Here is a 53,129-nt window from a genome sequence, read left to right as displayed (position 1 = left end):
ACCAAGCCAAAGAAATAAGCTTAAAAAAGCCAGCTGGTGTGATGATTACCGCGCCAAAGTTTTCTTTGGCTGAATGTTAATCAAAGTATGCTCGCGCCCTGATCCACACCATAACTTTTCATAAACTTAGTTACAGAAGAATAATTGCAGTTTGCTTTTTTTTGCATAGCCATAATATTACCTCTACTATAATAGTTATTTTTCTTTAACATTTTCTAATGTAGGATTTTTTCATTATTTTATTAATGATACATGCCAGCACCAACTTGCAATATGGCACTCATAAATAATCTTTCATAATAACGGTACACTCAGATGATGAGGTTCTCTTACTGCTCATACCACAAGGAGTAAAGAAGTGATCGACAATTTTGGAATGTTATTTATATCAGTAATAGACATTGATTATAAATTTGTCAAATATTTATTTGCATTACATGTTTTATATCTAATTTTATTATTTTTTATTTATAAAAAATAGATTAAGATCCAACCACAAAATATCGAGTATATCTTGGATTTTCATCACAACTCACAACTCACAACTCACAACTCATTCAATAGTATTTGACGTTTATCATTTTGAAAAAATTAGTTTTATTTATATAAATCCGCACATTCGTTTTGCGATCTGCAACTTGCAGTTTATAGGGTATATTCCAAATAATTTCCATTGACCATAAAGAAAACATCATTCAATATTGATAAGCTATTTTTTTATTTTCTTTTAAATACAAATAACATAAGGAATATTCATGAAATCTGCTAAAATAGAATCCATCGAGTTTATCAATTACTTGGTAAACAATAGAATGCTATCTTCCTACAGCGCTGATTTTAATCGCACTAAATTTTATTCCCTACGCATAAAATGGCTTAAACCAATAGAAAATCTGAATTATGAAGATGAGAAATGGAATAAATACATTAATGATAACTCTATGCTGAATTTAGGATTTATTCGTGACACAGATCTATTATCAGGCAATCATCAGCAATATCAATATTATAAACTTGCTAAGCATAGCATTGATATCGATATTGAAACGTATAGAGCCCATATTCTCCCCCACTTAAATCCCTATAATTTAACACCAGATGAAAAAGGTGACATAAGATCATTTCATCTGGCGGTGAATAATTATATGCAACTCTATAATATACAGCCGCAAGAAGATGAATTAGAACCCGGCGTATTTAAACGCCAAGGTGCTATTCATAGGGGCGCAGTCAGAAACCCATTTAATGAGCAAGAAGAATCAGGGCAGTTTAGACGCCAAGGTGCTATTCATAGACACCAAAGAGAACTCCCTAGCTTAACGCCAAACAAGGGAAAACATGTCTCGTTTGCAGATCCAATCAGCACAGTCAGAACTTATGAGTTAAGTAAATTTGAACAGGAAGAAAAATCCGAACATTTTCAAAGCATACTTGAACAACGTAAACAAAACAAAAAACAAAGCTGGTAACACCGCCCAATCATTGATTGGGCGGCTGTTCGATAAAAAGGTAATTACCGCAATCCCCGTTGGGCGAAATCCTTCAACCGGAAGCCCATTAACGCCAATGCAGCAAAATAACTACCGGCCCCCACAATGACAACGCCCATTAACCGTAGCAGGCGCAATGCCATATTGCCCTGCTCCCACGCAGGCATCACCCATAACATTGCCAATAACGCCGCAACCATCACCGCGATTGCCACCACCAATTTCAGCAAGAAAACACCCCATCCGGCCAATGGCTTAAAAATGTCCCGCTTACGTAATTGCCAATAAAGCATACCGGCATTAAAGCAGGCAGCCAAACCAATGGAAAGCGCCAGCCCTGCGTGTTTCAAGGAGCCAATAAATGCCAGATTCATTAACTGAGTCAAAATCAGGGTTGCAATCGCAATTTTCACCGGAGTTTTAATATCCTGACGAGAATAAAAACCAGGGGCAAGGATCTTAACCACAATCAATCCCATCAAACCAAAGCAGTAAGCAATTAATGCCCGTTGGGTCATTTCTGCATCAAAGGCAGAAAAATTGCCATACTGAAAGAGTGATACCGTCAAGGGCTCTGCCAAAATACCCAGAGCCACCGCGCAAGGCAACGCTAACAAAAAGCACAGGCGCAATCCCCAATCCATTAACCTTCTGTACTCTTCATGATCCCCATTGGAAAAACTTTTTGCCAGTGACGGCAGCAGGATCGTCCCTAACGCCACGCCCAGCACGCCCGAAGGCAATTCCATTAAACGGTCAGCGTAATACATCCATGAAACCGAACCTGAAACGAGAAACGAAGCAAAAATAGTATTAATAATCAAAGAAATTTGACTGACTGAAACCCCCAAGATAGCCGGCCCCATCTGGCGAATAACACGCCATACGCTGCTGTCACGGAAGGAAACCCGCGGCAATACCAGCATCCCGATCTTTTTCAGGTGAGGAAGTTGATAAACCAATTGCAAAATCCCCCCCGCAATCACCGCCCACCCCAAAGCCATCACCGGTGGATGACAGTAAGGCGCCACAAACAGCGAGAAAAAGATCATGCTGATATTCAGCAATGTTGGTGCAAAGGCGGGCACAGAAAAACGATTCCACGTATTGAGAATAGCTCCCGCCAAAGAAGCCAGAGAGATCAAAAAAATGTAGGGGAAGGTAATCCTGAGGAGATCACGGGTTAAGGCAAACTTATCCGGAGTGTCGGTAAAACCCGGTGCTGTCACATAAATGACCCAAGGCGCGGCAATCACCCCTATCACGGTAACCACCGCCAAAATCAGCGTCAACATGCCTGACACATAAGCAATAAAGGTACGCGTCGCTTCATCCCCCTGCTGATTTTTATATTCAGCAAGAATAGGAACAAACGCTTGTGAAAAAGCGCCTTCAGCAAAAATGCGGCGCAGTAAGTTAGGTAATTTGAAGGCAACGAAAAAGGCATCTGACGTCCCGCCGGCACCAAATATGCGGGCAATGATGGCATCACGAATAAAGCCCAGAACGCGAGAGAACATCGTCATTGAGCTGACTGCTGCCAGTGATTTCAGTAAGTTCATGGTATTTTTTAAGATTGACTTTTAGGAAATGAATATAAAAGATGTAAAGCGATTAGCGCAAAGAAATCAAGATAATATTATTGCATATTAATCATTTCCATTCATTTCAATGCTGAAAAGAAGGGTTTTGATCGCCGGATGTGACTCAGAATCTTCGTTCATCGCCTATCAGGTACATCCTGTCCGCCAAACGCCTTGTAACCAGAAAAAGTTTATTCCCGATAACACATTCAAAATTCAACAAACGCAAATTCTTCCTAAATGCGTATGATAATTAATTAGTTATACATTCCAATCTGAAAATAATCTTTAATCAACAGAGTTAAACAATTTTAGTGTTAAATAAATTTGGAATTTTTAAAAAATCTTACTTAATAAACACATACATAGGTATAGTAATAAGACAGAAACAAACAATAAAAATAAACTTATATATTTCATAAACGGAATAGCACCCACAGATTGCAAATAACCAACATTCTGCTTAACTCATACCAAGAGAAACTACCCTATATTGCCCCTCTTCTTGTTGTATGTTCCCTGCCTTGCAAGGAATATGCGGTAGCTTTAGACAAAAACAAGGATATCCCATGAAAAGACAGTTTATCGCACACAGCTCATTATCTGATAAACCTTTATATTTCAAATCCCTTAAAGGAACAGAAAGGTTATCTGAAGCCTACAAGTTTGAGGTTGGATTATTGAGTAAGAAGAGGTTGCAGGACCCAATATCGCTGCATAACACAATCCTCACTATCGAAATAAATAATAAGTCTGCACCGACAAGATACTTAAGTGGCTATATTGAAAAAATATCTTACGCCCCCTTTTATAAATATGATGACAGGCTTTATTTGTACACCGCCACCATCCGGCCTAAATTGTGGGAATTGAAACAAAGACTGGGTTATAGTATTTGGCAAGATAAAACCGCACCCGATATTATTGCTGAGGTATTAAGTCAGGCCGGCATTCAATTTGAAAACCAACTGATTGAAAGGTATCGCAATTGGGAATATTGCGTTAAACATAATGAAACTGATTTTGATTTTATCCATCGTCTGATGGAACATGAAGGCATTTACTATTATTTCAAACATGATATGGGAAACCATACCCTGATTTTGGTTGACGCGCCTCAATCACACCAACCACTGCCCGGCTATGACATCATTAAATATCACAGTACCGGTAATTCACTGCAAAAACACCTCACAGAGTATATTTATCGTTGGAATGTCTCCAGCATTACCATACCGAATACTTACAGTCTTGACGACTACGACTTCCGTAAACCACGGGCGAAACTCTATACCGCCATTCAGACCCCAACCAGTTCTATTGATGACACCGAGATATTCATTTGGCCGGGGCACTATGTAGAAAGTGAACAAGGGCAATTTTATGCCAAAGTTCGCCAGAAAGCGGCTGAAGCAAAAAGTGAGTTGGTTGATGGCCGGGGAAATGTGCTGGGAATGGCACCGGGACATACTTTCACGCTATCACTCCCCCATGATATCAAGGGTGATGCACATAATGATTACCTTATTATAGGTACACACTATGATTTTTATGAAAAACCTTACCTCACGATGCCCACCGCTGACAATCCGACTGAGATTATCGTTGGCGAATTAGTGAATAAAATGACCGACGATCTTGATTCAAATTCACATTCAAATAAAAACACCATTCAATTTGAGGCCATTCCGGCTGACACGCATTGGAAACCGCTGGCAGTGACACCGTGGCCAAAAGTCACCGGCCTTGAAACGGCCGTTGTCACCGGCCCCAAAAATAAGCAGATATGGACGGACAAATACGGTCGTATCAAAGTGAAATTCCGTTGGGATAAAGACGACAAAAAAGATGATACCCGCTCTTGCTGGGTACGAGTTTCCTCGCATTGGGCTGGCTGGCGTTATGGCAGTGTCTGTGTCCCTCGCGTGGGTGAAGAAGTCGTTATCAGTTTCGTTAATGGTGACCCTGATAAACCTTTAGTCATCGGCAGCACCTATAACAATGAGAATATGCCGCCGTGGGAACTGCCCAAACATGAAACCCGCGTCGGTATTATGTCGAATACCAAGGGAGGTAAGCATGATCAGGCAAACTATCTCTTTTTAGATGATGAACCCGATAAGGAATTATTTAACCTGCATGCAGAACGTGACATGAATATTTCGGTGGAAAAAGATAAAAAAGTCACGATTGACGGCAACCGTACCACTGAAATAAAAAAACAGCAAAACGACAGCGTCACGGGCAATGCCGACTTCACCTATAAAGCCAACCATAAAACGGCGATTACCGGCAAAGATACCTTAACGGTTGACGGTGGTCAGCAAGAAACGATCAACAGTGGCCGAAAAACCAAGATCAATGGCGACGATACTTACAAAGTCAGCGGAGATTTAAAGGCCACCATTGATGGCAATTGGGTACAGGACATTACCGGCGTGACCACGATTTCAAGCCCTAACCTGATTACGATCAAAAGTGATACTCATGTAACCATAGATTGCCCGTCATCTCTGTTCACGTCTAAAGGTCTTTCCATATCCAAGACGGGGCTCAATATTAACGATACCGATGCATCAATCTCCAATACTAAATTTAGCATGAGCCATAACGATATTTCTCTCAGTCTTACTGAGGTATCAATGAGCAAGACTATAGTGGAAATTACTAAAAATGATCTAAAACTCGATAAGGTGCAGGCGAAGATTAATCAGGCAGTCGTCAATCTCTTAAACAACGCATTACATCTTATGAGTTAATCACGTATCTATCAGGCCCTGAATGAAAATCATCAAACCCCTGCGCCTAAGCCTGCTTTACCGACCTTATCGTTGGTTGCAAAAAAATCACCTCGGAATTTCCATTATGGCGTTGGCGGATATGGGTTCTGCCCCACGTCTGCGCCCGGAAGCCGAGCTTTGGCAACTGGCAGAAAGTGAATTGAAAACCTGTAATGGGGTTATCGATCTCGCCATGCCTAAGTCGTGTGCTGAATTTCTGGCTACCGGCTATGCCTACACCCACCACCAAAACGATAAAACCGCTTGCGCTGCGCGTATTCAAATCGGGAAATTGGATAAGACACTGGCGGTTTTCGGTGATCGTTATTGGCTTGATGACCGCCCTTCAACGCCCCAGCCGTTTGAGCAAATGCGCCTGGATTGGAGCCGGGCGTTGGGTGGCGAAGGTTATGAAGAAAATCCACATGGCATCGGTATCAATCCAGAAGAATCGGATAATGAGATGAGCGTTCATCGCTTGCCCAACATCGAAACGCTGCATCATCGCTTAATGTCACAGCAGAAATTAACGTCGCAACAGGACGTCCCCATGCCGGCAAGTTTTTGTCCCTTGGATGTTATCTGGCCACGCCGCTTTACCCGTATCGGGAAAAAATATGATAAGGCGTGGCTGGAAAATGAATTTCCCGGCTTTGCCAATGACATTGATTGGCGGTTATTTAATGCCGCCCCTGAGGATCAATGGTGGGACGAACATCCCGCCCTGCCGGAGCACGCAGCGTGGCGCATCTGGAATATGCATCCCGAAAAACCGGTTCAGGAAGGGGTTTTGCCATCATGGAATGCCCGTTGTTTTATCAAACGCTTGCGTCTTGATGAAGAGATTTTTGAAGAAGTCGTCATGCGCAATACCACGGTGTGGTTCTTTCCCCATCTGGAACAGATGCTCTTCATTTGGCATGGCAGCGCACAAATTAATGAAGATGACGCCAAGGATGTCTTGCAAATGATGCCGGCATTGGAACTGCGCGATCAACCGCGTTCAACAGAACATTATTTGCGGGTACTTGAACAACGGCTGGATAAAGAAAAGGGCGTTCTTTACACCTTTCGGGAAAAAGATCTGATGCCCGAAGCGCTTATTGGCCCATGGTTAGATACTGAACTTCCCGAAAAACACTCCCCCTTACAGCAAAATCTGCAAAACCGGGAAAAGCGCCTGCGTGAACAGCAACGAGAACGGCTGGCTGAATATGGTCAGGATATCAATACGTTGCTCCCGACTGAAATGATCCCGGCGGAAACTGAACCCGTTACCCTGCCCAAACTCAGTGATCTGCCGGAATTTGTGGAAAAAATTGAGCAGGATATTGCCGAGAAAAACAGTGAAATTGAATTAAAGCGAACTGAAATGCTGGCTAAGGTGAAAGAACAAGGCATTGATACCGAAAAATTGACGGCAGAGCCTCAGCACCGGGGGCCGGAAAACCTGCATCAACTGCGGGACACACTACACCAGCAACAGCAGCAAATGGGGCTGAGTGATGAGGAGTTGGCGCAAATGGAACAATCTCTCCACACCGTGTACTTATCTTCAGTGCAGAAACAGGCTCCCGCCCTGCGCTTGACCGGCAACCTGTCACACATCATTCGCCGGCGGGTACAAACTATCATGCAGCAAGGGGGGAATTTCACTGACATGGATTTTACCGGCGCGGACTTGTCAGGTATGGATCTGCGGGGTGCCAACTTTACCCGCACTTTATTGGAAAGCGCGTGTTTCAATCATTGCCAACTGGATGAAGCCAATTTCAGCGAAGCGATGCTGGCCAGAACAGAAATTTGCCACGCTTCATTACGTGGTGCGAAATTAGATCATGCCAGTCTGGCACTGGCTAACTGTGAACAGAGTGATTTTTCTGCGGCCAGTTTTACCGAAACCCAGCTACAGGAAACGCGATTTGACCATTGCCGCTTTGACCGTGTCATATTCACAGACTTACTCCTGCGACAGATCTTTATGACCCATTGCCAATTCCCCGATTCGCAATGGAAAAACTGTACGTTTTTGGAACTTGAACTCCCTGCCCTCACGTTCAATAACGCCACCCTGAATAAAGTTGCCTTTATAAAATGCAAACTAAAACAAGCGGTTTTTGATCATGCCACGCTGGAAAGTTGCTCATGGGTGGAAACACCAGCGAATGGTATCCGTTTTCATTCCGCCAACTTGCTGACCTGCGCGTTTGCCATGAACAGTGAGCTGAATCAGGCCGATTTCAGCCATGCCACATTGACAGAATGCAATTTGCGCCAAATGCCACTGGTTCAGGCTAACTTCTATGCCACCACCTTGAATAACAGTGATCTCAGTGAAGCTAACTGCCAGTCAGCCAATATGCAGTATCTGAATGCCGGGAAAAGCATATTTATCAGAACGGATTTCCGCGGGGCCTTGCTGAATAATGCCAACCTGATGAGCGCATTTATGCAGAAATGCAGTTTCAATCATACCGACCTGCGGCAAGCCAATCTGTTTCGTGCGGATATGTCCCAATCCATTATCAGCGATTCAACCTCAATTGCAGAGGCTTATATCAAGCGCACCAAGACCTTGCCTAAACGGGATAAGGATGTGGTATGAGTCTCCTGACGGCGGATGAACTGGTCGGCAAAATCCAACAGGGTGAGATGATTGAGAAAATCAGTTTGCAGAATATCATCCTGACCGGACGGGATTTATCGGGGGGGATCTTTAAAGAAGTCGATTTTTCCGGTGCGGATCTTTCTCATACCTTAATTAAGGAATCCATTTTTACCGGATGTCAGGCAGAAAGCGCGATTTTTGACTCGGCAACCCTTGAGCAAAGTATTTTTGAACAGTGCAATCTGGGACAGGCAACGTTCAATCACAGCCGATTAATAGACAATGTCTTCAATCAATCGATTTTAAAGAAAACCCAATTTACCACGACCAAACAGAACAATTCCCAGTTTATCGCCTGTTCACTGCAATATGCTGATTTCAGCCACAGTGACTTTGATCGCATCACATTTTTTGATTCATCGATGGATCACACAAAGTTTCGCCACAGCCAGCTCTTTCTGGTCACTTTTTTTCGTCAAGATTTACGCACCAGCGATTTTTCCGCCAGTGAATTGAACAAGACGATTTTTTTTGAATGTGATCTGCGTGAGCAAAATTTCCACAAACAGCACTTTAAGATGTGTCAATTTATCGGTAGCCGGCTTGAATCTGCCAATTTCAGTCACGCCATACTGACAAATTGCAATTTCAAAAGTGCGATTTTAAAAGACGCTTTACTCTCGAATGTCAATGCAACCCAAGCGTTATTTATCGAAGCAGATTTAACCCGCGCCCGTTGCAAGCACAGTTTGTTTGAACAAGCCCTTTTTGTCGGTGCCTGCCTTGAATCTGCCGATTTTCGGCACAGTAATTTGGCCTTGGCAGTCATGCACAAAGTGAATGCGGCTCAAGCGCAGTTTACCGGTTGCCATATGCCTTACACCGATTTTTCCTATGCAAACGTCAACAACAGTGATTTTCGTACTGTTCACTTTATGAGAACACTTTTTCATCGTGCTCAGCAGGTTGGCGCATTATTCTCTGACCGCCAAGGTATTCTGGAAAATGATCCTGAACTGTTTGCCGCTGAAGAGTGGAGCACGCAACATAACAAGATTTAATCGGGAGAATCAACATGACGAAGCCTTCTTATGCGCTTTCCTCATCCCCCCTGACAACACCCTTTGCTATTGATACCTTTACGACGGGTACCTTTACGCCTGCTCCCCTTAAGACTGAGCCATTGCAGCAGGTAACCGGGCAGATCGTTGACATTCTTCAGGATGGCCGCTTCATGGCAGATTTTACGGCAGATTTTGTGGCAAACAGTCATCACAAGCGTGGATGGCAGTGCCGGCGAGCCGCAAGTTGCCTATTGACCCCCAGTGTGGGAGATAGCGTATTAATCACCCAAATCAATGACCAATTGTGGATTTTAGCCATATTGGAACGGGCAGGGCAACAGCACAGCGCTGAGATCAGCGTCCCCGGTGATCTGACCATCACGTCTCAGGGAAATTTGAGCATGAACAGCAACGACTTAACCATCACCGCCAACAACGGAAACTGCCATATCAGCGAAATGCAGTACAGCGGGGAATCACTCTCGGCATGGATCTCAGTCACCCGTCTGGTTGGCAATCAGTTTGAATCGCTCTGGAAAACCGTCACACAACTCAGCCAACGCCTGTTTCGGCATACCACCCAAACAGAGCAGGTTCGTGCCGGTCAATTAGATATGCGGGCGGAAAATTACGCCCGATTACACGCCCAACAGACGATGGTCACGGCAAAAGCCATGACCAAAATTGATGCTGAACAAATTCATATCGGCTAACTATTGGCCAGGAGGAAAATGATGTTTGCTAACTCTCAAGGGGGTGGCATGGATCTCGCCGCACCTGATACTTGCCTGACACCCATGATGACACCGGTGCCGGTGCCTTATCCCAATATGGCACAAGGAACGGCCGGTATCAGTAATGCACCCAACATCTTATTTATGGGTTGCCCGGCGCATAATCTGGCAACCACCATCCCGATGACAACCGGCGATAACGCAGGTTCCAATACCGGCGTCGCTTCCGGCACCGTCATGGGTTCCGCCCGTCATGTCATGGGGGCTAACTCGGTCTTGATCAAAGGTTCCCCGGCAACCCGGATGTCAAGTTCTACCATGCAGAATTCGACTAATTCAATGGGTTCCCGCATTGTACCCAGCCAAACCAAAGTGCTTATCATCGCCGCCTGACCTTGGGTTTTTTACTTTATTAACAATAAACTATGCCTATAATTTTAAAAAATACTTTACGTTCAATCAGATTGTGGAGAAAGGGGCTTTTCCTATCCACAGCAATGATAACCATAATACCGTTAACCTTTGTGCTGTTAACCATAACGGGGTGTTCATCAAAGGCAACATTGCCGCCTTATAAATTCATCTTTAATACCGAATCTGATGTGAATGATTCAGCGCCGGTGAAAATAGATATCTTTTTACTGAAATCGAATGAAGCGTTTATGGCTGCCGATTTCTTTTCCCTGCAAGGCAAAGTTCAGGATGCGTTAGGCGATAAAGTGGTTAATGCAGATCAATTGTTTATCCGCCCTGCCCAATCCACCGCATGCCTGACAGAGAAAAACCAGCCGGAAGTTGGTTATATCGGGCTAATCGCTGAGTATAAAAAATTGAGCGGAAAGAAATGGCGCATTTCATTTCCCGTTCCTGTCCCTGAAAAACCCCCTTTTTACGAGTTCTGGCGTTCTCCTTCTGACGAACTACGTGTGTGCGTAAAAGTCACCAATGATGGCTTAAGTCTTATTAAAGAGTGCAATTCAAGTTGTGCGGCAGGAGATAAAGAAAGTGATGAATAGATCAGAAAAAGTTATCTGGACGGAAGGGATGTTTTTACGCCCTCACCACTTCCAGCAGGCTGAAAACTATTTGGAAGCCTATATTCGTGACTGGGGAATAGCACAAACGCCTTACTATTGGGGTTTTTTGACGCTCGAATTAGATCAAGAACGCCTCAATCACGGTAAAGTCAGCCTTTCTTCCGCCAGTGGTATTTTTCCTGACGGAACGCCCTTTAGTTTTGATGCCACCAATGCCCCCACGCCCTTACAGCTTGGTGAAAATCTGTCAGATACTCATGTTGTTCTGGCTTTGCCCATCTTCCGGCGAGGGAAAGAGGAGGTGATTTTCAGTGAAAAAGGCGACTCGTTAGCCCGCTTTGTCAGCGTTGAAGTTGAAGTCAATGACTTTAATGCCATGTCCGTCGGCAATGCGGCGATACAGTTCGGCCAAATGCGGCTGCGCCTGATGCTGGCATCTGATTTAACCCCTGAATGGACGGCATTAAGCATTGTGCATGTCATCAACAGAACCAGTGACAAGAAACTCCATCTTGACTCACTGTTTATTCCTTCTCTGCTCAACTGCCGTGCCAGTCCACAAATGGTCGGTTTTATCAATGATATACAGGACTTACTGGAACAGCGGCGCCAACAAATCAGCCAGCGCTTGTTACAGTTGGGACGATACAATGATTCTGAGATCATGGACTTTCTCTTGCTGTCACTGTTAAACCGCTACAGCGGCCAAGTGAACCACATACGGAATCTGTCATTACTGCATCCTGAACGGTTATTCAGTGAATGGTTACAATTTGCCACTGAATTGGCGACATTCTCCCAACGCCGTGTGCCAGAAGAGAATTTACCCCTCTATGACCATGACCACTTAACGCAGTGCTTTAATCAACTCATGTTCCAACTGCGCCAAGGGTTATCGATCATTTTGGAAGAACATGCGATTCAGTTGCCCTTAACGGAATACTCTCATGGCCTGAACATTGCGACGTTACCCGACGCCAATATGATACATGGGTTCAACTTTATTCTGGCCGTTCACGCTGACGTGGCAAACGATATGCTGATGAGCAACTTCCCCGCCCAAATGAAAATTGCCCCCGTTGGCCGCATACGTGAATTGGTTCAATTGCAATTACCCGGTCTTTCGCTGCGGGCAATGCCATCTGTTCCCAGACAGATCCCCTGGCATTCAGGTTATGTCTATTTCGAATTGGAAAAAGGGGGGGAGTTATGGAAACAGATGGAGAAGTCCAGCGGTTTTGCATTACATCTGGCCGGTGATTTCCCTGGCCTGAGTATCGAGTTTTGGGCAGTTCGTCATCAGGATAAATCGAGGTAACGCAGCCGATGATGCAGGAAAAGCAGAAAACTGAACCTAAAATGCTTTCTGGCGAGGCCAATCATAACCCATTGGTTGCTGCCGCAAATCCATTATTAAATACCATCCCCCAGATCCGGCATTCGACGGTTCACCCTGATCCCGCCCATTTACGCCAGCAACTGATCAATGAAATCCGGCGTTTTGAGGTGGAATGCCAACAGGCCAAACTGCCCCATGCAATGATCATTGGCGCCCGCTACTGTTTATGTACCGCACTGGATGAAGCGGCAGCACTGACGCCTTGGGGGCTTCGCAGTGTTTGGTCAGGCAGTGGCCTGCTCGTTACTTTTCACAACGAAACCTGGGGAGGCGAAAAATTTTTCCAGCTATTAGCCAAGTTGTCACAAAATCCCAGAGATCACTTGTTCCTGTTAGAACTGGTTAACTTCTGTCTCCAACTGGGTTTCGAAGGGCGCTATCGTGTGATGGATAACGGCCGCACCCAATTGGAAACCGTAAAACAACGCCTGTTTCAGTTAATACGGTCAATCAGGGGGAGTTATCCGGCTGAGTTGTCACAAAAAATACGCGCCGTCACCGCGCCGAATCCATCCTGGCACGTTTCCTTACCCGTGTGGATCTCGACAGCAATATTACTTTTTTTGGTCTGCATCCTGTATATCAGCCTGAATTGGCGGTTGAATGATATCGTCAACCCTGTTCTGGCCAAAATCTACCAGACTAATTTACCCGATGTGGCGGTCAGCAATCAGCTATCCCCCTCCACGCCCCCCACCCTGAATCTGCAAAATCTGCTGCGGGATGAAGTGGCGGAAGGATTATTGACTGTCACGGATAAGCATGACAGGAGCGTTATCACATTAAAAGGAGACGGTTTGTTTAACACCAGCGCCATTCAGGTCAAAAATGATTATTCGGATGTCATCCGGCAAGTTGCCGGGGCCTTGGATCATTTTAACGGAGAAATTCTGGTTGTCGGATATACTGATAATATTCCGATTCATTCCCGCCGTTTTCCGTCCAATTACGCGTTATCACTCGCGAGGGCGAAATCGGTAAAAAAAGCGCTGCAACGTTACCTGAACCAGCCTGAAAGAGTCAAAACAGAAGGCAGGGGTGCCAGCGATCCTTTAGTTCCCAATGATAGTGCCAGTCATCGGGCCCAAAACCGACGGGTCGAAATCACACTGTTAGTTTCTCCTGTAAATCAAACGAAGTAAGGAAACTAAGACATGTTGAATGCACTCTTTGCTCTTATTACCAGCCGGTTAACATGGAGTTTTATCGGAACCCTCCTTTTTTCTCTCGTTATCTGGTTTATCGGACCCATGACTTCGGTGGGTAATTCGGTTCCTTTTGCGTCAATGACGACACGCATCATTACCATTGTTATTTTATTCGTGACTTGGTTATTCACTCGGCTACTACCGCGGTTTTACCAATCCTGGATCAATCAAAAGCTAACTAAGCAATTAAATATCACCAAGGATGACAACGAAGAAAATAAGCAGATTGAACACCCTATTACCTTGGCAGAACGGTTTTCCGATGCAGCAAGATTATTGAAAAGAGCCTATTTTTCCGGCTTATACAGCAAAAACAAACCGGGTTGGATAAATTTTTTCAACCGCCAATATATCTATCAATTACCTTGGTATCTGGTTATCGGTGCTCCCCATTCAGGTAAAACAACCGCACTGGCAAACTCCGGCCTGCACTTTCCACTGTCGGACTATTTTGGTAAATCCGCGCTGTACAGCATGCAGGGCAGGGATAGCTGTAACTGGTGGTTTACCAATAAGGCAGTTCTGCTCGATACCACTGGCCGCTATACCACTCAGGACAGTGTGCAACAGCAAGATGCCGATGAATGGAAAAACCTTATCCGGTTGTTGAAAAAATACCGTATCCGTCAACCGCTTAATGGGGTCATTATGACAATCAGTGTGGAAGATTTACTGAATCCATCGACTGAGAAACGGGATCAACAGGCTTATATGCTGCGCCGGCGTCTGTCAGAGTTACATGAACAACTCAAGATACGGTTACCTATTTATATCATGGTGACCAAGACCGATTTATTAAAAGGGTTTAGTGCATATTTCGCCCATTTCGACAAAAAATCCAGAGAACAAATTTGGGGGTTTAATTTCCCGTGGGAGTCGGTTCCACAAGGCAAATGGCATAAAAATAGTCAGGTTGATCTGAATGAAATCTTTGAACAACAATATAGCCAGTTACAATTGCGGTTGGAGGCTGAATTACCCTCTATTCTGTTAAACGGACACAATGCACGCCAATGTGCTGAAAGTTATCTATTTCCACAAGAAGTTGCGTCCCTGCGCCTACTGATTGCACAATATCTTGATATTGTCTTTGCCAAGTCGGGATTTGAAATTCCCTACTATCCACGGGGGCTATATTTCACCAGCGGGACACAAGAAGGGATCCCATTTGATAATGTGATGGAAAAATTTAACCACGTTTTTCAGTTACCCACCGATAACAATAGCCATTCGATGTCATGGGTGAATGATAAAGGAATCATTCACCCTACCCCGACCCGGCAAACTTATTTTTTAAAAAATTTACTGGACAATATTTTTCTGGAAGCAGGCATTGCCGGTTATAACCGCTGGTGGATATACCGCAAACGCGTTCTCAGTGGGTTAGGATATATTATTTCGGTTGCCATACTGGCATTGATGGCTAATTTACTTTTGACCAGCTATAGCAATAACAAAGATTATCTGCTGGAAGTCCAGGCCAAAATTCCGGCGATTGTGAAACAAGGTGTGCAATTAAAAAACGACACCCATGATATTTACGCCTTATTACCTATTTTAAACAGTTTGGCTTATTTAGATAAAAGCCAGCATTTCTCTTTAGCTGATCCCCCGTTATCCTATCGGATGGGGCTGTATAGCGGTGAACAAATCCACGATGCCAGCCAGTCGCTGTACAGAAAAGCATTGCAAACATTATTGCTGCCTCAAATAGCCACCATGATTACCAGCCAGATGCATGATGATCACGGTGAGGACGCGGAGAAAAGTTACAATACGCTCAAGGCTTATCAAATGTTATATCAGCCTGAACATTATGATGGTCAGTTCCTGCATGACTGGAGCATGCAGTATTTGAAAACCCACTTAAACGCAGATACCACTCAGCAGCAGTTGCAACAAATTGAGGAACATATCGGCCAATTGTTAGATAACCAGGTTGTCACTTCCCCCTTTATTCGTGATGATGCCCTGGTCGAAAAAAAACAGGCATTAATCAGCCGCCTGCCACCCGCACAACGCGCTTATCACTATTTAAAAGAAAAGTTGATGAATGATCCCGATTTATCTCCCGTCAATTTGGACACGCTTGCCGGCCCTCAGGCTGAATTGGCTTTCTCACGCATCAGTGATGCCCCCATGACGGAGGGGATAGCGGGCATGTTCACACCGGCGGGTTATCAGAAAGGGATTGGAAAAGACCTCAATACCTTTCTGACTACCTTATATTCACAAGACAACTGGGTGCTCGGTACTTATGCAAACAATAATTACGCAAACAGTAATTATGCAAACAGTACTTACGCAAAAAAGCAGACCGATAAGGAGATCAAATATTCCGTTAAGCAATTTTATATTAATGACTACCTCTATCAGTGGAATAAATTTTTAGCGGATATTCGTTTAAGAAATATCGATAGTTTAGAGCAACGGGCCAGCACAGCGCGTTTATTGTCTTCTTTCGATTCCCCCATGCGCAATCTTTTAATTAATATCAGTAAAAATGTCACCCTGAATGAAAATAACCAGAATATCAGGCAACTCAATAATATTATGAAGAGCGATATTGTGAAGAATCAGTCGAATAAATTAACCTCGAAATTAGTGCCCAGACAGATCTCCAAATCAATGCTGTCCCATAACGATCAATCTGTACCGGAACCGGAACAAGCAGTAGAAGAACATTTTGCCCCCATTATTGAGTTAGCAAAAAAGGCCAACAAAAACAGCCCAAATATCCCTTTTGATAAAACTTTAAAAGAAATTGGTGAGTTATACCTGTATTTAACCGCAGTGCAAAATGCGACCAATACGGGAATGCCCCTGCCTGACGGTAAGATTATTACCCAGCTGCAAACAACCTCGGAACTGCTGCCCATGCCGTTCAGGAGTATGGTTTCCTCACTCGCGGTTGGTGCAAGTCACGATACACAGCTCAGTGACATGAGAAATGTCGGCAAGCACCTCAATGCAGAAATCGGCGTTTTTTGCAATCAGGCCATTGCCCGTCGCTATCCGCTGACGCCTAACGCACGGCAGGATATCAAGCCTGATGACATGGCACGGATGTTTGCGCCTGATACGGGTTTAATGGACAGTTTTTTCCAGAAAACGTTAGCTGGCAAGGTCGATACCCTGCAACCAACATGGCAATTTATGCCCGGCGTGAATGGCAAATCCCTGCCGGGGGGGAAAGCGTTGCTCAGGCCTTTCCAGCAAGCCCAGATTATCCGCGATACGCTATTTACCGCCGGCACCCCAACGCCATTATTTCACGTCATGGTTCGGCCGGTCAGCATGGATAATGAGATATTGAGCATGATTCTGGATGTCGATGGACAAAAAATAGAATACAGTCACGGCCCACCACTTTCACAACTCATTAGCTGGCCGGGACCGGCTAAAACGAATCGGGTTCGCATTCAATTGAATTTAAGTGATGGTACAACCGCAAACTTATCCGCATCGGGATTCTGGGCACTAAACCGATTGCTGGATCAAGCCAAACGAACTTGGCTGGGCAAAACCGGCAACTCAACTGGTGCTGATGATACGAGCTTACGGGCAACATTTAATATCAGTGGCCGTACGGTGTTACTGGAGTTTACACCGAACAGCATTTTCAGCCCGTTTCATCTCCCTGTTTTCTCGTGCCCAAGCGCAGAACGGTTTCAGGCAGCATAATCAATATCTCCATGATCGCTCCATGATCGCCCCATGATCGATAGCCCACGGTGAACTGAATATAAGCTGAAAATACCATGAATATTGATGCCTTACTCACACCCATCAGTGCAGAATTTCCCTGCGGGGAAGACCTCGAATACGATGATGAATTTTTGGCGCTGGAGCGGTTTCTGATTGAAAAGCCAGAGCAACAGTTCGGTGATGTGCTGATCGCTGCTGAACCGCCCAACTGGACAGAGGCAGAAAAAACAGCCATCCAACTGCTGTCGCGTTCTAAAGATCTGCGTATCATCATCGCCCTTATGCAGGCATGGTTAAATCTACGCGGGATCTGTGGCTATGCTGATGGCCTGAATTTACTCCGCCAGACGCTGGAACGTTACTGGCAGGATGTGTGGCCAAAACTGGAATTTAATGGTGAATATGACCCGCTGCTTCGTCTCAACACACTGGCAGCGATTGAAGATGGTTCTCCGTGTACGCTGAAAGCGCAACACACCGTGATCCTTAAAAGTATTTCAACGGAATTATCGTTACAGGAAGTCTGCTTGCTGCTTAACGGGACAGTCACCGAAATCAAAGGTTATACCGGTGGGCGCAATCGATTATTGGATGAATTAAAACAACAATCCCACAGCCCTGAGATCTTGGCCATCGCCACCATTCGCGAGCAACTGACTGCCCTGATTGACATTATTCGCCACCATTTATCCGACAATCATATTCCCGAATTGCCGCAATTTTTAAAACAACTGGATACCATCATTGGATTTTGTGGTATTGCAGAAAATATTGCCAATACAGAACACGTTGAATCTGCGCCAGTGACGAAACCGAAAACCGCAACAGGACAAACAGCAGCAACAGCAACCCTTGCAGCTTCCGAGGAAGTGACATGGGTTAGTTGGCACGACATTGAAGCCAGTCACCGTGATGATGCGCGTATTTTATTGGAAAAAGCCAAAATTTATTTTCTTCAACATGAGCCAAGCCATCCGGCTCCGATGATGATTGATCGCATTCTGCGACTGATTGACAGTGATTTTATGAATATCATCAACGATCTTGTGCCGGAAGGGTTAAATCAGCTTGAGAGCATTTTCGGGCGCCCACATAATCCTGATCATCACTCTGATAGCGATTAAGCCTTTCTTGTTTTAATCCATTCACTGATTTGTCAGTGAATCTCTTATACCCAATCACTTTCTAGTTGCAACCCTGACGCCAAAGGGAGCGGCTCCTGAAACCCATCATAAGCTAACCACGGTATAGCATCGGGTCGGGATACGTGTACGTCACTTATAAACTTGCGGCTTAAAGATAAAAGGGTATCAACTTAGTTATCTAGCCAGTAATGGAGAATGTGTTATGAAATCCAGCGGACAAAAGTTTATCGGACGCAATCGCCCTCCTCGCGTACAGATTGAATACGATGTCGAGCTTTACGGTTCAGAGAAGGCGGTTCAACTGCCCTTTGTTATGGGAGTTATCGCTGATTTGGCCGGAAAACCCGCAGAAGCCTTACCGGATGTCACTGATCGCAAATTTTTGGAAATTGACATTGACAACTTTGATGAGCGCATGAGTTCAATCAAGCCAAGGGTGGCCTTTCAGGTTGAAAATACCCTGACCGGTGATGGTAAGCTGAATATCGATTTAACCTTTGAAAATATGGAAAATTTTCAACCCGATGCTATAGCCAAAAAGGTCGAGCCATTGGCTCAATTGCTGGAAGCACGCACCCAACTGGCAAACCTGCTTTCTTATATGGACGGTAAAAATGGCGCAGAAAAACTAATTGCCGAAATATTGCAAAACCCCGCCCTGCTGCAATCCTTGGCGGAAGCACCAAAACCTGAAGATCACGCTTCAGAAGAAGGTACTGAAGATAAGGAGTAATTGATGAGCTCAACTGAACAAGAAACCCAGATTCAACAAGCACAGGTATCGAAAGAGTATACCCCTGATGAATTCAGCGCATTGCTGAACAAGGAATTTCGGCCGCAAAGTGACCATACCCGCAGTGCCGTCGAAAATGCGGTGAAGACACTGGCACAGCAAGCGTTGGAAAATACGGTTACGCTTTCTGGCGATACCTATCGGACTATCCAGTCATTGATTGCTGAAATCGATGCCAAGATATCACAACAGATGAATCATATTCTGCACCATGAAGAATTCCAGACCCTGGAAGGGGCTTGGCGCGGTTTGCATTATATGGTCAACAATACCGAAACCGATGAAATGCTGAAAATCCGTGTGATGTGTATTTCCAAAAAGGAATTAAGCAACACACTCAAACGTTTCAAAGGAGTTAGCTGGGATCAAAGCCCGATTTTCAAAAAGATCTATGAAGCGGAATATGGTCAATTTGGTGGCGAACCTTTTGGCTGTCTGGTGGGCGATTACTATTTCGACCATACGGCACCGGATGTTGAACTGCTGCGCCAGATGGCACAAATCAGTGCAGCGGCACACTGCCCCTTTATTTCAGGCGCATCACCGAGTGTGATGCAAATGGAATCCTGGCAGGAACTTGCCAATCCCAGGGATCTGACCAAAATTTTCCAAAACACGGAATATGCGCCTTGGCGCAGCTTGCGTGAATCTGAAGACGTGCGTTACATCGGGTTGGCGCTGCCGCGTTTCCTCTCGCGCCTCCCCTATGGCGCGCTGACTAATCCCGTTGATAATTTCAATTTTGAGGAGAATACAGAAGGTCCAACCCACAATAACTACACTTGGGCGAATGCCGCTTATGCCATGGCCGTCAACGTTAATCGCTCTTTTAAGCTGTATGGCTGGTGTACGTCTATCCGGGGCGTAGAGTCCGGCGGGATTGTCGAAAACTTACCTTGCTACACGTTTCCCTCTGATGATGGCGGCGTGGACATGAAATGCCCCACCGAAATCGCCATTAGCGATCGCCGTGAGGCAGAGTTGGCGAAAAATGGGTTTATTCCGTTATTGCATCGCAAAAACACGGACATGGCTGCCTTTATTGGTGCCCAATCGCTGCAAAAACCGGCGGAATATTACGACCCGGATGCGACTGCCAATGCCAACCTTGCTGCGCGTTTGCCCTATTTATTTGCCTGCTGCCGTTTTGCCCACTACCTGAAATGTATCGTCCGCGACAAAATCGGGACGTTTCAGGAGCGTTCTGATATGGAACGTTGGCTGAATGATTGGATTATCAATTATGTTGATGGTGATCCCGTTAATTCATCACAAGGCACCAAAGCGAGGAAACCGCTGGCAGCCGCAGAGGTTCAGGTCGAAGACGTAGAAGGTAACCCGGGATATTATCAGGCTAAATTTTTCCTGCGTCCCCATTATCAGCTCGAAGGCTTGACTGTTTCCCTGCGCTTAGTTTCAAAACTCCCTTCATTAAAAGGAGCCTGATCTTAATACATTAAGATATTTTTATCGATAACACATCTTACGACCCAAAACCTCCCTACCCATCCTTAATGTTCAAAACGCATATATTTTTATGCTTAACGCCAATAGGTATTTATTGAATGCTTTTATTGGCCCCATTAGTTCATTCAACTTTAATAAGGCGGAAGTTATGGCTACTCCAGGTATTGATGCATATATTAATTTTACTGACGTTAAAGGAGAATCAGGTGATAACGAGTTCAAAGATTGGACGGCGGTCAGATCGTTTTCACTGGAAGTGCTTAACCGTATTAATCAGGCGACTCAGGGCACTGGGTTAGGTGCAGGTATCGTGTCAGTTTCTGGTTTGTCTCTGGATATCTTATTTGACAAATCGGCTATCACCTTACGCCAGTATCTCGTCAAAGGGACACATATCAAGGAAGTGAAACTGAATGTACGTCGGCAGGGAGGTAAGCAAGAACCTTGGTATACATTAGTCCTGACCAATGCCTTGATCGCGCGTTCCACTCTGGCCTACGGGGATGGCGGTTTTTATGCTTCCATTCTTATTGCCTTCCAAAAACATAAAGAAAGCTATTTCTCGCAAGAATTCGCCTCGGGTGCTAAAGGTGCTGAAGTCAGCTATGACTGGGATTCTTATAGTAATCAAGGCGGTTAACACGCATAAACCAACATTAACAGCCTTCCTGTGGATGTCCACAGGAAGGCTAAATAGGTATCTATACTTATGAGATTCGCCATTGTTAAAAACTCAGGCTCAAACCCACCCCCGCAACTGAGTTATGACTTTTCTCCCCCAGGCGGCACGATTGGTCGCGGTACGGAAAATAATTGGTATTTACCTGATGACGATCTGACCATTGCCAGATTGCAGATCATTGTGTCCATTTCTGTTGATGGAGAATGCCGGATCAGTAATCAAGGCTCAACTTCTGAGGTTTTGCTGAACATGATCCCCCTGGCTCCCAATCGCCAGATTGAAGTCCGCGATGGTGATATGCTGAATATTGGCGATTATCAGATCCAAATCATGGATACCGATAAGGGGTCATCACAACAGGCGACCATCCCACTGGCTGCTGGTGAAGCAACAATTTCCAGTGAAATTTGGGACGATATTGAGCAGCTTTTCACCACACCTGATGCCGCACCACCTCTTGATCCTCACCAGATTCAACCCGCCTTGGACGGCAACGATCCGCTGGACAGCGATTTCCTGAGAAACAATCCCCTGATAAAAGACCAGCACACTCAAGAACGGAATCCCATTGACCCACTGGCGCAAATTGAAACAACAACCGATCTTGATGCTTTGCAATTACGGGCCACAGATCCGATTGCAATGTTCGATTCAGACACGACTTTCCAGCAGGAAGACATCCTGAATGACCATACACCGACCACACTGTTGCCGCTTGATGATCAAGGTGAGGATAAACAGGAAATTGACCCGCTGGCACTGTTTGCGAATAAACACCTTTCAGACAAACACCTTAAGACGACACAATATGCCAACAATTATTATGCCAAAAACCAGTATGCCAAAAATAATGATCCCCTGAGCCAGATGTTGAATAACGCGGTTCCCTTGAATCCCGTGGATGATGCGGTTATTCCGCAACCTCAATCTATTTTTCCTGAACCCGCTGAACCCTTTGAATTATTTGAACCATCCCCTGAGCGGGCACGGGCTGATACCCCCAAAATCGAACCGATTGAAGAAGAAATTTTCCACGATCCCCTGAAATATGCCCAAGAGCCTCAGCAAAATGATGCCCGGCATCAGGGTACAGATAAATATCAGGCCGGTCGTGTCAAATTGGAAGGAAAGTTACTGACGGCGTTATTGGATGGCATGGGGCTAAAAGAGACAAACACGCTGCAATTTGATGAACAACAGATGTATCAGCTGGGTCTATTGGCCAGCCGATTAACCCAGTGCATCATCACACTCAACGCTTCACGTATCCAACTCAAACGTCAGGCAAATGCAGACATGACCCAATCCCTGCTTGACGCTAACAATCCATTTAAACTGTTACCTTCTGGCCAATCGGTTTTGGCACTGATGTTTGGTGGACATATACCCGGCTTTATGCCGCTTGAGCAAGCAACTCATGACATTTTAATCGAGTTACAAGCCCACCAACTCGGCATGATTGCGGGAATACGCGCTATTACAACCGATATATTGCATTTATTCCATCCTGCTGTTCTTGAACGAAAAGCGCGGGCAGATGATTGTCTGCCACGTTTGTCGTTATCATCAACCAACAAAGCATCCATGTGGGAATACCTCACTAAACAGTATCAAAAAGCCGTGCATGAGTTTGAACAAGACTCGGTTCTGTTTGGTGCAAATTTCCTGCAAGCCTATGAAGCAGAAGTGAATCGATATAAAGACTCTCAATCATAATGGCGAATAGGTGATCCATGAATGACAATATCACTTTACTGCATGGCGGTTATCAGAGTCGCAATAACCCCACGCGTATTGCTGCCAAAGATCGAATGCTGCCTTCTTTATTGGACAGGCTCACCGATAATGAACCGGATAAAAAGCAAGAAGCAGTCAACAATTACATGCTCTCGCACTCGGCCTTACGACAGAATGTGCTGAGGGATTTGCAATGGTTGCTCAATAATATCAATAGTGAATCTGAACAGAATCTCACCCCATTTTCAGAAATTCGCCATTCTGTTTATAACTTTGGCCTGCCCCCTTTATCGGGTAAATGCCTGTCTGAAATTGAGTGGGGAGATATCCAACATCGGATCATTACCGCAATTCATATCTTCGAACCGCGTATCATTCCCGACGGGCTTGAGGTCAGTTGTGTTTCCGATACCCACTCATTGACGCTATACAATACTTTATCCATAGAAATAAAAGGGTTTTTATGGTGCGTTCCCTGGCCGCTGGAATTCCTGTTCCGTAGTGATATCGATCTGGAAAATGGTTATTTCACCATCAAAGAAGCCGGATAACGTCGAGATAAAGAAGACACAAGAGGGGCCCATGGACAATAAATTGCTTGAGTATTATAACCGTGAATTAGTGTACTTACGTGAAATGGGCAAAGAATTTGCCGAACTCTACCCGAAAGTCGCCAGTCGCTTAGGTATGCATGGTATTGATGTTGTCGATCCTTATGTTGAACGCCTAATGGAAGGTTTCGCTTTCCTGACCTCTCGCATTCAGTTGAAAATGGATGCGGAATTTCCACGCTTTTCCGAGCAGTTACTGGAGATGCTGTACCCGAATTATTTGTCTCCCACGCCTTCAATGGCCATCGTCGAACTCCAGCCGGATACCAGCAAGGGCGATATCAGCCACGGGTTTTTAGTGCCGCGTGGCACCGTCATGCACAGCCAGACCTTGAAAAAAGATGGGATCAATTTCCACTATACCACCACACAAGATGTCACTTTGCAGCCATTGCAGCTAAAGAACGTTGAACTCGGCAGAATTCCGGCCAACCTTCCGCTCGTGGCCTTGAACCTTCACCAGTATGGCGCGGTCAGTGCCTTGCGCATTCACCTGAGCTGCGAAGGAAAATTCTTCCTCAATGAGCTGACGCTCAAAAAACTGGTCTTTTTTCTTTCCGGGCCGGATATTCAATCCCAGCAATTGCTGGAGCTGATCATGGAGCACTCTGTCGGCATCGTATGCCAGACACTGGGTAATGCCCCCCAATATCAGGTTTTGCCTGATGTATTCCCCCATCATGAGGGATTTGATGATGATCAGGCATTACTCCCCAATGACCCACGTAATTTCAGTGGCTATCGGCAACTCCAAGAGTATTTTTCTTTTCCCGCACGCTTTCAATTTTTCAGTATCAGCGGCATGGGATCTTTGCTGGAACAGACAACAGAAAAAAGTGAATTTGAGTTGATACTGCTGCTGGACAAAGCAGATGCCAATCTGGAACGTCTGGTGGATATCTCTTATCTGGCCTTAAACAGTACCCCGGTGATTAATTTATTCCCTAAAGTTACCGAACGTGTTTCCGTGGAAGAGAGCACCAATGAATACCATTTGGTTGTCGATAATATTCGTCCGCTGGATTACGAAATTTTTTCGGTACAACGCCTGCACGGGGCAGATATCAAACGCAAAGAAACCCAAGTATTCCGGCCATTTTGGTCAACCTTTAGTGATGACAAGGGCAACTACGGCGCTTACTTTTCCATGCGTCGTGAACCGCGTATTTTATCTGAACATGCCCATCACTATGGTGCCAGAACCAGTTATGTCGGAACAGAAGCCTTTGTTTCTATTGTTGATGAACAACATTCCCCGTGGTCCAATGAATTAAAATTCCTGACCGCCGATGTGATGTGTACCAACCGTGATTTATCAGCAATGCTGCGTCAACAGGATCTCGACAATTTTGCCATGTTGGATTCGATTCCCATCAACCAGATTGTGTTTCTCAAAAGACCCACCATCCCGCGCCCAGCCTTAACCCAAGGTTCGGCTTCCTGGAAATTAATGAGCCAGCTTCAACTGAATTACCTGAACTTTATGGATAAAGATGATGAGCAAGGTACTCAGGCACTGCGGCAATTGCTGAGTCTCTATGCCAACCTTGCCGACCCGGCTGTCATCCGCCAAATTAACGGCATCCGCCATTGTACCTTAAAGACCATTCATCGACGGGTTCCTGAACCCGGCCCGATTGTTTTCGCCCGTGGCGTCAGCATCAGGATAGAGGTGAATGAGCAAGAGTTTGCGGGAACCAGCCCTTGGCTGTTAGCCAGCGTACTGGAAAGGCTCTTCTCACGTCTGGTCACCATGAACTCGTTTACTGAAATGACGCTGTATAGCCAGCAACGCGGCAATATCGGTTTTTGGCCTGCCCGCATGGGCAACAAGAGATTGATATAAAAAATGAATACGCATCCAAAACAGGCTATTTCCCTGCATCGTCTCAGTCGGTTGCCCGATGATTTTTGGCAACAACTCACCCAAGCCCCTTGGCAATTCGACTTATTTCAAACGCTGCGCCGGATCGATGCCCAGTCCGGAACCTATTATAGGTTAGGCTCTGCCCCATTGCCGAAACATGATCTATTGCGGTTGGGGCAAAAGGCGTCCCTGATTTTCGCTCCCTCGACGATTGCCGACGTCAAGCCGCGGGAAAACTCAAAACTGTATGACATGCTCATTTACAGTTTCGGTCTGTTCGGACCCAATGGCCCATTGCCATTACATATGACCGAATATGCTTATGCGCGACAATATAATTATCAAGATCCCACCCTGAGCGCATTTGCCAATTTATTTCACCACAGGCTGATCCTGTTGTTCTATCGCGCTTGGGCCAATACCCGGCCCACCGTATCGCTCGACCGTCAGGATAACCAACGCTTTTGCCATTATCTCTCCTGTTTGGTGGGCATGGGATTGCCCGCACAACAAAAGCCAGACACCCTCCATGATCATGCCCGTTATTCATTATCCGGTCATTTATCCCGCCAAGGGCATAGCGCAGAAGGGTTGGAAAAAATACTGTCCTATTATTTCAAGATCCCGTTAAAAATTGTGCAGAATATTCCCCAATGGCTGAACATCGAAGTGCATGATCAGGCTCAATTAAAAGCAGGGCGTCACCTGCCCCGTTTGGGCCAATCGGCCTTTCTGGGTATTGCACTCTACGATATTCAACATAAGTTCCGCATTGAGTTAGGCCCGCTAAGCATGGCTGAATATGAAATGTTCTTGCCGGGAGAATCTAAATCAAACCAGTTAGGTGACTGGGTTTATCAATATCTGGGGATTGAATACGCATGGGATATCCGGTTAATTATTCACCAATCAGAGGTGAAAGGTATTCGTCTGTCAGAACCGGTCAAACTGGGATTAAGCAGTTGGCTAGGCAAAATTAAGCCGGGTAAGAATACCCGACCCGCCCATCGTGGCGATTTGATTTATCACCGTTAACCCTCACCCTACGGATGATACGCTATGTCTGAAATCAGTCGTTCTGTGCTCTTTGGCAAACTTAACCGTACCCTGTTCACGTCCTTAGAGAATGCCACCGCTTTTTGTAAACTGCGTGGCAACCCTTATGTCGAATTAGTTCACTGGCTGCATCAACTTATGCAGCAACAAAACAGCGATTTGCAGCAGCTTATCCGCTATTTTTCCCTCGATGAATCCGCACTGACGAAAGATATTGTGACCGCACTGGATCGCTTGCCACGCGGAGCCAGCGCTATCTCGGATCTTTCAGAACATATTGATAATGCGGTGGAACGCGCCTGGGTATACGGATCACTGAAATTTGGTGTTAATGAAATTCGCACGGCCCATTTACTGATAGGTATCTTGAAAACCTTTAATTTACGCAATGTGCTGAAATCCATTTCTCCCCAATTTGATCGTATTCAGGCAGATACCCTGCTCGACAATTTTAATGGCATTTGCAGCGATAGCGATGAATCTCAGGCAGCTGCATCATCAACCAACATACCGGCTGCCTCCTCTGCGCAACAATCTTCTCTGGCACAATCCTCTCTCGTACAATCCTCTCTCGCACAATATGGCCAAGAACTGACTGCCCGTGCACGCAATGGGGAAATTGATCCGGTATCCGGGCGTGATGAGGAAATTCGCCAGATTATTGATATCCTGATGCGTCGTCGCCAGAACAATCCCCTGTTGACTGGCGAAGCGGGTGTCGGCAAAACTGCGGTGATTGAAGGATTGGCACTGAAAATTGTGGCACAAGAAGTTCCTCCGCCCCTGCGCAATGTCCAGCTTTGGCTGCTGGATATCGGTATGCTTCAGGCCGGTGCCGGTGCCAAAGGCGAATTTGAATCTCGTTTACGTAAAGTGATTGATGAAGTACAGTCCAGCCCGACACCAATCATTCTGTTTATTGATGAAATTCATACCTTGATTGGTGCCGGCGGACAACAGGGAACCGGCGATGCGGCCAATCTGTTAAAACCGGAATTGGCGCGCGGTCAATTACGGACGCTTGGTGCCACCACTTGGTCTGAGTACAAAAAATATATCGAAAAAGATCCTGCCCTTACCCGCCGTTTTCAGGTCGTTCAGGTTCATGAACCCGATGAGAATAAGGCCCTGCTCATGCTGCGCAGTCTGGTCAAGCCACTGGAACAGCACCATCATGTGCTTTTGCTGGATGAAGCCGTGGAAGCCGCGGTACGCCTTTCGCATCGTTATATTCCCGCCCGCCAATTACCCGACAAAGCAGTGGCCTTACTGGATACGGCCTGTGCCAGAGTAGCAATCAGCCAATATGCAGAACCCCCGCAACTGGAAGATTGCCGTCATCGCATAGAAGCACGGCAAATTGAGCGGGAGATTGCCGAACGGGAATTTAAGGTAGGCATCGGTGATCAACAGCGGTCAGCCGCCATTCTCAATGAACTCTCCCGCCTGGAAGCGCAGAAAGCGCAATTACAGGAACGCTGGGAACAAGAACTTTTCTTGATCGATAAAATTATTTCCCTGCGCACACAATTACACGAAGAGCAATATGATGACGCCGCAGCAAAACACGCCGAATTGTCAGGGTTACAGCAACAATTGAAAACCTTACAGGGGGAAGAGCCACTTATCTTTGCCGCCGTAGACAGCAATATTGTTTCTTCCGTCGTTTCAGACTGGACAGGCATTCCCCTCAATCGCATGGTAAAAGACGAAATCGACGCCGTCTTACAGTTGGCAGATACACTCAGCCAACGTGTCATTGGCCAGTATCACGGGTTAGAGTTAATTGCCAAACGTGTCCGTACTTCACGCGCCAAACTCGATGATCCCAATAAACCCGTCGGAGTTTTCATGTTGTGTGGCCCGTCCGGGGTGGGTAAGACGGAAACCGCGCTCGCGCTTGCCGAAACGTTATATGGTGGGGAACAAAACCTGATCACCATCAATATGAGTGAATTTCAGGAGGCCCACACCGTCTCAACCCTGAAAGGCGCTCCGCCCGGCTATGTCGGGTATGGTGAAGGGGGTGTCCTGACGGAAGCTGTCCGGCGGCGTCCTTACAGCGTGGTCTTGCTGGATGAAATCGAAAAAGCGCATCCTGATGTGCATGAGATTTTCTTCCAAGTCTTCGACAAAGGCTGGATGGAGGATGGCGAAGGACGCCATATCGATTTTCGCAATACCATTATTCTCTTGACATCCAATGTCGGTGCTGATCTGATCAATGCACTTTGCACTCAACAAGACGCGCTTCCAGCGCCAGAAAAACTCAGCACAGCGTTGCGCAAGCCATTATTGAATGTGTTTCCTACCGCCCTGTTGGGACGATTACTGGTTATTCCTTACTACCCATTGAGTGATGAAGTCATGATAAATATTGTGCAATTACAACTGGCGAAGATTAAAAAACGTCTGTTGGAAAACCACGGTATTACAGCAACATTCGATGATGTTATGGTTGAGCATATCGTCAGCCGGTGTACAGAAATTGAGTCCGGTGGCCGTATGGTTGATGCTATCCTGACAAATACGCTGCTGCCGCAAATCAGTCAGCAACTGCTTTCTGCCAGCACGCATGATGAACAATACCATCATCTTCGGGTTTCTCTCGAACAGGGTGAGTTTCAATTTCAATTCACGAGTTAAATCACCAAGGGGCCATCCAAGTGCAGAATTTCTACCGAACTTATGACGATGGCAACATTGGCTTTACTCACCCGCTTCCCATTGGGTACTGTCTCAATGAATTTGAAATCGAAGAAGTCATTAGCAAAAGCAGGGGCAGTATTGTGTATCGTGTTTGGGATCATCATCTAAAACACGCTATTGCTATCAAAGAATATATGCCCCACTCTTTTGCCATCCGTCGCCGAGACATGATACTCGATTTAGGGGGAGAAAAGGACTTACGAAAAGAAAAGCTAAAAAAACGGTTTCATGCCGGATTGCAGGACTTTATCCGCGAAGCCCATTTGATGTCCTATCTCGAACATTCCTCTCTTCCCCATTTTCTGCGCTTTTGGCAACAAAACGACACGGCGTATATCGCGATGCCTTTTTACAGGGGCATGACATTAAATAAATTGTGGATAAGGCACTCACACCTTATTAATGAAAACTGGCTGCGTCAGATCCTGTTTCCGTTGTTGGATGCGCTTGATACACTCCACCAAAGAAATTATCTACACTGCGATATCTCTTTGGACAATATTTTAATCCGGGAGAGTCAATCCCCCATATTGCTGGATTTAGGATCGACCCGCCAGACAACAAAACGCTTGTCTGATGATACCGAGATAACCGTCCGATCCGGCTTTACCCCCGTGGAACAGTACACCGCCAATGAAGAAAACCAACAAGGGCCTTGGACGGATATCTACGCGTTGGGGGCGGTGCTATACACTTTGATTGTGGGCAAGCCCCCTCCCGTCAGTATTGTTCGCAATCTTGACGATAATTATCAGCCGCTGGCTAAATTACGGCCAGCAGGGTACTCCTTATCGTTTCTACATGCCATTGATGCGGCCCTGGCAATAAATCCGTCAGAACGTCCACCGTCCATAACCGAATTCGTGGCAATTTATCAATCAGCCTGATCCCACGTATCATCAATCAATGATGTCAGCACATGATCCTGCCAGTCCCCATCAATCATTAAATAATTCTTGGCATAACCTTCCCGCTCAAAACCTAACTTTTTAAGTAAATTGCCACTGCGATGATTATGTGGCATGTAATTAGCCATAATCCGGTGCATTTTCTGGTAGCGCTGCATATAGCGGATTGTCGGTTGCAAGGCTTCATACATTAGCCCTTGCCCTTGCCATTTTTCACCCAAAGAATAACCAAGGTAACAGGAATAAAACGCCCCTCGCACAACATTAGTGAAATTAGCCACCCCCATCACGTCATTTTCATCAGGATCTAATAACAAAAAATTAAATGCTGATCCCTGCCGTTGTGATTCCGCAATATAATTCAACCTGTTTGTCCACCCGGAAGGTTGATAAAAACTCCCCTCCCTGATAGGTTCCCACGGCTTGAGAAAATCTTTATTTTCTGCATAATATTCAGCCAATCGATAAGCATCCCGCTCATACACCACACGAACGACTATTCTGTCCGTAATAAAGCGGATTTTGGGGGATGTAGAACGATAACCAAACATGGTTTCTCCTGATATTAACTTTGGAATATGTTCTAATAATTTAACGCCTGCGACATTTTTTATCATCCTGCAACGATAAAAAAATATCATCTATCCCCCCTCTACCTTAATACCGAAATTAAGTCCAAAATAACCAGCAATTCATCTTCATCTTTTTTCATATTTCAAATAATTCAATGGTGCAAAATGTCATTAGTTTCACAAGCACGTAGCTTGGGTAAATATTTTCTTTTATTTGATAATCTATTAGTTGTTTTAGGATTTTTCGTTGTTTTTCCTTTAATTTCAATTCGTTTCGTCGAACAACTGGGTTGGGCAGCGGTTATTGTCGGTTTCGCACTTGGCCTGCGTCAACTGGTACAACAAGGACTGGGCATTTTCGGCGGTGCTATTGCGGATAAGTTCGGTGCCAAGCCAATGATTGTCACGGGCATGTTGCTGCGTGCATTGGGCTTTGCCCTGATGGCGATGGCATTTGAGCCTTGGATATTGCTCCTTTCCTGTATTCTGTCTGGATTGGGTGGAACCTTATTCGATCCCCCCAGGGCGGCATTGGTGATTAAATTAACCCGCCCACATGAACGTAATCGTTTTTATTCACTTTTATTGATGCAGGACAGCGCCGGCGCTGTCATTGGGGCACTGGTAGGAAGCTGGTTGTTACAATATAATTTCAATCTTGTCTGCTGGATTGGCGCAACCATTTTTGTATTGGCCGCCCTGTTTAACGCTTTATTTCTTCCTGCCTACCGTATCTCAACCATTCGGACACCTATCAAGGAAGGTTTGGCGCGCGTGATTAAAGATCGCCGATTCTTTTACTATGTACTGACATTAGCCGGTTATTTTGTGCTATCAGTACAAGTTATGCTGATGTTTCCGATCATTATCCATGAAATTTCCGGTACAGCCACCGCCGTTAAATGGATGTATGCCATCGAAGCCGTGATTTCCCTGACGCTGCTCTATCCGATTGCACGCTGGAGTGAAAAATACTTTCGCCAAGAGCAACGCTTGATGGCGGGTCTGTTTTTAATGAGTCTCTGCATGTTCCCAATCGGTTGGGTCAATCAATTGCATCTCATCTTTGGCCTGATTTGCCTGTTCTATCTGGGCATGGTCACGGCAGAGCCTGCGCGTGAAACGTTGAGTGCGTCACTGGCCGATCCGCGGGCACGGGGAAGTTACATGGGGTTCAGCCGCCTGGGGTTGGCATTGGGAGGCGCATTGGGCTATACCGGCGGTGGCTGGCTCTACGATACCGGCCATGCCTTGAATATGCCGCAATTACCGTGGCTTCTGCTGGGATTAATCGGTCTAATCACCATTTATGCCCTGCATCACCAATTCAACCAGAAGAAAATTGAACCTATCGTTATCAGTAAAATAAAATAGTGCGCCAATAACAATACCCTATAAACCTCAAGTTACGGCTCATAAGGCAAAAGCAACTGATTATCACCCTACGGCACGGGGTGATAATCAAGGCATCTTGAAGTACGACGGGTATAAGCAATCAATAAATCAAGACATATGCGGATGAAGTCTCTTTAATCAATATCCAATTCTTCACGTAACGCCTGCAATGCTTCTCGGGTCATTATCGCCAGCGTCCGATAAAAACCACTCGTTGCATGAGCTTCAACTTTACCGAGAAATTGCCCGCACCACGGCAATAAATATTCATCAAACAACTTAATTTGTGCCTGAACTTCATCTTCCGCCGCCTGATCTTCCAACCATGAGGCAGCCAACACTAAAGAGCCAAATTGATCAACAGGCGCGTCAGACACAGGCATACCCCGCTCGACTAAAAACTGACGTATCTCACTTTCATCCTTATCAGTATAATCAGAGCGGCAAACTGCAACACCCGCAGATTCGCCGGTAAATAAAGCCTGATAATCCGCTTCAATCGCTGATAATACACTCTCTTGCTGCAACCTATCCAACAACGCATCCTGCTCCAACGGCCACACTGGTTTCAGTTTTCCCTCCGCAATCATGGTGATCACGGGTTGCAGAACAGGATCTTGTGGTGCCCGGTTAAACAGTGTTCCCAATATACGGCAAACAATAGAAAATTCGTTCATGGTTTCATCCCTCCCAATAACTTACCTGAATAGTCAATAATGTTATTGTCCCTAATTATTTGCCTTGCTGTAAAGCAACTTGTTAATAGCCAAGGGTCGTATCAACGAGGCCGCTGGGTGATTGACCTTTTTCGATTCGCCGGATATTTTCACAAATGCTATCCATTGCTTCATCAGGCATCGTTTTTGCCGCAATATGCGGAGTGATATTAATGCGCGGATGAGTCCAGAAGGGATGAAGATTTGATAAGGGTTCTTCAACAAAGACATCAAGCGTAGCGCCGGCAACGTAACCTTTATCAATGGCGATCAACAAATCTTGTTCCGCAAGTTGGGCACCACGGGCAATATTGATCACATATGAACCCGGTTTTAACTGCTTAAATAATGAAAGATTTAAAATACCCCGCGTTTCCGGGGTATCCGGCAGGATATTAATCAACACCTTACATTCAGAAAGAAAATCACCTAACTGCGCTTTCCCGTAAAAACTTTCAACATGATCAATCTGTTTTGGCGTTCGGCTCCAGCAACGAACATGAAAATCAAACGCCTGCAATTTTTCAATCACGCTACGCCCCAAAACCCCTGCACCCAAAACCCCAATCACAAATTCCTTCCGATGATGGGGAGGCATGGGATGCCAAAGACGCTGTTCTTGATATTGTTTATATTCATCCATGCGGCGGAAATAGTATAAAATGGAGGAAACCACATATTCCTGCATTTGCCGTGCCATCCCGGCATCTTCAAGACGTATTAGTGGGATCGCCTGCGGCAGTGTACCCGGATTTTCCAATTCTTGTTTAAGGATGGCATCCACACCCGCGCCGAGCGAAAATATCCCCTTGATATCCTGACGATCCGCCAGCATTTCATAGGGAGGCAACCAGACTAAAGCATAATCAGCAGGCGCATTATCACCACTCACCCATTGCCGGACATTAGCTTCGGGTAATCTGGTTTGTATTCCTTGGATCCATTTATCAGAATTAAAATGAGAGGAAGGGTGAAAGAAAATGATGTTCATAAAATGTCATTCCTTTTTGTTTTCTAATAGAGTTAACTTATTGCTGAACGGTTGCAAGCCTCTGATAGAAAGACAGGAATGAAAATATTGATAATGTTATCTGGTTAACAAATTTTCTGTGATTTATTGCAACAAAGATTCACTGCAATAAAAACAATCTTTTACTCTCAAAACTGCCTACCGAGCACACAAATTGTTTTTTATTTGTCTAATTGGTCAAAAAGCCTGAAAAAATCATCACAAGCCTGTTGACGCCTGCCCTGCTTTTCCCTATAGTAGCGCCCCGTTGCAGCGATGAAGCCAAAAGAAATAACTGCAATAACAAAATATGGTGAGGTGTCCGAGAGGCTGAAGGAGCACGCCTGGAAAGTGTGTATACGTGAAAACGTATCGAGGGTTCGAATCCCTCCCTCACCGCCATATTCTATGAAAGAGCCTGAACGAAACACTCAGGCTTTTTTAGTACCAAGACAAGTAAGAAAAAAACACGGTGAGGTGTCCGAGAGGCTGAAGGAGCACGCCTGGAAAGTGTGTATACGTGAAAACGTATCGAGGGTTCGAATCCCTCCCTCACCGCCATTTTTTATGAGAAAGCCTGAACTAACGTTCGGGATTTTTTGTGTTTATACAAACCTTAATACAAATTAAGGATTATCACTAGAATCTGTATCATTTCCCATCTTAGCATTATTCAAAAGTTCCGTAATATACCAATGATTCTTACTTTGATCCTGCCTAATAAAATATTGATGACCATCAATCGAAAATGGAACTTGATATTGATAACCAGTATCCCACGAATTTATCTGTTCATCTGCGGCTTCAGGAAGGCCTCCACTATATATATAACTAATAAACCAAAGGTTATTGTAAAGACTTTGGCCTGTAAAATAATATTTTTTTCCAATAGAATATGTAAACTGAGGACAATAAAAATGAGACCAAGTATTGGATGAGACCAATTCTCCCATTCTACCATCTCCATTTAATTTATAAGTATAAGCAGAACGGTCAATACTTGTATGGACATATAAGTATGTTTGCTCCTCCATCGAAAAGAAAAATGTCGCTTCGTAGAAGCTATCCAAAGTAAATTCATCTGTTATATCCCCCATTTTTCCATTAGGTAAAATTTTCCGGATAATACAAGGATATCTTTCATTTTTATCTTTATCTTTATCTTTACTATGAAGATAAATAAATTGACTACTACCAATTGCATACGCAAACCCTACATCATAGGCGCTATCCCAATAACCACTGTCTACAACTGTTTTTTCTCCTTTCTCATCGAGCTTCACAATAATCCAATAAGACTTAGGCGTATTTTTTGATGTGTTAATAAAATCCTTGGCTAATCCGAAAATATATTGCTCTTCCCCAAGAATAAAAGGAAATATTAAATCATAGAAATTTACCCATTTCTGCCCTGTGGATACTTGTTCTCCCATCTTTCCGCCTGATACCAGTTTATGCACAGTCACCAGATGATCACATTTACGTTGCCGGAAAAGATATTGTTGGTTATTAATAGAATAGGTAAAAATTGTTCTGATATATTTCCCATCGGCAGGAGGAGAAGTTTCACAATCCAGATTACGCTGAAAATGAATGGGTTCGATTGCGTGAGCTGTTTTGCTGGCATCCAAGAAACCCGTTAACGTTACCGTTTCCCCCTCTTTATTGGTATCATAAAGTTTAAAACTTGCATTTCCTGATATATCAGTAGTAACAGAAATCGCTTGAACTTGACTCCCTTTCTCAAAAGACGCCGAGCCTGTAACACTTAAATCCAACTGACGTTTAGCGAGATTTACCCCTGAACCGGTTCCTGTAAGGATCGCCTTAACCTTATTACTCTGCACACCATCAGCCATTGCATAGTCAGTAATTACATTAAAATTAAGTGTATAATGTGCTGTCGCTGTGAAATGATAGGACTGCACAGCAATTTGTCTACCGTTTTCCTGAAGAAAGACAGTCAACTGACCATCACCACCTACATCCGGCCCCACAATAGAAACAGAGGCTTCCCCTATTCCATCTGTCTGACAAGATAGTTTTTTTTGGTCTGTCTCTTGGCCATTAATGACAAAGCTACCTAATGAGCATTCAACAATTAACTCTAACTCACCCAATACAATAAATTCGTCATAAGCTAAAAACTGAATATTAGTAGCTGACCTTCCTTGAAAAAGTTCATAAGATTGAAAAAATTTCACTGAAATAGTCATATTATTCTGCTCAAAGTGTAAGAGGATCGACAAAAACAATAGTATTACGAATCTGTCCCATAGAAATACCATTAACATTAATAGTGAAATTAGTTCGAACAGCTTTATTGGATGTCAATTCATAAGTTAATATTTTACTATTATCAGGATTAAGTATTTCTAACGTATTACTACCGCCGTTAATTTTAATATCAGAACTATCGAAACTCACTTTAATGCCAGTGATTTTTTTTGATAAGAATCTGATAAGAAGAAAACATTGACAAATTCCATCTGCAACTCCATAAGAACTATAGGTATAAGAGAGTTCTTCTCCTGAAGATACCATCCAATTTGAAAAATCCAGAGGAACTTTATAGGCAATAATGGGATCTTCATAGTTAAGGCTTAACACGCTATTTCTGGTAATGTCATCACTATAGATACGAAGATAACCCACACCGCTTGCATCTAAGTTATCTACCACAGCATCACTAGCACCATTATCAAAGTGAGCATTTGTTAATTGAGCTTTGATTGGGTTACTACTTGAACCGGTATATATTACTGCTGTTAAAAAAGGTTTTACATCGGGATAATCTCTGGGACTAGGGCCAATGTTTTTGGTTGTTTGTACTTTAATATTGACAGTATCTATATCATTAAAAATGGAAACCTGAGTATAACTTGATATTATTTGTTTATTAGCAACAGAAAAGCTTGCAACAACAGACTCTGCTTCTAAAAAGTTAACTGTATTTGTTTTTATTGTATAATCTGCATAACCATTATTTATATCACTGGGAGTCAACAGAATATCATCAGATGTCAGAGACATTAATTCCGAACTATCTTTCCCCAAAATTTTAGCTGTAATCACTAAAGTATCATAAGGCGCTAACGCTTTAAATTTAACACGAACTCTAATTCCACCTTCATGTTCAATTTCTTGTAAAGATAATCTTGAACGTTTCTCATCAAGAAAGATGACCTCATTGTCTGAACTACCCATGCTAGAATCTCCTATAATTGTAATATTTGACACTGGTGAATAAAATTGATTCTTATTTAAATCTGTTACTGTATATTTAGCTTCACACGTTCCAAATATGCTCATATCTTTCACATAAAACAATAAAAAGTAAAAATCCTGTTCTAATTTATCTGCTGTTATATAGTAAGGAATACTTTTCACTTTAGCATTTTCATTACCTTTTACATAGATCTCCCCTTCTATTTTATCCAGCAACTCCACCTCGTTATATTTACCTACTTGCATTATTATATATTTAACATCCATTGCCATAATATCGGGCATGTTAACCACACTACCTAAACCACCTTGGGGTAATTTAGGTGCTGATAGAGGGTTTTTATTTTTTCCGCTCATAAATTACCTTTTAGAGAAATGATTTCAAAAAATATTTTTTCATTTAGTGAATTAATAATTAATGTTAAAAACATTAATTCACTTCTTTACTCCTCATACTGCGAGGAGTAAAGAGTCCTTATAATTTTGATGTTTTATTTATTTTTCCATTTTAAGGTGTAACAATAAACCCAGACCAAATACCACCATAGGTCACATTCCTATCATTATCATCACCAATTTGGTAATCAAAGAAAATCTCCCCACCATGATAAGGAAAGGCCCAATTATTATCCAATAAATTATAAGGTATATTAAACGTCAATGTTGCTGTTTTGCCACCCGGTTCATCTGGTTGGTATGGAATACGATGTTTAAAAGGTTGTGTTATCGTTCTGTTTTTTGAATTAATATATAAATTTAAAATAATTTCTGAACCCAGTTTTGCTTTAGTCGCATCACTGTTATCATTAGTTCCTGTTATTCTGACAAACAAACCTGCATCATCCGGGTTATGGCTATGATTAGCTATCTTTTGGTTATTGATATGATCATCTTGTTCCAGAAGCACATCGAAGCTGGTATAAACCTGACAAGGTTCATATACTCTGTTAACATCTTGCCATGGTTTATTTGGCCTTCCTCTATAAGTGATATCCATAGGGCTGGATTTAGCTAATATATCTCCATTTGATTGAATGACAATATAAGATAATTTTGATAATTCATTTTTCTGAAAAATAAAATAGGGTAACTCCATTAAACACGGCCTATTTTTATCTTTATCAAGAATCCTTGTGTAGTACTTATATTCTTTATTAACCAAAAACAACAAAAAATAACCAATTTCATAATCTTTGCACGGTGATATATCCACCCAGAATTTACTTTCTCCTTCTGATGTTAAATTACCGTCAATAGCTGTGATTACCTCCAAAGGTTGCTGATAATCTTTAATATTATCAACAACGATAAAAATAGAGTTTTGAGCAAAAACAAAATCGGTTGAATTAGGTATTGCAGAAGATAGTTCAATGACCAATGGTAATGATTCCCTAGGAGCAATATAAAACTCTACTTTTCCTTTTTCATCTGAATTTACAAAAAAACCATCATAGTCACCAAATTTCTGAACATTAACTTCTGTTTCTTTATCATTAGCATAAACAATTACTTCCTCTAACTCTCCAATAGCATTTGACTTTATAAATACAGGCACTCCTGATAATACCCTACCACTTTCATCCCTTATAATTGCATGAACTTTAGTTGATATAGTCCCTATTTGAGAATTATTAAATGATATTGGCATTGGCAAAAAAACATCATCGACAACTAACTCTAATGATCTGAAATCAATTGTTTTTGCGGTGCTTTGCAATGTTTGCGACTGAATGCCACTTAACGATGTTTTTACGCTAAAATAAATCTCTTCATTTTCAGATATAGAGTTAAGCACGGTAAGAGTAACTGTTGCCATAGCCTTCTTTTTATCTTGATCTAAAGTTAAGAAAATAGCATCAGAAGGCACGGTAATATTTTTACTATTATAAAAAATGATAGAGGAGTTATTATCTATACCATTATCAGACAACAAGGTCACTGTGAATAAAAAACTTTGCCCTATTATCAAATCACCATTATTAGGTAAGGAAAACTTTATTGCACCAGACATATCGATATTTCCTCATTTATATTATAAAAATATGATATAAGAGCGCTGTTATAGTCAGCGCTCATCTATTTTTTATCAATTAATTATTATCTGAATATGAATTTGGCACAGTCCCAATAAACCCACTCCAAACAGCACTGTATTGTACAGTTTCATCTTGAAAAAATTGATAGTCGAAACTAATATTACCACTCCATTCCACACCAACTATGTCATCATAGGGAATATGGAAGAAAATAGAATCTGGATTGCCTCCTTGACCACCAATGTCTTGTAAGCTAATTGGGGTAGTATAAGAAATAATAAAACTTTTGTTATCTGCATTCACATACATATTTAAGGTAACTTCCGTTATATTTAACGGCACTGATTTTAATTCCCCTTTAATATTTGTATTAGAGCGGACAATTTCAACAAACAATCCATCATGTTTATAACCAGGATATTTCATTATACTACTATGACTAACATCATTATCAGGAGGTATAATATTATCAGGGCCAACACCAAGACTGGTGTGAGTTATGCAAAGTTTATAATCTCTCTCAACTTTTTTTTCTGGCTCATAAGGAATACCACCTAAATACGTTACTTTTATTGGCACAGAATATGACACATCCCCAGTTGAACTAATCGCAGCATAAGAAAAATCAGATGGCTTACCTTGTTTAAAGATAGAATAAGGAAGTTTTATTTTGTATTTATCGAATTGTTCTTCTGGATTCAAAATAGTTACAGACTGACCGGTATAATTATTTTCAACAAAAAAAATAACCACATCCCCTATTGATGCCCCTGGATAACTGTTTATAATTGTTAGAAAATCTGGCTCTCCTCCATTTGCAATTAAACCATTAGGTGTATTACCAAGAATACTTGGTATACCTATAGAATTCATATAGCCAGGGTTACTATAGTTAACCGCATAAATTATATTCTTAGCTACAGCCATAGCTCCATTTATATTACCTGGAATAATAGTCAATAAAGTAAGTACGTTCACTAATGATAGTCTAGGATAGAGATAAAATTTCACCAAGCCATCTTTATTCGAAGCAATAACTAACCCTTTACTAGGACCAACTTTCTCAGGAACAATCTGTTTTTTATTATCAGCATCTTTAAAATCAAACTGTTCTATTTTATCTTTCTGTTGTGAAGTAATAAATACAGGAGTACCAATCAAGGGTTTATGCGTACTTTTATTTCTCAAAGTCGTGTATATTGCTGTAGGTTTTGATTGACTGCCATCTAACGGTACTTGTAGATAAGGCTTCTCAACAAAAAGCGCCAATGAATTTATATCAATTTCATTCGCTGTACCAGCAAATTTTATAGGCTGAAAACCACTTTTGTCAGAAACTACAGTAGCATCAGTATCGACTTCGAATGTAATGGAAGCACCATCTTTTACAGGGTTACCATTCACCTCCTTAAGCACGGTAAATCTCAATTGTGCGTAAGCTGTGAGTGCCTGAGATCCGAGTACAAGTGGAACAGAAATCTGGTCGAGTTGTATATTATTACTGGCATTTTTTATAATTATACTTTTTGCTGGTATAATAGGTTTATCCGAACTTAATGTTACAACAAAACTAACATATTGGCCGATCACTAAATCGGCATTATGGAGAATTGAAATATCCATTTTATTGTTTTTATCTGGCATTTTATCACCTCGTTTTAATTTACATTAGTTATAGCTTACTGCTGGTTTAGTTAACTCAGATTTACTATATTAATTTATTTTTCACATCAGGAACATTAAACTAATACAATAGTAACTCAGCATTATTATGATTAAAATAAATTTGAGTTCCTGTCGCGTAGAGTAAGCATATTAAAATCCAAAAACCAATGAAAAAAAGTTATCAACTGATAACTTTTTTTCATCACTCAGTGTTACATATTTTTATATGAGGCGTTTCATTTTTATCTATTTATTTTTTATCGCTGTGTAACATAAAATAACGCCTTCATTATAATTATCGAATTTATTATTCTTAGCATCATAAATTCGGTATTCACCATTTTCATTCATATCAGTGTTTTTTACTATAAAAGTGACTTTATCTTTTTCCATGCTAGGGTCATTAACAAACACCCCCCAATCAAATAAATTACCAAATTCGTTATGCAGAGAATAAATATCTGCCGAAGAGGCTTCCTTATCTGAAAACAGATCATTGTAAAAACCAGCAATTTCAGCAGAATTATTATCACAACTAATTTCATCAATTACAGTTTTGTATTCGCCAGAACTAAAATTAATCGCTTTGATAGCAGACATTTTATATTCATATAATTGAATTTCACCACTTTCCTTATTTATGGTTGAGGTTATTGTGGCAGAACCTGGCGTTATAAATTGTATAGGGCCGCGATTATCCGCGCCAAAATCTAACATTCCGTCTCCATAGATTGGTGAGTCAACATCAATTATCCCATAAGTGATTTCATCCTCGGCAAAAGAAACAGAAGGTTTTTTAGGATCTCTCAATTCCCCCCGTAATGTACTAAAAAAAGTATGTGGGTGGTCTTTACCGTTCGTATTATCAAAGAACTTATTTACTTGTTTTTCATGACCCTGCCTATAAACATACAACACCGCAGGTTGAGGAACAGGACTAAATTCCACGAATTTATCTGCATCAAGCTCAGCTGTCGTATGATCTGGTTTCGGTATCGTCAAAGTAACCTTAACTTTTTCAACACCTACATGACTCTTCAATGTTGCGTATAAAAACCCGTCCTTATCTGTTTTAAACGGATCATCATTTGTTGGTGAATAAGCTTCAGGCAGAGGCAATTTTTTGGCTTCAATCCTTCCTGTATAATTGTGTACCCATTTCACACCTTCGAATTTATGATTGACAACAGGATCTGTCGTGCCTTTTTTCACAATTAACGCTTTGTAATGATATTCCGATATTCCATCACCCGATAATGGCTTATTTTCATTAAAATCTGTCACTTCAACACTGACAATGTCGAACTCCACTGGAGGTTCAACGAATTTCATCAACCCCGAACATACCGCTGAGGCCGGATTTTTGCCATCAATATAAATACAGGCTTTTACCTGCTGTACCTTATTACTTTCTATATCCGCTTTCAGTGTACCATCACCAGAATTTACAGATTGTGGGATATCCGTTGGTGGCGATAAATTTGTATCAGGTGCCTCCGTACCATCTTCAAGTTGAGGTTTAGTCCATTTGAATGTAATTTCTTGTCCTTTATATACTGTTTTATCTTTTTCGCGCCAGACCGTCGCTGTTAATTGGTATTTTCCCTGGCTGCCAACAGTAATATCGTGATCTTTTGGTGATCTCTCAATAGTTATTTCCGTCCAGACAAAACTAATTTTCTCTTTCGATTCACCTTCACCGGATTGACCATCAACGGAAGCCGTAACGACGAGATCCTGCGTATCAACATGGCTAGTCAATGTTGCTGTTACTTCCCCGTTATTATCTGTTTTCCCGGAAGATGGCATGAGTTCTAAATTGGAATTATTTTTAACTTTCCAATTAACTATTTTACCCGTGACTTCTTCATCAACAGCATCTGTTATTTTTGCTGTACAGGTATAACTTTCCGTCACTAATACAGGGCGCTCACCACTGGCCTTACATGCCACATAAATATTTTCAGGTTTAATAGAAACTGGCTCTGCTGTCACAGCGGCTTGATGTTCAATAGCAAGTGAAACTTTCACGCCATTTAATGGAACAGAACTATCCAGCGTTGCGAGCAACTCACCAACATCATTCGTCCTGGTTTCCTGTGTCCTTAGCTTAACATCTTGCCCTTTATCATCTGTTGCTTTCCATATAACAGCATCAATTGGCTGATTTATCACCTTGTCTTTATTACGATCAACAATAACGGCTTTGAACGTATAGAATTTCCCATCACCTACGGTCAGGGGACCTTTGAAATCAACTGCCAAAACTCCATCAATATGGTAACTTGATGTATCCGCGATAAAAGCCACAGGTTTTGCTAAAAACGGGGCTTTTTGATTTTCAACGGCAAGAGAAATTACAATATTATCAACAACAGCCGTACTAACCAGTTTCGCCGTTAATGTTCCGCCAGGCCCCGTAGTATCAACCCCATTGCTGAAAGTGAATTTGAGTCCTTCGGTATTATTATTTTTAGCCCAGTTTATATTGGAAATTTTCTGTCCCTCTGGCACAGCACTTCCATTACGGTCTACGATATAGGCCGTATAGGTATATGTGTTATCATCATTTGCGATGAGCGGGCTTTTATTATCAATGATAATATTGTCGACACGGTAACTTTTAATATCAGGAACAAAAGAAACCGGCTCTGCTGAAGCTGACGCCTTGTTTTCAATAGAAAGAGTCACGACTACATCTTTTAATGGAATTTTACTGCTTAATGTTGCCGTTAATTTTCCTTCATGCGTCTTAACGGTGCCCGTTTGGCCATCTACAGGAATATTTTTAACTTCTTTGCCTTCTGAATTTTTGCCTACCGCACTCCACTTTACATTATCAACCTCATCGACCGCTAAACCGTCATTAGCGATGATATTTGCTGTATAAGTATACTTTTGAATACCATCTGCAACCTGCGCAATTTTGGGATCAGGGGTGACATTCAGTTTACCGTCCTTGATTTTGTATTGCGATTTATCCTGACTAAATTTCACTGACCCTATTTTTTGCCGTGGAGCACCATCTAGCTGTATATAAACATCTACCTTATCATACGGTTTTGTACTGACTAACTCGTTAGGTTTTAATTTCCCTTTTTCATCTGTTAATTCACCCTTTTCATTTGTTTTCGCAGGTTCATTATTCCACATAAACTTTAAGCCAGAGTGCTCACTTAAAGCCGGCTCAGTTGACCAGTTAACCTTATCAATTCTGGCATTTTTGACAAATGTTCCGGATGGAGAACCATCATAGGTAATAACAGGGGCATCAAAAGTATATCCGTTTTCTTTTTTACCGTTTGCTGTTGGTAATTCAGGCGGAACAATGTTCACTTGCCCATCAATCAAAAAAGGCAGAACTTTTAGATGTACTTCAATAGGCTTGACTTGTTTTCTTTTTATGGATTCTGGCAATATATTAAGTATGTAATCATTTTGATGTGTTTCTTGATAGCTGGGCAGGGTAATGGTGATGCTGTTACCTGATTCAGAAGAAAGTTTACCATTATTATGGTGAAATTCTTTATCTGTAATAACCCATTTAATCTGTTTAATATCAGAATCAGGCGGCACCGGTGAATTAACCTTTATCTCTTGATGGCCATAGCCTACAATAGGCTCCAACTCGATCAACGCTGCTTTTTCTTTTTTCTGGTGTTCCAAAACAATATTATTATTTCTTTCTACTAAATCGTAACGGCTACCCGCCAATGTCCGCATTAAGGAGACATTATCTGATGATAATTGGGCATTAAGAGGGACACCAAATTTATAATTTAAATTTGCCAAAAATTGAGTTTCAGTATGACCACTTTCTCCTTGCTTATAATCCATCCCCATTTTAAATAATGGAAATGGAGTATAAGTCAAGCCTAATGTAGCTAGACTGGGGTTTTTCTGCTTGGTGTCAGAATCGAACAACATTACATTATTACCAAGATATTGCTCATACGTCAGTTTTGCACCCAGATTAGGGTACGCAGGCAGGAAAAATTCTCCCGTTATATCATAGCCGTTAGCAGCACGTTCATGATAATCATCAAAATTCTGTGATTCTTGCCAACTACTTAAGTGATAATAGGCATTAGTAGAAAATTTAATATAATCTCCCCATATTTCCCCTCCTAGCCCTAGACGTTGATTTTTTCCTGTAATATCATGATCATAAAAAGTATTTAGGCCATACATCCAATTTTGATAAAAATAACGGCCACCTAAACCTACGTTAACTATATTCCGACTATCTTTATTACGGTAACCCAATTGAGAAAAAAAGAGCCAGTCTGTTTTACTATCATAAAATGGCAGTAATAGATCGAGTGAGTTGTTTTTCAACGTCCCTTTCTTATCCAATCCAAAGTAAATTCTGGCAGAACCAAACTGAGATAACCATTTTTGCATCTCAGAAGAGACAGTTCCGTTAACTTTACTCAAAGCATAGGATTTTGCTTGTTCAGCTAACTCTGAAGGAGAAGAAGACAGAACATGGCTTACTGTTTGGATATTATTTACAAGAACATAGGGTGTATCAGACTTTGAGTTATCATTGTTTTTTTTTAAATGAGCATATGATTTTTCAGTTATTATATTACCCTCAGCTAAAGCGTTAATCATAGTAGAAGGTATTAGCAATGTATAAAAGAGAACAAAAAAAACAATGCTTCTCTTAGTATAGGATGACATAGATGAACACTTCAAAATTTTCACTATCGACTGAGACATCTTTTAGTTTCTCATTTATTGAATGATGTTAATTCCCACTCCTAATATTAGTTAAGATATAAAAAATGGCATAATGCAAAATTTTTATCCCATGATCATATACTGAATTGCCATGGTTAATATTTTCAGAAAAATACTTAATACCCTGTTTTTAAACATTTTTAATCAGCGAGGCCGATGGCAACAATCCGAAGGGATCATTTAAACAGCACTTAAAATTTCCTATACCACCAACACAATTTTCCCAATATGCTCGCTGCTTTCCATCAGTGCATGAGCCTCTGAGGCTTGATTTAGCGGGAAGGTTTTAAAAATCGGTGGCTTAATTTTCCCCTGCGCCAATAAAGGCCAGACTTTTTCACGTAATTCCCTGGCAATATTGGCTTTATCTTCAACACGACGAGAGCGCAATGTCGAACCTGTGATGGTCAGCCGTTGCTTCAGTAGCAGCATCAAGTCAAGCTCTTTTGCGTTGCCGTTTTGTACCCCAATTTGAATAATCCTGCCCTCGGTGGCTGCTGCATGAAAGTTCTTTGCCACATAATCACCCGCGATGAGATCAACAATCACATCAAACCAATATCTCCCCAGCCCCAAGCTCAGGAACCGGCATTTTTATCGGCGTCAAAACATCAGGCTCTCCCGGTCGGCTAATCTCAATCGCGGCCATCTCCCCAAGAAATGAATAGACTGACATTTCTTTCTCCTTATCAGAATATATGGGTAAGAATGGTAGATTAACAACAAAGGCCGGAAGATAGCCAATTCATTCGGTTGTAGAACAGGCACTCATAAGCGATGCCTATCGATCATGCCTTTTTGTTATTTCTATAATAGGGAATAAATAAATTAAGCGTTCCGCCCCAAAACACGCCAGCCGATAAGCCACAAATAAAACCAAATATCACATTAAAATTGAAAGAATATAACAACTCAGAGTGAATACTTATCATGGCAGAAAAAACAAACTTCACGATAAAAACGATAACAATCAGAATCAAAGTCAAAGGGGTTCCCGAACGGATGATAAGGCCATTTTCATTATTTTTCCTTAATCTTGGTTGGTTACGCCATAAGTTCCAACCAATCATCCCTCCTACAACGATACCTGCAATCAGTGCCAAAAATGCTGAATCTGAGAATGTCGTTTCATTTAATACGTTGTAAACCGCCCATATAAAAAACAATACCGGCATAAAAAACAGCCGATCAATTCGCATCTCCCTGTCATATAACGCTTTGCTACCCCGTTGAATCAGAAATATGAATAAAATCCAAACCCAGATGGGCGTACCTTTGATAATGGCTAAAATTGACATATCATTCCCCTTCTTAACATTGAGCGTTAAGCTCTTAATAATTCTAATAAAATAGACCATCATTCATGTTCATCTATCATTAAGCGATAAAAAACTATTGATGCTTAATTAAGATATAAATAAGTCATTCTGTTCATATCAGTTGCCAATGACTGATCTGGTTAAAAGTAACAAACATAAATAATACCAAAGGTAAACCAACTCCATTTCACCCCTGCCTTTTTTTCTTGACGGTTTCTTAAAAAATATGAAAAATGTCGTTAATGGCAACTTTATCTTTCCGTTAATTTCTCTCTTCTAACGATATCTAAGGGATAAGCAATGACATTTTTAGGCATAGTCAATAGCAAAGAATATAAGACATGGAAGTATCCGACCCCTTTTCTCGCTTGTTTTCATTTTTATGAAATTCATGAATCAAAACCTATCAACGCACCTGCAAGTGAGATTATTCAAGCGGTAAAAAATTTTGAAACACCTGATGATTTATTTATTAAAACCTTATTGATCATTAGAAACAGCCCAGATTATTTACTCAAAAAAACAAAAAGAAAGGACAAAAACCATGAATTTGGTTTAAAAACCTTTACTGTACTTAATGAAAACAGCCATGAAATATCAATGGGATTGACGGGTAAATTCTGGCAAATGGATTTAGGTATTATCGAACAACCTAATCTGGAATCATTTATTCAATTTGATGACAATAAATCAGCCAAATTAGTATTACGCTTTTTCGTTAAGGAACATCTTGATGGTTATCGTTCACTCGTAACAGAAACATTCGTTTTTTGTCCTAATAATCACATTAAGAAAATATTTACTCTTTACTGGTTTATCATCAGGCCAGCCAGTGGATTTATCCGAAAAAGAATGCTATCAGCAATGATTAATAAATTAAAAAAATAAACATACCTGAGACAAAATTAATTTTCTTGCCAAAGAAATATTATTTTCGCTCTCAGGCATAATAAATTCAAATGAATAAGGTTAATCTTTCCTTAATCCAAAGGACATACTCGAATCATATGACCATCAGGATCTTTTACCAGAAAAGTGCGGCCAAAAACGTCAGTATAGGGTTCCTGCTGAATTTTAATGTTTGGCTCCTGTTGCCATTGCTCAAAAAGCTGATCGACCTCTTCGCCGGAGGGTAGCATAATGCCAATTTCTGAAAACCGCGGCACGGTGTTATCTGGCTTCGTATCTCCGCCCCAAATAGCAAAAATCGCTTCCTTGCCCGCAGAAAATGCCACATAACGTGGGCTGGAAAAAACCGGTTCGGCATTAAAAATAGTGGTATAAAAGGCGCTGGAACGTTCGATATCAGAGACATAAATCAGTTGAAGATAGGGTTTAACAACAGAAACGGAATTTTCTGTCTCGTTCTTTTCAACCACAACCTTAAGCCTTGAAAGTGTTTCGACCAGATCCTGCGTCACTTGCTTAAAAAAACTGACAGCCTGAGCAGGAGGAATATTGCCTTCAGGTTCAAAAGAAACACTCACCTGAATACCCTTTGCCATATTATTTTCGTCAGTCAAAATTTGGTGACAAAACGTTAATACTCCCATCTGTGGCAGATTAACCTGATCAGTGAATTCTTTATTGACTTCAATCTTTGCAAGATAGAAACGAATTTCCGGCATCCCCCTTAATACCATCCTGCCATATTGCCCCGTTTTCACTTCGCCTTCGAATTCAAAACATTCAAGATCAATCTCCCATTTTTTCCGCAAATCAAAATCGACATAGTGGGCCCAAATCTGAGATGGTTTTGCATTGATCGATGTAGAAAAAGTCAGGGTTAACATAAAAGACTCCAATAGCCAGATAGTTGATTAAACACATTAAGTGTCCTCAAAATAGCAAAACTAAGTGACAGTTTTTGTCAGTAGCTAACGCGGTATTTTTTCCGTTTCCCGCCATTCTTTAAGTAACGACTGCCTTGAACGGGGATAACACTGTTGTTCTATCTTCAAATAACGCATTCTGTCCGATCTGAAATGGCGAAATGTTTTTCTTAATTCACACCAGCCAATAACGATACTGATATTGTCAAAATATCCCAACGCAAATGGCCATATTGTTCTGGCTGATTGATTGTTTTTCAGATCTAAATAAGTGAAGGTGATTTTATGCCGGTGACTGATCGCTTGCCGTATTCGCGGAATATCAACAGAAGGCTCAATTTTCGTCGCTGCTGGCCCAATTAATAATGAATTTGTCTCAAGATATTGTCTGAGTTCTGTGGGGATCACCGCCGCAATTTTACTGACCGCACTATTTGCCGAGGCTTTTAACTGTAGGTCGGCGCGTCTGGCTACCCAGCTCGCCCCTAACGCCAAGGCTTCTATCTCATTTTGTGTCAGCATCAATGGCGGTAAAACAAATCCCGGTCGTAAAACATAACCTATTCCCGCTTCCCCTTCGATCCTTGCACCTTGAGCCTGTAAGGTCGCAATATCACGGTAAAGTGTTCTTAAACTAATATTTAACTCCTGCGCCAATACTTTTCCCTGCACGGGAAAATGATAGCTGCGCAATATTTCCATCAGGGTTAATAAACGCAGTGCCCTAGACAATTTATCCTATCCTTAATATTAACCAACCAAATCTACCGAATAATGACATTCTTACCAAAAAAGTATCGGAGTAATGACTGTCTCTGGCGCCTCTTTTGAGGCGCAACAATCAACTGATTAATTTGGTAATGGAAGATTATGTTGAAGTTTTAAAAAGTCGTTTTCATTAAATTCAATGTTCACTTTTTCTTCTCTGTCATTTAATATTTTTTCCGCGATAAGATTGGTTAATGGTCTGATAATATTAAAATGATCACCATTTTCAATGCGGTAAATATACAAAGGGATATCTTTGTTTGAAGCTATCTCTTTAACTTCATCGAATTCCTCCCAGTAAGCATACTCTCCTTCAAAATAGAAGGTGGGAGATTTTATGGATTTTAAAAAAGTTCGGGGAGAACGGAGCTCGAATTCTCTGGGATCATTCTGATCAAAAGGAACTGCAACAGGAATAGGCGCATAATTAAGGCGCAAACGTAGATCAGGAATACCTCCCAATGAAAAAATTGCTCTAAATCCTTTGGTATATTCGCTGGCTAATAGCGCTCGAGTACCACCAGTACTGTGCCCAGCCAAATAAATTCGATTTGAGTCAACATAAGGTAATTTGGCAAGATACTGTCTTGCTGATTCAATATCACGTAATTCGCCATAAAACATGTCATAACGCCCAGGATTAGCATTTTCCCCCCTGAAACTAGGGATCATCAATACCAATCCGTCACGTCTAAATGCTGAAGCTGATTGATCATTATTAGCAGGACGCTCAGACCAGAAAAAATCATCATTACCAATACCTCCATATCCCCCTGTTAACCAGATTATTGCCGGATATTTTTTAGTGTTATCTGCTGGTGAGGTACTAAGAAATGCAGCCATGTTCCCATCCTCAGCAGGGTAATATACTAATGAGAAAACCTCTTTTGGCGGTGTAGCGGGTTGTCCATCACCAGTAAAACTATCATCAACAATATGAGTTTTGAATTCATTATGTTCTTCAGCATAATCAGCTTCACGTAATTTAAAACTGTAGTTGTCTTCATCACATGCCGAAAGTAAAAAGCTAAAAATAAGAGGGATGAATTTTAGCCAGCGGTATTGTTTCTTCATAAATAGATGCCTAATAGTTTCTTGTTAAATTTTATATCTTCTTCTCGCTATTTTTACCATTTTGTCTTAGGCTTTAAAAGCCAAATATAAAAATGTAATCCAATAATTATCTAACTGCTTTAATAGCTTCAACACAATTTCCCATCGTTAAAAAAGTGCATTAAACAAGTGACAAAAAACATTTTCTATTTCGAAGCATTATGTGAAAACTATTTCCGTTATGGGTGGTTATTAACCGTTCCATCTGGAAAATCGCTGAATGTTAAGTAATATTAGTTAACTTTTTGACATGTAACACTTTTTTGAGCTAACAAAAGCGATATGCTGACAGCACTTTTTCAGCCCATCATCTGATATCTTATTTTTGGTTCTCAATTAAATGAATACTCGTAAAATTAAGGGGATACGTCCATTTAGTGCGCTTATTGACGCGTGTTGGAAAGAAACCTACTCTTTCCCGCGTCTTATCAAGGACATGATTGCCGGGATCACCGTGGGGGTCATTGCTATCCCATTAGCGATGGCTCTGGCAATCGGCAGCGGTGTTGCACCACAATATGGCCTGTATACTGCGGCCATTGCAGGAATTGTTATCGCCCTGACCGGAGGATCTCGCTATAGCGTTTCTGGGCCAACGGCGGCTTTTGTGGTGATACTCTATCCTGTTTCACAGCAATTTGGTCTAAGTGGTTTACTGATTGCCACACTGATGTCAGGCATTATTTTGCTCGTTATGGGATTGGCGCGATTTGGTCGGCTAATTGAATACATTCCATTGTCTGTCACGCTTGGCTTTACTTCCGGTATTGCGATTACTATTGCGACCATGCAGGTGCAAAATTTCTTCGGCCTGAAACTGGAACATGTACCGGAAAATTATATTAATAAAGTGATTGCGCTCTCCCAAGCGCTTCCTTCATGGCAGTTCAGCGATACCCTTATCGGTTTAACCACCCTGCTGGTATTGATTTTCTGGCCCAAATTAGGGTTAAAGTTACCGGGTCACTTGCCGGCTTTGATTGCAGGTACGGTTATCATGGGCATCATGCATTTGCTGGGTCATGATGTGGCAACGATTGGTTCATCATTCAACTATACGCTGGAAGATGGTACACAAGGCCAAGGTATTCCTCCCATTCTTCCTCAATTCATCCTGCCGTGGGATTTACCTGATAGCCACTCCCTCGACATTAGCTGGAATACCGTATCCGCATTACTGCCCGCCGCGTTTTCGATGGCAATGTTGGGGGCCATTGAATCCCTGTTATGCGCCGTTATTCTGGATGGCATGACCGGAAAAAAACATCATTCCAACAGTGAACTGATAGGTCAGGGAATGGGTAATATTGTCGCTCCCTTCTTTGGCGGGATCACCGCAACGGCGGCGATTGCCCGTTCAGCCGCCAATGTGCGGGCGGGTGCAACTTCGCCGATCGCCGCTGTCGTTCATTCTCTGCTGGTATTGCTGACGTTGCTGGTTCTTGCCCCCATGCTTTCTTATTTGCCGCTTGCCGCGATGTCAGCCATTTTGCTGATTGTGGCGTGGAATATGAGCGAAGCCCATAAGGTTGTGGATCTTATCCGCCGTGCCCCCAAAGACGATATCATCGTCATGTTGCTGTGCCTGTCATTAACTGTCCTGTTTGATATGGTGGTAGCAATTACGATTGGTATTGTGTTGGCCTCACTGCTGTTTATGCGCAAAATTGCCAATATGACCCGTATCAGTATTTCTCCTGCAACAAATAATGATGAAGGTTTGCTGGTTGTACGCATTAATGGGCCTCTGTTTTTCGCTGCCGCAGAGCGTATTTTTGCTGAACTGAAAGAACAAGGTACTGGTTATCAAACCATTATTATGCAGTGGGATGCGGTTCCTGTTCTGGATGCAGGTGGGTTACATGCTTTTCAAGGGTTTGTGCGGGAGATGGGAAAAGAGAAACATATCGTCGTGTGCGATATCTCTTTTCAGCCGTTGAAAACACTGGCACGCGCCAAAATCGAGCCGATTAGAGGGCAATTAAGTTTTTATGCCACTTTACCCAAGGCGCTACAGGAAATAGATGTATAGAAGTAAATCTTGTCCCGCGCGTCGCGCGGGACAAGATTGTAACCTCTTAACTATTACCAAAAAATACCTAGTGGTGCATTCTTCAATTAATGGCTTTATTCTGTATTTCCGC

At 42.4% G+C, this 53,129-nt stretch carries 37 protein-coding genes, 2 tRNA genes and 1 pseudogene; 25 read left to right on the top strand and 15 right to left on the bottom strand.

From position 1 onward, the window contains the following. Positions 1–755: 755 nt before the first annotated feature. Entirely contained in the window at positions 756–1,469 is a 714-nt protein-coding gene (locus tag PSI17_RS06735) for a hypothetical protein (protein ID WP_273551237.1), read from the top strand. 44 nt (positions 1,470–1,513) lie between these two features. Here the strand turns inward: PSI17_RS06735 and murJ are convergent, their stop codons facing one another. Next, complete coding sequence (gene murJ, locus PSI17_RS06730) at positions 1,514–3,052, bottom strand: murein biosynthesis integral membrane protein MurJ (protein ID WP_273551236.1); 1,539 nt, start codon at positions 3,050–3,052, stop codon at positions 1,514–1,516. A 590-nt stretch (positions 3,053–3,642) separates the two neighbouring features. On the opposite strand from murJ, the gene PSI17_RS06725 reads away from it, so the two are divergent. The 19 genes from PSI17_RS06725 to PSI17_RS06635 all read left to right on the top strand — a co-directional run bounded on the left by PSI17_RS06725 (position 3,643) and on the right by PSI17_RS06635 (position 30,565). After that, on the top strand, positions 3,643–5,832 hold the full coding sequence (locus tag PSI17_RS06725; RefSeq protein ID WP_273551235.1) for a type VI secretion system Vgr family protein: 2,190 nt from the start codon (positions 3,643–3,645) through the stop codon (positions 5,830–5,832). A 22-nt stretch (positions 5,833–5,854) separates the two neighbouring features. Then, on the top strand, positions 5,855–8,458 hold the full coding sequence (locus tag PSI17_RS06720; protein WP_273551234.1) for a DUF2169 family type VI secretion system accessory protein: 2,604 nt from the start codon (positions 5,855–5,857) through the stop codon (positions 8,456–8,458). Next, positions 8,455–9,522, top strand: coding sequence for a pentapeptide repeat-containing protein (locus PSI17_RS06715; RefSeq protein WP_273551233.1), 1,068 nt, complete (start codon positions 8,455–8,457; stop codon positions 9,520–9,522). The genes PSI17_RS06720 and PSI17_RS06715 overlap by 4 nt, the downstream gene beginning before the upstream one ends. A gap of 14 nt (positions 9,523–9,536) precedes the next feature. Continuing rightward, positions 9,537–10,238 carry a DUF3540 domain-containing protein gene (locus PSI17_RS06710; RefSeq protein ID WP_273551232.1) on the top strand — a complete coding sequence of 234 codons (702 nt, stop codon included), beginning with the start codon at positions 9,537–9,539 and terminating at the stop codon, positions 10,236–10,238. A 21-nt stretch (positions 10,239–10,259) separates the two neighbouring features. After that, positions 10,260–10,652, top strand: coding sequence for a DUF4150 domain-containing protein (locus PSI17_RS06705; RefSeq protein WP_273551231.1), 393 nt, complete (start codon positions 10,260–10,262; stop codon positions 10,650–10,652). Positions 10,653–10,684: 32 nt separating this feature from the next. Next, positions 10,685–11,275 carry a type VI secretion system lipoprotein TssJ gene (gene tssJ / locus PSI17_RS06700; protein WP_337927207.1) on the top strand — a complete coding sequence of 197 codons (591 nt, stop codon included), beginning with the start codon at positions 10,685–10,687 and terminating at the stop codon, positions 11,273–11,275. Next, on the top strand, positions 11,268–12,614 hold the full coding sequence (gene tssK, locus PSI17_RS06695) for a type VI secretion system baseplate subunit TssK (RefSeq protein WP_273551239.1): 1,347 nt from the start codon (positions 11,268–11,270) through the stop codon (positions 12,612–12,614). The genes tssJ and tssK overlap by 8 nt, the downstream gene beginning before the upstream one ends. A gap of 11 nt (positions 12,615–12,625) precedes the next feature. Further along, entirely contained in the window at positions 12,626–13,837 is a 1,212-nt protein-coding gene (locus tag PSI17_RS06690; protein WP_273551238.1) for a DotU family type VI secretion system protein, read from the top strand. Positions 13,838–13,849: 12 nt separating this feature from the next. After that, positions 13,850–17,587 (top strand): type VI secretion system membrane subunit TssM, encoded by a 3,738-nt coding sequence (tssM, locus tag PSI17_RS06685; protein ID WP_273551229.1) that lies wholly within the window; start codon positions 13,850–13,852, stop codon positions 17,585–17,587. Between the two features lie 77 nt (positions 17,588–17,664). Then, positions 17,665–18,735: a type VI secretion system protein TssA gene (gene tssA, locus PSI17_RS06680; protein ID WP_273551228.1), complete on the top strand. Its 1,071-nt coding sequence runs from the start codon at positions 17,665–17,667 to the stop codon at positions 18,733–18,735. 223 nt (positions 18,736–18,958) lie between these two features. Continuing rightward, on the top strand, positions 18,959–19,489 hold the full coding sequence (gene tssB / locus PSI17_RS06675) for a type VI secretion system contractile sheath small subunit (RefSeq protein WP_273551227.1): 531 nt from the start codon (positions 18,959–18,961) through the stop codon (positions 19,487–19,489). Between the two features lie 3 nt (positions 19,490–19,492). Continuing rightward, complete coding sequence (gene tssC / locus PSI17_RS06670) at positions 19,493–20,995, top strand: type VI secretion system contractile sheath large subunit (protein ID WP_273551226.1); 1,503 nt, start codon at positions 19,493–19,495, stop codon at positions 20,993–20,995. 169 nt (positions 20,996–21,164) lie between these two features. Next, positions 21,165–21,656: an Hcp family type VI secretion system effector gene (locus PSI17_RS06665; protein WP_273551225.1), complete on the top strand. Its 492-nt coding sequence runs from the start codon at positions 21,165–21,167 to the stop codon at positions 21,654–21,656. A gap of 69 nt (positions 21,657–21,725) precedes the next feature. Then, entirely contained in the window at positions 21,726–23,414 is a 1,689-nt protein-coding gene (locus tag PSI17_RS06660; protein WP_273551224.1) for a type VI secretion system-associated FHA domain protein, read from the top strand. A 17-nt stretch (positions 23,415–23,431) separates the two neighbouring features. Beyond that, the gene (locus tag PSI17_RS06655; RefSeq protein ID WP_273551223.1) at positions 23,432–23,986 is read left to right on the top strand and encodes a type VI secretion system baseplate subunit TssE; all 555 of its coding nucleotides are present in this window, start codon (positions 23,432–23,434) and stop codon (positions 23,984–23,986) included. Between the two features lie 31 nt (positions 23,987–24,017). Then, complete coding sequence (tssF, locus tag PSI17_RS06650) at positions 24,018–25,892, top strand: type VI secretion system baseplate subunit TssF (RefSeq protein ID WP_273551222.1); 1,875 nt, start codon at positions 24,018–24,020, stop codon at positions 25,890–25,892. Positions 25,893–25,895: 3 nt separating this feature from the next. Continuing rightward, on the top strand, positions 25,896–26,948 hold the full coding sequence (tssG, locus tag PSI17_RS06645) for a type VI secretion system baseplate subunit TssG (protein WP_273551221.1): 1,053 nt from the start codon (positions 25,896–25,898) through the stop codon (positions 26,946–26,948). Positions 26,949–26,972: 24 nt separating this feature from the next. Further along, the gene (tssH, locus tag PSI17_RS06640; RefSeq protein ID WP_273551220.1) at positions 26,973–29,615 is read left to right on the top strand and encodes a type VI secretion system ATPase TssH; all 2,643 of its coding nucleotides are present in this window, start codon (positions 26,973–26,975) and stop codon (positions 29,613–29,615) included. 20 nt (positions 29,616–29,635) lie between these two features. Further along, positions 29,636–30,565, top strand: coding sequence for a serine/threonine protein kinase (locus PSI17_RS06635; RefSeq protein WP_273551219.1), 930 nt, complete (start codon positions 29,636–29,638; stop codon positions 30,563–30,565). On the opposite strand, the gene rimJ is transcribed toward PSI17_RS06635, so the two are convergent. Further along, entirely contained in the window at positions 30,553–31,137 is a 585-nt protein-coding gene (rimJ, locus tag PSI17_RS06630; RefSeq protein ID WP_273551218.1) for a ribosomal protein S5-alanine N-acetyltransferase, read from the bottom strand. The genes PSI17_RS06635 and rimJ overlap by 13 nt on opposite strands. A gap of 186 nt (positions 31,138–31,323) precedes the next feature. Here rimJ and mdtH point away from each other — a divergent pair, with 186 nt between their 5' ends. Next, a complete protein-coding gene (mdtH, locus tag PSI17_RS06625) occupies positions 31,324–32,532 on the top strand; it encodes a multidrug efflux MFS transporter MdtH (protein WP_273551217.1) in 1,209 nt (402 codons plus the stop codon). 155 nt (positions 32,533–32,687) lie between these two features. Here mdtH and PSI17_RS06620 read toward each other — a convergent pair whose 3' ends face one another. Both PSI17_RS06620 and ghrA read right to left on the bottom strand, forming a co-directional pair. Beyond that, on the bottom strand, positions 32,688–33,230 hold the full coding sequence (locus PSI17_RS06620) for a TorD/DmsD family molecular chaperone (protein WP_273551216.1): 543 nt from the start codon (positions 33,228–33,230) through the stop codon (positions 32,688–32,690). Positions 33,231–33,312: 82 nt separating this feature from the next. Then, positions 33,313–34,260 (bottom strand): glyoxylate/hydroxypyruvate reductase GhrA, encoded by a 948-nt coding sequence (ghrA, locus tag PSI17_RS06615; protein ID WP_273551215.1) that lies wholly within the window; start codon positions 34,258–34,260, stop codon positions 33,313–33,315. 330 nt (positions 34,261–34,590) lie between these two features. Between ghrA and PSI17_RS06610 the strand changes: the two genes are divergently transcribed. Together PSI17_RS06610 and PSI17_RS06605 are read left to right on the top strand one after the other, a co-directional pair. Continuing rightward, positions 34,591–34,680 (top strand) — tRNA-Ser (locus tag PSI17_RS06610). 69 nt (positions 34,681–34,749) lie between these two features. Then, a tRNA-Ser gene (locus tag PSI17_RS06605) sits at positions 34,750–34,839 on the top strand. A 65-nt stretch (positions 34,840–34,904) separates the two neighbouring features. Here PSI17_RS06605 and PSI17_RS06600 read toward each other — a convergent pair. The 8 genes and pseudogenes from PSI17_RS06600 to PSI17_RS06565 form a co-directional block, all read right to left on the bottom strand. Further along, the gene (locus PSI17_RS06600; RefSeq protein WP_273551214.1) at positions 34,905–36,494 is read right to left on the bottom strand and encodes an Ig-like domain-containing protein; all 1,590 of its coding nucleotides are present in this window, start codon (positions 36,492–36,494) and stop codon (positions 34,905–34,907) included. 10 nt (positions 36,495–36,504) lie between these two features. Continuing rightward, complete coding sequence (locus PSI17_RS06595; RefSeq protein WP_273551213.1) at positions 36,505–37,863, bottom strand: hypothetical protein; 1,359 nt, start codon at positions 37,861–37,863, stop codon at positions 36,505–36,507. Positions 37,864–38,014: 151 nt separating this feature from the next. Then, positions 38,015–39,517: a hypothetical protein gene (locus tag PSI17_RS06590; RefSeq protein WP_273551212.1), complete on the bottom strand. Its 1,503-nt coding sequence runs from the start codon at positions 39,515–39,517 to the stop codon at positions 38,015–38,017. Positions 39,518–39,596: 79 nt separating this feature from the next. Next, on the bottom strand, positions 39,597–41,186 hold the full coding sequence (locus tag PSI17_RS06585; protein ID WP_273551211.1) for a hypothetical protein: 1,590 nt from the start codon (positions 41,184–41,186) through the stop codon (positions 39,597–39,599). A gap of 267 nt (positions 41,187–41,453) precedes the next feature. Next, on the bottom strand, positions 41,454–45,893 hold the full coding sequence (locus PSI17_RS06580; RefSeq protein WP_273551210.1) for an inverse autotransporter beta domain-containing protein: 4,440 nt from the start codon (positions 45,891–45,893) through the stop codon (positions 41,454–41,456). 261 nt (positions 45,894–46,154) lie between these two features. Further along, positions 46,155–46,505, bottom strand: a pseudogene (locus PSI17_RS06575) (zinc-binding dehydrogenase); the annotation flags it as partial. Next, positions 46,504–46,629 carry a hypothetical protein gene (locus PSI17_RS06570; RefSeq protein ID WP_273551209.1) on the bottom strand — a complete coding sequence of 42 codons (126 nt, stop codon included), beginning with the start codon at positions 46,627–46,629 and terminating at the stop codon, positions 46,504–46,506. The pseudogene PSI17_RS06575 and the gene PSI17_RS06570, both read right to left, overlap by 2 nt. Positions 46,630–46,741: 112 nt before the next feature. Further along, on the bottom strand, positions 46,742–47,251 hold the full coding sequence (locus PSI17_RS06565) for a DUF6622 family protein (RefSeq protein WP_273551208.1): 510 nt from the start codon (positions 47,249–47,251) through the stop codon (positions 46,742–46,744). Between the two features lie 321 nt (positions 47,252–47,572). On the opposite strand from PSI17_RS06565, the gene PSI17_RS06560 reads away from it, so the two are divergent. Continuing rightward, positions 47,573–48,160, top strand: coding sequence for a hypothetical protein (locus PSI17_RS06560; protein ID WP_273551207.1), 588 nt, complete (start codon positions 47,573–47,575; stop codon positions 48,158–48,160). Between the two features lie 92 nt (positions 48,161–48,252). Here PSI17_RS06560 and PSI17_RS06555 read toward each other — a convergent pair whose 3' ends face one another. The 3 genes from PSI17_RS06555 to PSI17_RS06545 all read right to left on the bottom strand — a co-directional run bounded on the left by PSI17_RS06555 (position 48,253) and on the right by PSI17_RS06545 (position 50,946). After that, positions 48,253–49,065 carry a VOC family protein gene (locus PSI17_RS06555; protein WP_273551206.1) on the bottom strand — a complete coding sequence of 271 codons (813 nt, stop codon included), beginning with the start codon at positions 49,063–49,065 and terminating at the stop codon, positions 48,253–48,255. A gap of 84 nt (positions 49,066–49,149) precedes the next feature. Continuing rightward, positions 49,150–49,836: a helix-turn-helix transcriptional regulator gene (locus PSI17_RS06550; RefSeq protein WP_273551205.1), complete on the bottom strand. Its 687-nt coding sequence runs from the start codon at positions 49,834–49,836 to the stop codon at positions 49,150–49,152. Between the two features lie 117 nt (positions 49,837–49,953). Continuing rightward, positions 49,954–50,946 carry an alpha/beta hydrolase family protein gene (locus PSI17_RS06545; protein ID WP_273551204.1) on the bottom strand — a complete coding sequence of 331 codons (993 nt, stop codon included), beginning with the start codon at positions 50,944–50,946 and terminating at the stop codon, positions 49,954–49,956. A gap of 379 nt (positions 50,947–51,325) precedes the next feature. Here PSI17_RS06545 and dauA point away from each other — a divergent pair, with 379 nt between their 5' ends. Continuing rightward, complete coding sequence (gene dauA / locus PSI17_RS06540; RefSeq protein ID WP_273551203.1) at positions 51,326–53,017, top strand: C4-dicarboxylic acid transporter DauA; 1,692 nt, start codon at positions 51,326–51,328, stop codon at positions 53,015–53,017. The last annotated feature ends 112 nt before the right edge of the window (positions 53,018–53,129 follow it).

The organism is Xenorhabdus sp. IM139775, from assembly GCF_028598745.1.
Lineage (GTDB): Bacteria > Pseudomonadota > Gammaproteobacteria > Enterobacterales > Enterobacteriaceae > Xenorhabdus.
The sequence above is the reverse complement of the archived record's forward strand: the minus strand, read 5'-3'. Positions and strand labels throughout refer to the sequence as shown.

What these genes read in the sequence shown, in the direction of transcription:
- PSI17_RS06735 (WP_273551237.1), top strand. Translation starts at nt 756, where the DNA reads ATGAAATCTGCTAAAATAGAATCCATCGAGTTTATCAATTACTTGGTA.
- murJ (WP_273551236.1), bottom strand. Translation starts at nt 3,052, where the DNA reads ATGAACTTACTGAAATCACTGGCAGCAGTCAGCTCAATGACGATGTTC.
- PSI17_RS06725 (WP_273551235.1), top strand. Translation starts at nt 3,643, where the DNA reads ATGAAAAGACAGTTTATCGCACACAGCTCATTATCTGATAAACCTTTA.
- PSI17_RS06720 (WP_273551234.1), top strand. Translation starts at nt 5,855, where the DNA reads ATGAAAATCATCAAACCCCTGCGCCTAAGCCTGCTTTACCGACCTTAT.
- PSI17_RS06715 (WP_273551233.1), top strand. Translation starts at nt 8,455, where the DNA reads ATGAGTCTCCTGACGGCGGATGAACTGGTCGGCAAAATCCAACAGGGT.
- PSI17_RS06710 (WP_273551232.1), top strand. Translation starts at nt 9,537, where the DNA reads ATGACGAAGCCTTCTTATGCGCTTTCCTCATCCCCCCTGACAACACCC.
- PSI17_RS06705 (WP_273551231.1), top strand. Translation starts at nt 10,260, where the DNA reads ATGTTTGCTAACTCTCAAGGGGGTGGCATGGATCTCGCCGCACCTGAT.
- tssJ (WP_337927207.1), top strand. Translation starts at nt 10,685, where the DNA reads ATGCCTATAATTTTAAAAAATACTTTACGTTCAATCAGATTGTGGAGA.
- tssK (WP_273551239.1), top strand. Translation starts at nt 11,268, where the DNA reads ATGAATAGATCAGAAAAAGTTATCTGGACGGAAGGGATGTTTTTACGC.
- PSI17_RS06690 (WP_273551238.1), top strand. Translation starts at nt 12,626, where the DNA reads ATGCAGGAAAAGCAGAAAACTGAACCTAAAATGCTTTCTGGCGAGGCC.
- tssM (WP_273551229.1), top strand. Translation starts at nt 13,850, where the DNA reads ATGTTGAATGCACTCTTTGCTCTTATTACCAGCCGGTTAACATGGAGT.
- tssA (WP_273551228.1), top strand. Translation starts at nt 17,665, where the DNA reads ATGAATATTGATGCCTTACTCACACCCATCAGTGCAGAATTTCCCTGC.
- tssB (WP_273551227.1), top strand. Translation starts at nt 18,959, where the DNA reads ATGAAATCCAGCGGACAAAAGTTTATCGGACGCAATCGCCCTCCTCGC.
- tssC (WP_273551226.1), top strand. Translation starts at nt 19,493, where the DNA reads ATGAGCTCAACTGAACAAGAAACCCAGATTCAACAAGCACAGGTATCG.
- PSI17_RS06665 (WP_273551225.1), top strand. Translation starts at nt 21,165, where the DNA reads ATGGCTACTCCAGGTATTGATGCATATATTAATTTTACTGACGTTAAA.
- PSI17_RS06660 (WP_273551224.1), top strand. Translation starts at nt 21,726, where the DNA reads ATGAGATTCGCCATTGTTAAAAACTCAGGCTCAAACCCACCCCCGCAA.
- PSI17_RS06655 (WP_273551223.1), top strand. Translation starts at nt 23,432, where the DNA reads ATGAATGACAATATCACTTTACTGCATGGCGGTTATCAGAGTCGCAAT.
- tssF (WP_273551222.1), top strand. Translation starts at nt 24,018, where the DNA reads ATGGACAATAAATTGCTTGAGTATTATAACCGTGAATTAGTGTACTTA.
- tssG (WP_273551221.1), top strand. Translation starts at nt 25,896, where the DNA reads ATGAATACGCATCCAAAACAGGCTATTTCCCTGCATCGTCTCAGTCGG.
- tssH (WP_273551220.1), top strand. Translation starts at nt 26,973, where the DNA reads ATGTCTGAAATCAGTCGTTCTGTGCTCTTTGGCAAACTTAACCGTACC.
- rimJ (WP_273551218.1), bottom strand. Translation starts at nt 31,137, where the DNA reads ATGTTTGGTTATCGTTCTACATCCCCCAAAATCCGCTTTATTACGGAC.
- mdtH (WP_273551217.1), top strand. Translation starts at nt 31,324, where the DNA reads ATGTCATTAGTTTCACAAGCACGTAGCTTGGGTAAATATTTTCTTTTA.
- PSI17_RS06620 (WP_273551216.1), bottom strand. Translation starts at nt 33,230, where the DNA reads ATGAACGAATTTTCTATTGTTTGCCGTATATTGGGAACACTGTTTAAC.
- ghrA (WP_273551215.1), bottom strand. Translation starts at nt 34,260, where the DNA reads ATGAACATCATTTTCTTTCACCCTTCCTCTCATTTTAATTCTGATAAA.
- PSI17_RS06600 (WP_273551214.1), bottom strand. Translation starts at nt 36,494, where the DNA reads ATGACTATTTCAGTGAAATTTTTTCAATCTTATGAACTTTTTCAAGGA.
- PSI17_RS06595 (WP_273551213.1), bottom strand. Translation starts at nt 37,863, where the DNA reads ATGAGCGGAAAAAATAAAAACCCTCTATCAGCACCTAAATTACCCCAA.
- PSI17_RS06590 (WP_273551212.1), bottom strand. Translation starts at nt 39,517, where the DNA reads ATGTCTGGTGCAATAAAGTTTTCCTTACCTAATAATGGTGATTTGATA.
- PSI17_RS06585 (WP_273551211.1), bottom strand. Translation starts at nt 41,186, where the DNA reads ATGCCAGATAAAAACAATAAAATGGATATTTCAATTCTCCATAATGCC.
- PSI17_RS06580 (WP_273551210.1), bottom strand. Translation starts at nt 45,893, where the DNA reads ATGTCATCCTATACTAAGAGAAGCATTGTTTTTTTTGTTCTCTTTTAT.
- PSI17_RS06570 (WP_273551209.1), bottom strand. Translation starts at nt 46,629, where the DNA reads ATGTCAGTCTATTCATTTCTTGGGGAGATGGCCGCGATTGAGATTAGC.
- PSI17_RS06565 (WP_273551208.1), bottom strand. Translation starts at nt 47,251, where the DNA reads ATGTCAATTTTAGCCATTATCAAAGGTACGCCCATCTGGGTTTGGATT.
- PSI17_RS06560 (WP_273551207.1), top strand. Translation starts at nt 47,573, where the DNA reads ATGACATTTTTAGGCATAGTCAATAGCAAAGAATATAAGACATGGAAG.
- PSI17_RS06555 (WP_273551206.1), bottom strand. Translation starts at nt 49,065, where the DNA reads ATGTTAACCCTGACTTTTTCTACATCGATCAATGCAAAACCATCTCAG.
- PSI17_RS06545 (WP_273551204.1), bottom strand. Translation starts at nt 50,946, where the DNA reads ATGAAGAAACAATACCGCTGGCTAAAATTCATCCCTCTTATTTTTAGC.
- dauA (WP_273551203.1), top strand. Translation starts at nt 51,326, where the DNA reads ATGAATACTCGTAAAATTAAGGGGATACGTCCATTTAGTGCGCTTATT.